General features: G+C 38.7%; 44 protein-coding genes, 2 tRNA genes and 1 pseudogene (1 of these 47 running past the window's edge). 22 read left to right on the forward strand and 25 right to left on the reverse strand.

The window, feature by feature from the left end:
* A pseudogene (locus Q0093_RS11505) lies at positions 1–212 on the reverse strand (adenosine kinase); the annotation flags it as partial.
* 82 nt (positions 213–294) lie between these two features.
* On the opposite strand from Q0093_RS11505, the gene Q0093_RS11510 reads away from it, so the two are divergent.
* Positions 295–368: transfer RNA gene (locus Q0093_RS11510), tRNA-Asn, on the forward strand.
* 31 nt (positions 369–399) lie between these two features.
* Positions 400–473, forward strand: a tRNA-Asn gene (locus Q0093_RS11515).
* A gap of 287 nt (positions 474–760) precedes the next feature.
* Here the strand turns inward: Q0093_RS11515 and Q0093_RS11520 are convergent.
* From Q0093_RS11520 to Q0093_RS11545, 6 genes are all read right to left on the reverse strand, one after another.
* Positions 761–2,809, reverse strand: a complete 2,049-nt coding sequence (locus Q0093_RS11520) for a hypothetical protein (protein WP_297930581.1) — start codon at positions 2,807–2,809, stop codon at positions 761–763.
* 487 nt (positions 2,810–3,296) lie between these two features.
* Complete coding sequence (gene tyrS / locus Q0093_RS11525) at positions 3,297–4,589, reverse strand: tyrosine--tRNA ligase (protein WP_297930583.1); 1,293 nt, start codon at positions 4,587–4,589, stop codon at positions 3,297–3,299.
* Between the two features lie 124 nt (positions 4,590–4,713).
* A complete protein-coding gene (locus Q0093_RS11530) occupies positions 4,714–5,373 on the reverse strand; it encodes a TatD family hydrolase (RefSeq protein WP_297930586.1) in 660 nt (219 codons plus the stop codon).
* A 10-nt stretch (positions 5,374–5,383) separates the two neighbouring features.
* Positions 5,384–5,605: a membrane protein insertion efficiency factor YidD gene (gene yidD / locus Q0093_RS11535; protein WP_294178132.1), complete on the reverse strand. Its 222-nt coding sequence runs from the start codon at positions 5,603–5,605 to the stop codon at positions 5,384–5,386.
* Positions 5,602–6,027, reverse strand: a complete 426-nt coding sequence (gene rnpA, locus Q0093_RS11540; RefSeq protein WP_297930590.1) for a ribonuclease P protein component — start codon at positions 6,025–6,027, stop codon at positions 5,602–5,604. The genes yidD and rnpA overlap by 4 nt, the downstream gene beginning before the upstream one ends.
* Before the next feature lie 183 nt (positions 6,028–6,210).
* Positions 6,211–6,975, reverse strand: coding sequence for a response regulator transcription factor (locus Q0093_RS11545; protein WP_297930593.1), 765 nt, complete (start codon positions 6,973–6,975; stop codon positions 6,211–6,213).
* A gap of 84 nt (positions 6,976–7,059) precedes the next feature.
* On the opposite strand from Q0093_RS11545, the gene Q0093_RS11550 reads away from it, so the two are divergent.
* Entirely contained in the window at positions 7,060–7,818 is a 759-nt protein-coding gene (locus Q0093_RS11550) for a DUF1349 domain-containing protein (RefSeq protein ID WP_297930596.1), read from the forward strand.
* 144 nt (positions 7,819–7,962) lie between these two features.
* Here the strand turns inward: Q0093_RS11550 and Q0093_RS11555 are convergent, their stop codons facing one another.
* The 4 genes from Q0093_RS11555 to ychF are packed head-to-tail and all read right to left on the reverse strand — an operon-like array spanning position 7,963 to position 11,380.
* Positions 7,963–8,718 carry a uroporphyrinogen-III synthase gene (locus Q0093_RS11555; RefSeq protein WP_022389854.1) on the reverse strand — a complete coding sequence of 252 codons (756 nt, stop codon included), beginning with the start codon at positions 8,716–8,718 and terminating at the stop codon, positions 7,963–7,965.
* Positions 8,715–9,665, reverse strand: coding sequence for a DUF4271 domain-containing protein (locus Q0093_RS11560; RefSeq protein WP_297930599.1), 951 nt, complete (start codon positions 9,663–9,665; stop codon positions 8,715–8,717). The genes Q0093_RS11555 and Q0093_RS11560 overlap by 4 nt, the downstream gene beginning before the upstream one ends.
* Before the next feature lie 8 nt (positions 9,666–9,673).
* Positions 9,674–10,261 (reverse strand): TIGR00730 family Rossman fold protein, encoded by a 588-nt coding sequence (locus tag Q0093_RS11565; RefSeq protein ID WP_297930602.1) that lies wholly within the window; start codon positions 10,259–10,261, stop codon positions 9,674–9,676.
* A 15-nt stretch (positions 10,262–10,276) separates the two neighbouring features.
* Positions 10,277–11,380, reverse strand: coding sequence for a redox-regulated ATPase YchF (gene ychF / locus Q0093_RS11570; RefSeq protein ID WP_294178153.1), 1,104 nt, complete (start codon positions 11,378–11,380; stop codon positions 10,277–10,279).
* Between the two features lie 238 nt (positions 11,381–11,618).
* Here ychF and Q0093_RS11575 point away from each other — a divergent pair, with 238 nt between their 5' ends.
* Positions 11,619–12,923 carry a mechanosensitive ion channel domain-containing protein gene (locus Q0093_RS11575; RefSeq protein WP_297930606.1) on the forward strand — a complete coding sequence of 435 codons (1,305 nt, stop codon included), beginning with the start codon at positions 11,619–11,621 and terminating at the stop codon, positions 12,921–12,923.
* A 202-nt stretch (positions 12,924–13,125) separates the two neighbouring features.
* Here Q0093_RS11575 and Q0093_RS11580 read toward each other — a convergent pair whose 3' ends face one another.
* Positions 13,126–14,871, reverse strand: coding sequence for a T9SS type A sorting domain-containing protein (locus Q0093_RS11580; protein ID WP_297930609.1), 1,746 nt, complete (start codon positions 14,869–14,871; stop codon positions 13,126–13,128).
* 200 nt (positions 14,872–15,071) lie between these two features.
* On the opposite strand from Q0093_RS11580, the gene Q0093_RS11585 reads away from it, so the two are divergent.
* The 6 genes from Q0093_RS11585 to Q0093_RS11610 all read left to right on the forward strand — a co-directional run bounded on the left by Q0093_RS11585 (position 15,072) and on the right by Q0093_RS11610 (position 21,820).
* Complete coding sequence (locus Q0093_RS11585; protein WP_294178357.1) at positions 15,072–15,683, forward strand: TetR/AcrR family transcriptional regulator; 612 nt, start codon at positions 15,072–15,074, stop codon at positions 15,681–15,683.
* A 62-nt stretch (positions 15,684–15,745) separates the two neighbouring features.
* Complete coding sequence (locus Q0093_RS11590; RefSeq protein WP_297930611.1) at positions 15,746–16,564, forward strand: class I SAM-dependent methyltransferase; 819 nt, start codon at positions 15,746–15,748, stop codon at positions 16,562–16,564.
* A gap of 298 nt (positions 16,565–16,862) precedes the next feature.
* The gene (gene gpmA, locus Q0093_RS11595; RefSeq protein ID WP_297930614.1) at positions 16,863–17,612 is read left to right on the forward strand and encodes a 2,3-diphosphoglycerate-dependent phosphoglycerate mutase; all 750 of its coding nucleotides are present in this window, start codon (positions 16,863–16,865) and stop codon (positions 17,610–17,612) included.
* 17 nt (positions 17,613–17,629) lie between these two features.
* Positions 17,630–19,438: an ABC transporter ATP-binding protein gene (locus Q0093_RS11600; protein ID WP_294178163.1), complete on the forward strand. Its 1,809-nt coding sequence runs from the start codon at positions 17,630–17,632 to the stop codon at positions 19,436–19,438.
* 16 nt (positions 19,439–19,454) lie between these two features.
* Complete coding sequence (locus tag Q0093_RS11605; protein WP_297930617.1) at positions 19,455–20,075, forward strand: class I SAM-dependent methyltransferase; 621 nt, start codon at positions 19,455–19,457, stop codon at positions 20,073–20,075.
* 14 nt (positions 20,076–20,089) lie between these two features.
* Entirely contained in the window at positions 20,090–21,820 is a 1,731-nt protein-coding gene (locus Q0093_RS11610; RefSeq protein ID WP_297930620.1) for an ABC transporter ATP-binding protein, read from the forward strand.
* A gap of 149 nt (positions 21,821–21,969) precedes the next feature.
* Here Q0093_RS11610 and polA read toward each other — a convergent pair whose 3' ends face one another.
* A complete protein-coding gene (gene polA / locus Q0093_RS11615; RefSeq protein ID WP_297930623.1) occupies positions 21,970–24,750 on the reverse strand; it encodes a DNA polymerase I in 2,781 nt (926 codons plus the stop codon).
* Between the two features lie 125 nt (positions 24,751–24,875).
* On the opposite strand from polA, the gene Q0093_RS11620 reads away from it, so the two are divergent.
* Complete coding sequence (locus tag Q0093_RS11620; RefSeq protein ID WP_297930626.1) at positions 24,876–25,850, forward strand: polyprenyl synthetase family protein; 975 nt, start codon at positions 24,876–24,878, stop codon at positions 25,848–25,850.
* 74 nt (positions 25,851–25,924) lie between these two features.
* On the opposite strand, the gene deoC is transcribed toward Q0093_RS11620, so the two are convergent.
* The 8 genes from deoC to Q0093_RS11660 form a co-directional block, all read right to left on the reverse strand.
* On the reverse strand, positions 25,925–26,806 hold the full coding sequence (gene deoC / locus Q0093_RS11625; protein WP_297930629.1) for a deoxyribose-phosphate aldolase: 882 nt from the start codon (positions 26,804–26,806) through the stop codon (positions 25,925–25,927).
* Between the two features lie 2 nt (positions 26,807–26,808).
* Positions 26,809–27,135, reverse strand: coding sequence for a nucleotide pyrophosphohydrolase (locus tag Q0093_RS11630; protein ID WP_297930632.1), 327 nt, complete (start codon positions 27,133–27,135; stop codon positions 26,809–26,811).
* Between the two features lie 2 nt (positions 27,136–27,137).
* The gene (dtd, locus tag Q0093_RS11635) at positions 27,138–27,590 is read right to left on the reverse strand and encodes a D-aminoacyl-tRNA deacylase (protein WP_294178177.1); all 453 of its coding nucleotides are present in this window, start codon (positions 27,588–27,590) and stop codon (positions 27,138–27,140) included.
* Between the two features lie 258 nt (positions 27,591–27,848).
* A complete protein-coding gene (uvrC, locus tag Q0093_RS11640) occupies positions 27,849–29,666 on the reverse strand; it encodes an excinuclease ABC subunit UvrC (RefSeq protein WP_297930636.1) in 1,818 nt (605 codons plus the stop codon).
* Positions 29,667–30,191, reverse strand: a complete 525-nt coding sequence (locus tag Q0093_RS11645; RefSeq protein ID WP_294178182.1) for an adenine phosphoribosyltransferase — start codon at positions 30,189–30,191, stop codon at positions 29,667–29,669.
* Positions 30,192–30,275: 84 nt separating this feature from the next.
* Positions 30,276–32,150 carry a tRNA uridine-5-carboxymethylaminomethyl(34) synthesis enzyme MnmG gene (gene mnmG, locus Q0093_RS11650; protein ID WP_297930638.1) on the reverse strand — a complete coding sequence of 625 codons (1,875 nt, stop codon included), beginning with the start codon at positions 32,148–32,150 and terminating at the stop codon, positions 30,276–30,278.
* A gap of 25 nt (positions 32,151–32,175) precedes the next feature.
* Complete coding sequence (ybeY, locus tag Q0093_RS11655; protein WP_294178188.1) at positions 32,176–32,601, reverse strand: rRNA maturation RNase YbeY; 426 nt, start codon at positions 32,599–32,601, stop codon at positions 32,176–32,178.
* A gap of 106 nt (positions 32,602–32,707) precedes the next feature.
* A complete protein-coding gene (locus Q0093_RS11660; RefSeq protein ID WP_294178190.1) occupies positions 32,708–33,940 on the reverse strand; it encodes a nucleoside recognition domain-containing protein in 1,233 nt (410 codons plus the stop codon).
* Between the two features lie 560 nt (positions 33,941–34,500).
* On the opposite strand from Q0093_RS11660, the gene Q0093_RS11665 reads away from it, so the two are divergent.
* The 4 genes from Q0093_RS11665 to rfbF all read left to right on the forward strand — a co-directional run bounded on the left by Q0093_RS11665 (position 34,501) and on the right by rfbF (position 38,046).
* Positions 34,501–35,466, forward strand: a complete 966-nt coding sequence (locus tag Q0093_RS11665) for an NAD(P)-dependent oxidoreductase (RefSeq protein ID WP_297930642.1) — start codon at positions 34,501–34,503, stop codon at positions 35,464–35,466.
* A gap of 7 nt (positions 35,467–35,473) precedes the next feature.
* Positions 35,474–36,190, forward strand: coding sequence for a DNA alkylation repair protein (locus Q0093_RS11670; RefSeq protein WP_294178194.1), 717 nt, complete (start codon positions 35,474–35,476; stop codon positions 36,188–36,190).
* An 85-nt stretch (positions 36,191–36,275) separates the two neighbouring features.
* Entirely contained in the window at positions 36,276–37,250 is a 975-nt protein-coding gene (locus Q0093_RS11675) for a glycosyltransferase (protein ID WP_297930646.1), read from the forward strand.
* Between the two features lie 22 nt (positions 37,251–37,272).
* Positions 37,273–38,046: a glucose-1-phosphate cytidylyltransferase gene (gene rfbF / locus Q0093_RS11680; RefSeq protein WP_297303863.1), complete on the forward strand. Its 774-nt coding sequence runs from the start codon at positions 37,273–37,275 to the stop codon at positions 38,044–38,046.
* Positions 38,047–38,130: 84 nt separating this feature from the next.
* Here rfbF and Q0093_RS11685 read toward each other — a convergent pair whose 3' ends face one another.
* The 3 genes from Q0093_RS11685 to upp all read right to left on the reverse strand — a co-directional run bounded on the left by Q0093_RS11685 (position 38,131) and on the right by upp (position 42,097).
* Positions 38,131–39,828: a SulP family inorganic anion transporter gene (locus Q0093_RS11685; protein ID WP_294178199.1), complete on the reverse strand. Its 1,698-nt coding sequence runs from the start codon at positions 39,826–39,828 to the stop codon at positions 38,131–38,133.
* Between the two features lie 445 nt (positions 39,829–40,273).
* Positions 40,274–41,401: an N-acetyltransferase gene (locus Q0093_RS11690; RefSeq protein WP_297930649.1), complete on the reverse strand. Its 1,128-nt coding sequence runs from the start codon at positions 41,399–41,401 to the stop codon at positions 40,274–40,276.
* 42 nt (positions 41,402–41,443) lie between these two features.
* Entirely contained in the window at positions 41,444–42,097 is a 654-nt protein-coding gene (gene upp / locus Q0093_RS11695; RefSeq protein WP_297930652.1) for a uracil phosphoribosyltransferase, read from the reverse strand.
* Between the two features lie 415 nt (positions 42,098–42,512).
* On the opposite strand from upp, the gene pckA reads away from it, so the two are divergent.
* The 4 genes from pckA (at position 42,513) to Q0093_RS11715 (ending at position 48,008) form a co-directional block, all read left to right on the forward strand.
* The gene (pckA, locus tag Q0093_RS11700; RefSeq protein ID WP_294178204.1) at positions 42,513–44,120 is read left to right on the forward strand and encodes a phosphoenolpyruvate carboxykinase (ATP); all 1,608 of its coding nucleotides are present in this window, start codon (positions 42,513–42,515) and stop codon (positions 44,118–44,120) included.
* 447 nt (positions 44,121–44,567) lie between these two features.
* Positions 44,568–45,230, forward strand: coding sequence for a succinate dehydrogenase cytochrome b subunit (locus tag Q0093_RS11705; protein WP_294178205.1), 663 nt, complete (start codon positions 44,568–44,570; stop codon positions 45,228–45,230).
* 56 nt (positions 45,231–45,286) lie between these two features.
* On the forward strand, positions 45,287–47,230 hold the full coding sequence (locus Q0093_RS11710) for a fumarate reductase/succinate dehydrogenase flavoprotein subunit (protein ID WP_294178207.1): 1,944 nt from the start codon (positions 45,287–45,289) through the stop codon (positions 47,228–47,230).
* A 22-nt stretch (positions 47,231–47,252) separates the two neighbouring features.
* Positions 47,253–48,008, forward strand: coding sequence for a succinate dehydrogenase/fumarate reductase iron-sulfur subunit (locus Q0093_RS11715; protein WP_009318442.1), 756 nt, complete (start codon positions 47,253–47,255; stop codon positions 48,006–48,008).
* Positions 48,009–48,093: 85 nt separating this feature from the next.
* On the opposite strand, the gene Q0093_RS11720 is transcribed toward Q0093_RS11715, so the two are convergent.
* The gene (locus tag Q0093_RS11720; RefSeq protein ID WP_294178212.1) at positions 48,094–48,789 is read right to left on the reverse strand and encodes a hypothetical protein; all 696 of its coding nucleotides are present in this window, start codon (positions 48,787–48,789) and stop codon (positions 48,094–48,096) included.
* Between the two features lie 582 nt (positions 48,790–49,371).
* On the opposite strand from Q0093_RS11720, the gene Q0093_RS11725 reads away from it, so the two are divergent.
* The 3 genes in view from Q0093_RS11725 to Q0093_RS11735 are tightly spaced (at most 29 nt apart) and all read left to right on the forward strand, a layout consistent with a single transcriptional unit that may run on beyond the window.
* Complete coding sequence (locus tag Q0093_RS11725) at positions 49,372–49,842, forward strand: T9SS type A sorting domain-containing protein (RefSeq protein WP_297930655.1); 471 nt, start codon at positions 49,372–49,374, stop codon at positions 49,840–49,842.
* A 29-nt stretch (positions 49,843–49,871) separates the two neighbouring features.
* Positions 49,872–52,202 carry a hypothetical protein gene (locus Q0093_RS11730; protein WP_297930658.1) on the forward strand — a complete coding sequence of 777 codons (2,331 nt, stop codon included), beginning with the start codon at positions 49,872–49,874 and terminating at the stop codon, positions 52,200–52,202.
* 29 nt (positions 52,203–52,231) lie between these two features.
* A protein-coding gene (locus Q0093_RS11735) for a LamG-like jellyroll fold domain-containing protein (protein ID WP_297930661.1) crosses the window boundary here: on the forward strand, positions 52,232–57,671 show its 5' portion. 4,178 nt of this gene lie beyond the right edge of the window; 5,440 of the gene's 9,618 nt are visible here — the first part of the coding sequence; its start codon is at positions 52,232–52,234; the stop codon falls past the right edge of the window.

Below are 57,671 nucleotides of genomic sequence, written 5' to 3' on the forward strand. Positions count from 1 at the left end.
ATTCGGGTCACCCCCGAAACGGCATTGGCCGCCGAACCACCCGATGCCAGCGTGGTTTCCAGCTCCTCGAAAATTGCCATGATTTTCAAAAGTCGCTCTTCGTCAATCAGTTGCATACCGCCCTTCAAAAGGCCCATAGCCTCGAAACACGAGTCGGAGTGCAACCGTGCCAGCACGTCGGTAAGTGCGTTTCCCAATCCTACTATCCTCATGGTGGAAATTTTTTTTGCAAATATATTGCATAATTGGAAATAACCCATTACTTTTGCATCGCATTTTTAAGAGATGCTATCTTCTTCAGTAGCTCAGTCGGTTAGAGCATCTGACTGTTAATCAGAGGGTCGTAGGTTCAAGTCCTACCTGAAGAGCTCTTTTTCTTTAAAGATTACATATTTTTATTCTTCAGTAGCTCAGTCGGTTAGAGCATCTGACTGTTAATCAGAGGGTCGTAGGTTCAAGTCCTACCTGAAGAGCAGAAAGTCGGTACATATCATACCGGCTTTTTTATTTTACTTTTTGTTGTTGAATTGTATAAGGGTTGTGAACAAAATAGAAAAAGCGATTTGATTCAAAATCAAATCGCTTTCTATTGTTGTCTCACCAGTCCTTCAAATCTCGCCCTGAGTAGCATCTTTCTGATACTTATTGGTATATTCATTTATATTATCATTATTGATTATTAATAGCGATAAGTATCATAAGACTTCATAAGTAGTCTTAATATTGGGCTCTATATTGGGCGCAACTGATAATTATCATATTAAATTGTAGGTAAACATAATTTATCAAATAAGATTTTATTTCGTTTTTCTGCATCTTGAATTAGTTTATCGTAAGAAATTATCTCAATATATGCTTTTTGATTTTTATGATAACCAAAGTATCCTAATCCATCGTTAGTCTGATTGAAATCATAATTATCAACAAACTCTCTCATTTTTTCAGTTAAGTCACATATGATATAACAATAAAAAGGTACATTTTGCATATTGAGAAAATTACGTTGATTCTTCAAATGTTTTTTATCACTTCTAATTTCCTTTATATAACTTAATACTTGTTCAATCGGGTTTTTTTCATCTTGTGAATATTCATTTCTCATAGGCCGCTTAAATTCTACTATCACTACTGATGGAAATGGATTGTTTTGACTCTCAGATAAAGCAAATCGATTATCAAAAAAATCATTGAATGCAACTATATCAGGTCTATCAATACTAGTACTATCAATAATATCCATTTTAGAAAATGGTTTGTCAGAAGCTATGTAAGAATGATAAGACAATCTTTCATCAATTAACCACAAATTATGATCTTCATAATTTAAATCATCAGAAGTTGCTTTCAGCGGAAATATTAGTCGATGAATCGTATTCTCAAGAGCAAATTTACCGATGTTATCTGGTTTAAGATTTTTAGAAAGGATATCAATAATTGTTTTACGATGTATAATATATTTTGATAAATTTGTATTGCCAACATCTATGACTTTTTCAATATATGAGTTATATCTATCTTGATATTCTTCGTAATCTTTGATTGTTTTTATTGATTTAAATATTTTACGCCCTTCTTTCTTAGTATCAACCTCTAGTTCGTGTTGTATTTTAAATAATTCAAGTTCTAATTTTTCTTCTGATAATATTGGTAATTGTTCAAGTCTTTGTTTTTTGTACTTAAATAATAATCTATATTGTGGAGCTTTTTTATAGATAAACTCTTTTATTCTTTCAAGTTTATTATCTCTAATTTCTTTAAGGTATATATCTATTCCTTCTGCAATCTTATTAAAAACTAGATTATTCAAATCTTTTTCTGTTATTATATCAGAAAATAGGTTGTCGCCTTCCTCTTCTGCATTTATATGAGGGAAAAGCAGTGTTGTTCTTGTTTCATCTACTATTTGATTGAAGTATTCTCCTTTTAAATATGCTTGAAGATAGAACTCTTTATCATTATATTTTATAATTCTATTAAGTTCTGGAATTTCTTTACTCAATGGCTTTTTATAGACCACTCGATTATCTGCACAATAATTCAGTTCATGAGTTTTAGCTATTTTGGAAGCTTTGTATAAATCTATTGAAAAACAATACTTTTTGATTTCAAAATCTATGGAATCAAAAAATTCAATTTCTTTCTTATATAAATCATTTAAGATAATTTCCTTTTTATTGTCAACATCCATTACCTTAATAATGGGACATCCTTCACTCATTAAATAGGTTAATATATGAGATAGTATTTTTTCTCCAATATCCTCAATGGTTCTTGGCATTCCATCTTTATAATCTTCAAGTAATTTCTCAAGTTTTATAGTTGTCTTTCCTTGTGTTTGATGATTAATATGAGTTTCAGAAAAATTATCTATACCGTTTTCTATTAATTTAAAATCAAATTCTCTTTTATAAAATGTTTCATTGTCATTATAAATACTATTAATGTGTATGTTTTTAAACGTTTTTAGCCATAAAAAACGTCCAACTCCTTGTCCTCCAATCTCTAATTTGAGTGAAGAATTAGCATTTTTAAAAGAGGTTAGATTTATGTCATTAAAGCCTTCACCATTATCTTCTATAATAAAATTTTTAATAGGATTTAAATTAATTCCCTCTTCAAATAAATCTCCCAATGAATTATCTCTTTCAAAACTAACATTAATAATTCCATTCTTTTTCTTCAATCTTTGAATAGAATGAATAGAATTTACAATTGCTTCAAAAACAGGTAATAATACTTGGCTTTTATATAACTTTATTCGCTTTACCTTTCCGATAATGTCAAATCCTATTTTATTGCTTGAATCCATAACGACATAAATATTATTATAACAAAGAAAGGAAATATTTAAGAATAATCCAAATTTATTATACATTATAATCTAATGATTATAAGACAAGTAGTCCTACAACTTCAAAGAATATAAGAAAGCAAGACTTCTTGCTTCTCTTGCAGTGAGAGAGAACAAAGTAATAGTCTGATGTATCGTTATTACTTTATAATAGTGATATTATATCGTATATTATAATAGTATCACGAGGTGTCATATAGTATTATCCTTTTGGGCTCTATTTGGGGCTCTCAGAAAATAAGAAAGCCCTAAGATATTGTTTCTTAGGGCTTTTCTTTGATTGGTTGTTGGACTATTGTTGTCTCACCAGGATTCGAACCTAGACAGGCAGAACCAAAAACTGCAGTGCTACCATTACACCATGAGACAATCCTGTGTTTTGAGTCTATCTCAAAAGCGATGCAAAGATAGCGTAAAGATTTTTATTGACAAAATTCTTTACTTTTTATTTTGCAATAATTAAGAAATAGTTCTTTTTACCTTTTTGTACCAGAATATATTTTCCGTTCAATAGGTCTTTTTCGGATATTTCTTTGTCGAATTGGGGAAGTTTTTCTTTGTTGACAGATACTCCTCCGCCTTGAGTCGTTTTACGCATCTCTCCTTTTGAGGGGAAGACTGCAGCTTTTTCGGTCAAAAGATCAACAGCTTTGATTCCCTGTATAAGTTCGTTTTTAGAGATTTCGAACTGCGGTACACCTTCAAATACAGCCAAAAGAGTGTCTTCATCGAGTTTTTTCAGTTGTTCCGATGTCGAATTGCCGAAAAGAATATTCGAAGCTTCTACGGCAGCTTCATAATCTTCCAGCGAGTGTATCATTATTGTAATTTCTTTTGCCAACCGTTTTTGTACGGGACGTAAATGCGGTGCTGCATGTTGTTCTTCTATAAGAGCGTCTATTTCTTCTTTGCTGAGCGCTGTGAATATTTTGATATAGCGTTCGGCATCAGTATCGCTTACATTCAACCAGAATTGATAAAATTTGTATGGAGATGTGTAACGTGGGTCGAGCCACACATTTCCGGATTCTGTTTTTCCGAATTTCCCTCCATCGGCTTTAGTAATTAAAGGACAGGTGAGGGCGAAGGCTTCGCCTCCGGTTGTTCGGCGAATTAATTCTGTTCCGGTAGTGATATTTCCCCATTGGTCAGAACCTCCCATTTGTAATTTGCAATTTTTTGTTTTGTACAAGTAAGTGAAGTCGTATCCTTGTACCAATTGGTATGAGAATTCTGTGAATGACAGACCGTTGCTACCTTCTCCGGCAAGACGTCTTTTTACGGAGTCTTTGCTCATCATGTAATTGACGGTGATGTATTTTCCTACATCCCGGATAAATTCCAGAAACGAAAAATTTTTCATCCAGTCGTAATTATTGACCAACTCTGCAGCGTTGGGAGCATCCGACTCGAAATCTAAAAATTTAGAGAGTTGTTTCTTGATCGCTTCTTGATTGTGGCGTAATGTTTTTTCATCCAGTAGATTGCGTTCTTGGGACTTCATAGAGGGATCTCCGATCATTCCGGTAGCTCCACCGACCAATGCGATAGGCTTGTGTCCGGCTCTTTGGAAATGTTTCAACATCATGACACTTACAAGGTGTCCGATGTGTAAAGAATCTGCAGTCGGGTCTATGCCTACATATGCAGTCGTCATTTCTTTCTGTAATTGTTCTTCTGTACCGGGCATTATGTCGTGAATCATGCCCCGCCATTTTAGTTCTTCTACGAAATTCATTTTTTGACTATATTATGATTTATCCTAATGCGGTTTAATAATTGTTGCTTCAGGGCAAAGATACATATTAAAAACAAAAAACGGAGTGTATGGCAGAATCAAAAGTTTTATTATATATTTTTTCTTACCGGGATAAACCGAAAAGTTCGGAAAAGCTCGTACCGATTGATATGATGAGCTCGTTTTCCGGAATTTGTCGTATTTCGGCAATTTGCCGGTAAATGGTTTCGATATCGGTATTATTGCTATCGTCGGTTTCGAGGAATAATCGATGTAATGGTATTGTTTCGGCCGTTTCGGGATTGAACTTGTATCCGATCGAAATTCTGAAACCATGTTGAATGAGTTCTGCCGCTAACTGAGGTTTCCCTCTGAATCCATGAATAATCCATTCTTGACGGGCTGCGGTTTCTTTTCGAAGTTTTATCAGTTCATTGAAAGCCTTTACGCAATGGATAATCATCGGTTTTTTGCTGCTCTCGGCAATTTCTATTTGTTGTTTAAAGATGGTTTCTTGAATATCCATCGGGGTATCTGTCAATTTATCAAGTCCGCATTCCCCGATTGCAAGAAGTTGTGGAGATTCTGCTATTCGGGATAACTGCAATGTCAGCGACATTGGGTCTGTCGAGGCTATATGCCAAGGATGTATGCCTGCAGAGAAATAGACCCCTGGGTATGTATCTGGAGAGATAAAGCGTTTTTTATAAGGTAGATTGCATATACTTAGTTTTCGATCGGTTGAAGGGGAAAGATCATGTGTATGCAGGTTGTAATAAGTCATATCATTATGTTTAAGGTACGGGATCATAACCGCTTCCTCCCCAAGGGTGACAACGGCAAATTCTTTTTATTGCCAGCCATAGGCCTTTAAATGGGCCGTGTTTGCGAATGGCTTCGATTGCGTATTCCGAGCATGTAGGAACAAACCTGCAGGTCTGAGGTTTGAGAGGAGTAATGCATGCCCGATAAAAATAGACAGGTATCAATAGCAGTAAAGATAAAATTCTTTTCATGAATCATTCGGCTTTGGGAGATTTTTTTCATAAGTTTCTTTACATACTGTTTCTTTTAATTTCTGAAGTAGATCTTTTAGTTTTTTTTCTAATGTTTGATAATCAAGAATTTCTTTATCTAAATAAAGAATTGCCATATCCAAAGTTATTTTTTGATTCTGAAACGTATCGGTAAGAATGTGCTTATTTTTTCGATAAGCTTCTTTTATTCGTCTTCGGATAAGATTCCGTTTTACCGCTCTTTTAAATCTCTTTTTAGGGATGCTGACAAACATAGATACGGGGACACTATCTGTATCGGGAACAGGTCGATATACTATCCGGTAGGGATAGACGATGAATGAATTTCCTGATGTAAAAAGGGCATCTATCCGTTTTTTTCCGCAAAGTCGTTCTGCCTGTGTTAGTTTGAAGTTTGCCATTCGATACCAATTAGAAAGCGAAAAATATGGTACAAAGATAGCAAAAATAGCTGGATTTAATTAGTAAAGTATCGGTACGGAATTTTTGGATACAAGAATGTTCATTAATGGAATCTGTGCAATATCGATATTGAATTCCATTTTGCGGAGGATATTATGATTTGTCGTGTATTTTAATCGTATTTATATGATATTCAATCTAAATCCTACTTGAATCGCTGCTGCTGTATTGGAGACTTGTAGGGCAGAAAGAATATTTTGTCGATGTCGGTAAACCGTGTTTGTAGAGATATTCAGGATGTCTGCGACTTGTTTGCTGCTGTGTCCTTTTGCCAATAGCATCAGGACTTCTTTTTCACGAGGGCTTAGTAACAAGTTGTCGTATAGTTGATATTCTTTTTGCTGCACTGCTTTGCCATTCGTGTTGTTGATAATTTGTCCTGATGTCAAAGTCGGGGTCTCTATATAAGGTGTGTATGTGCAAAGTGATAGCCAAATGCTACCGTTAGGCAAACTTTCTAAATAATAAGAACGGTGCAGAACCGGAATCGTATTGCCATTTTGTAATTGAAAGTGAATGAGGCATATCGTGTTATAGTTTTTCCTTTCTCTGATTTCATTTGCACGTTGAAAATGAAAATAACGTAATTCTAAAACGTGTCGTTCGATCAAATCGTCAGCGGGGATGCAGTTGAATATTTCATCTTCAAAAGCAGAGTCGATAATTAGACCGTTTTGAGAGATCCCGATATTTTGACCGAAATTTCCGGCATAAATATAGCTCGTGTTTTTTCGTAAATCTGACAGTACGGCGATCCCATTGTCTATTTGGACAAATGAGCGGACTTGCATTTTTTTGTTTTCAAGAATTTCATATTCCCATGTTGTTGTCCCAAAATCTTGCTCGGTGAGCAGTGACCTCAATTCTTGTTCCTGATGATTTGGCATAAATTGGTTAATTTTGACTATTGTCTTGTCGAAATAGAGTGACTAATTTTGCTGTACAAAAATACTTATAAAACAGATGAAATTATGAATAAAACATTTATTTATTGGACTTTATTAGGTATAAGTTTGTGCGTGAGCAGTTGTGAATCGCACCATAATCCTCAAAAAACTACAGACAAGGATAGTTTATCTACGATTGATCAAACTGATGAACTGAAAGGAACGGATTGTAGTATTAAATTGGGTAATGTCGTATTTACTAAAGCTGTGAACGGTGCTGATACTTTGGTTCGGATTAAAGATAACGGAATATTGGAATTCAGGTGCGGAGGGAAGCGAGACTTTTTTTGCGATCCGAATGACGGAAAATTATCTAATAAGACCGCTCCGCTTTTATTGACTCAAGTCGATAATGCCCGACCTTTTACTTTTATTGCTAAAGTTTCTCCTCAATTTACTGCTACGGATACTTATAATGCTGCAGATTTGTTCGTTTTTGTTAATGATACGATATGGCAGAAGTTTGCATTCGAGCAGGATGAACGGGGTAAACATCGTATTGTAACCGTACGCACCAGAGGGACCTCGGACGATAATAATCATGAAGAGATAACCGAACCTTCGGTGTATCTGAAAATATCTTCTGATACGCATACGATAGCCAGCTATTATTCGACAGATAAGAAAACATGGCAGTTGGCTCGTTTGTATAAAAACGATTATCCTCAAGAGTTGTGGGTAGGTATTTGTAATCAATGTCCGCAGGGCGAGGGGAGTGTCAGTTTTTTTGAGGATATTTCTTTAGAACAAAGCAGTGTAAGCGATTTTCGGTTGGGAAATTGATTTGTATATACTCGGAAAAACGCCTCCCCCTTTAATCCTTAATGAATAAAGAGGGAGGCGTTTTATTTTATAACATATTTTCATTTTAAGTTTGTTCGCCCGCAGGATAGCCGGTTTTTGCAAACTCAAAAAGAATAGGAAGTATTATTTCTTAGACGATTTGTTTTGTTCTTTAAAGAAAAGTTCCAATGCGGCTGTCATCGACGGGGCTTCCGGACGAGGAGCTTCGATGTCGAGTCTGAGTCCTGCATCTCTTACTGCTTTGGCCGTTGTCGGTCCAAAACATCCGATTTTGATATCTTGTTGCTCGAAATTCGGGAAGTTTTTCAGTAATGAATTGATTCCTGAAGGGCTAAAGAAGATCAGCATGTCATAATCGAATTTTTCTTCGGGAGCAAAATCATTACTTACCGTACGGTACATTACCGCTTTTGTATAATCGATTTTGTTTTTGTCAAGTAACGGATATTCGCCGTTATTGACATCTGATACCGGAAAGAGAAATTTTTCACCTGAATGTTTTATTAAGGCTGGAACAAGATCGTCCAATTTTCCCGTATTTCCAAAAAAGATTTTTCTTTTTCTGTAAACAATATATTTTTGCAGATAGAGAGCTACCGACTCTGTTACACAAAAATATTTCATTGTTTCCGGAATCGTTACCCGCAGTCCTTCGCATAACTTGAAAAAATGGTCGATTGCTGTTCTTGCCGTGAAAATGATAGCCGTGTAATCCAGAATAGAAATTTTTTGCTGTCTGAATTCTTTTGGGGTTATTTCTTCTACCTTAATGAAAGGACGAAACTCAATATTTACACCGTATTTTTCTGCAATGTCGAAATACGGAGATTTCTCAGAAGCAGGCTTTGGCTGAGAAACGAGTACTTTCTTGACTTTCAAAATGTTAGTATTTTAAATTCTACAAATTGGTAAATCAAAATCACACCTTTGTAAATTAGAAATAAAGGCATGATTTCAAGGGCGCAAAGGTACAAAATAAAGTATAGAATTCCATAAACATCTCTCAAAAAAATCTTAATCCCTTTATAAATAAAAATAATTCGGGATAAAATGTAAGATATTGTAACTAATAAAAGCCCGATATTCAGAAAACCAGAGAGATAGATCATGCAAAAAATGACAGGGAATAGGACTATTCCTAATAATAAGTTGATAGATGCATGATTGTCTATCCATTGTTTTGTGACACCCGGTTCTGTGAAAATAGAACCTAAAATGCGATATGCCGATTGTTGGAGATTGTAGTATAAGATCGCTAAAACTGTGGTACAGAGTATTTCTTTGGAATATCCGATGTAGGTTAATTCTGGTTTTAGATAATGAATTAAAAACGTAAACGCAATGCCTTCCATTGCGAATGTCTGAGCGAGCAAAATGAATCGTAACCGTGATTCGATAATTGTAGAACTATCTGCCATTTCGGTAAGGTTTCGATTATTTTTTGATATGGAAAAAGGCTGAGAAAAGAGTTTTATTCCTCGTCGAAAAGATGTTGCTACCAGAATGAAACAACAGAGTAAAATCAAAAATATTCCATCATTTTGAGACGGATTTTCGTTTTTTTGTATTCCTTCGAAACCTTCGGGAATAACAAGTGCGGCTTCTTTATAGTCGGTTAGAGGATTGGCGATCGGAGCAGAACAGTATGCCGACAAGCTTTCTGTGTATTGTGGGGTGAACTTGACGGAATCTTTTTTATAATGTAAGTACCACTCAGGATGTGCAACCTGTAATGAATCGGAAATAATTCTGTTACTGTCGGACAGAATGGGAGTGAGGGTGTCCGTTGTTATTACAGGGGCGATATGTGTGCTGTCACTTGGCATTTATGCTGTTATATGGCTGCAAATTTACGTACGCTTCCGTTCCAATCGGGTGCAGAATACAGAGCTTCTATTGCATCTTGGGGAGTGGTGGTTACTACCCACATTTTTTTATGTTCTGTATGCATGAAATTTTGTTCAACGGCTTTTTCCAGCAGAGCGAGTAACGGATCATAGTAACCGGCCGTGTTAAGGATTACTATCGGATTGAGGTATAATCCTAATTGTTTCCAAGTAATGATCTCTAATAACTCCTCCAATGTTCCGCATCCTCCGGGTAGTGCTATGACAGCATCGGACAAAGAAGCCATACGCTCTTTTCGCTCATGCATAGAATTTGTGATTTCTATATCTTGTAAGCGTTCGTAGTGCCATCCTTCTTCGTACATGAAGCGCGGAATAATACCGGTTACTTTTCCTCCGGCATCTAATACACTGTCTGCGATTGTTCCCATGAGGCCTTGATTTCCTGCTCCGTATATGCAACGCAAATTATTCTGGGCAATAAGTTTTCCTAATTGCTTTGCCGTTTCGAAATAGATTGCATCCACTTTGGAGCTTGATGCACAATATACGCAAACTGATTGTATATTTCTCATTTAAATCGAATGTCTTTATACATTAAACCGGAAATGCATGATATCTCCGTCTTGTACGATATAATCTTTTCCTTCTACGTTCATTTTTCCGGCTTCTTTACAGGCTGTCTCAGATCCGTATTGTATATAGTCGTTATATTTGATGACTTCTGCCCGGATAAAACCTTTTTCGAAATCGGTGTGAATGACACCTGCACATTGAGGAGCTTTACTGCCTTTAAGATAGGTCCATGCCCGGACTTCCTGCACTCCGGCAGTAAAATATGTTTCGAGGTTTAGAAGACTGTATGCTGCACGAATCAGTCGGGAGACACCCGATTCTTTCAATCCGATTTCCTCTAAAAACATCTGACGTTCTTCGTATGTTTCGAATTCTGCAATTTCAGATTCTATTTTGGCCGCAACGATCAATATTTCCGCATCTTCATCTTTTACCGCTTCCCGTACTTGTTCTACATATTTGTTCCCGTTTAAAGCGCTCTTCTCGTCAACGTTGCAAATATACATGACCGGTTTACTGGTAAGGAGGAATAGCTCTCGTGCTATTTTCTGTTCGTCTTTAGTTTCAAAACTAACGGTACGGGCAGACTTTCCTTGTTCCAGAGCTTCTTTATATTTACTTAATACATCGTAGGCGAGCTTTGCATTTTTGTCACCTCCGGTTTGTGCTTGTTTTTGAACTTTAGATATCCGGCTTTCTATCGTCTCCAGATCTTTCAATTGCAGTTCGTAGTCGATGATTTCTTTGTCGCGTACGGGATCGACAGAACCATCTACATGAGTTATGTTGTCATCATCGAAACAGCGTAATACATGTAAAATTGCATCTGTTTCGCGTATATTGGCAAGAAATTTGTTCCCTAATCCTTCTCCTTTACTAGCACCTTTTACTAATCCGGCAATATCCACGATTTCTACCGTAGTAGGGACTATGCGTTGAGGATGAACGAGTTCTGCTAATTTATTAAGGCGTTCATCCGGAACGGTAATTACTCCGACATTCGGTTCTATCGTACAAAACGGAAAGTTTGCCGATTGGGCTTTTGCATTGGATAAACAATTGAAGAGGGTTGATTTGCCGACATTAGGCAAGCCGACGATACCACATTGTAATGCCATAGTTTATTTTGTTGAATTATTTTCGAAAATATTGTCTTGTTTGCTGAAACAATTCCGGTAAGTTAATACCGGAAATAACAGTTGTTCTTTTGACCTGCAAAGATAACCATTCTTTTGGTATATGCGAATAGAAACGAGCTTGTTCGTTCGAAAACGATGTTTTGAGCTCTGTCTTTAGCTTTTTGTTGAACTTGTACTTGTCTCTTTTTGTTACTATCATGATAAAATGTTTATGATTATGGATGACAAATCGTATAAGTTCGCCGGTGCGCTTTTGGAGTGGATAAAGTCGATTTTGAGAGACCTGGGTATGGAGACCGGAAGAGTAGATGAAATGGAAGGTATTATATATACAGTTCTGATAGCATTGTTTGCTTGGGCTGTAGCTTGGATATTACGATATGTCCTTCATTACGTTTTTCTGAAAATATTAGGTAAAAGTAAAAATGAGATTCTTAGGGTCTTGGTAGATCGTAAGGTCTTTTCCGGTGTAGCGCATGTCTTACCACCTTTGATTATGCTGTCTTTGTTACCTTTGGTATATGACGATTACAGGTCGCTTATCGGATGGGTAGAGCGTTTTTGTTGGATTTATTTGGTAATTGCTTTTTTAGTGTATATCAATACCTTTTTGTCTGCTTTGTGGCGAATATTTTCAAGTTCGGATGCTATGAAGGATCGGCCTTTAAAAGGGCTCATACAGCTGGTAAAAGGTATTTTGATAGGCTTAGGAGTTATTATTGTCATTTCTATTTTGGTGCAACGTTCTCCGATGAAGTTGATTACCGGATTGGGAGCTTTTGCTGCAGTATTGATGCTCGTTTTTAAAGATAGTATTTTGGGATTTGTCGCCGGAGTGCAATTGGCTCAAAATGATATTGTTCGCAAAGGGGATTGGATCGTGATGCCGGGAGGTATGTTGAATGGTATCGTTATCGATATAACTTTGAATACTGTAAAAGTTCAAAATTTTGATAATACGATTGTTACAGTTCCTCCTTATTCATTGATTTCGGGAACATTGCAGAATTGGAGGGGAATGGCGGAATCTGGCGGACGCCGGATAATGCGCGATTTTACGATAGATGTGACATCTATAAAAGTTTGTACTCCGGAGTTATTGGAGTCTTTAAAGAGCGTAGATTTCTTAAAATCGTATATTGAGGAGAAACAGGCAGAACAGGCTGCCGGGAAAGTAGAGAATACTGATAATAGTAATGGCTTGGTAAATGGAACGATAGAAACCAATTTGGGATTATTCAGGGCTTATGTGGCTATGTATTTGCGTAAGCATCCTTTTGTTAATGGGGATTTGACATTAATGACTCGATTATTAGAACCGACCGAGAATGGCATACCTTTTGAAATATACTGTTTTTCTGCGAATAAGAATTGGGTAAGCTATGAATCTATACAGGCCGAAATTATGGAACATGTGGCAGCTGTTGCCGCTCGTTTCGAATTGCATATTTATCAAAATGCTTCGGGGCATGATTATATTGTTTCTGCGTATATTACTGCCGGTAAAGAGCCTCCTATCTAAAGAGCCAGTCGTACATTTGTACGTCTAAATTTTCCAATAAGAAAACTGTATCCGATCATTTTTGCATTTTCTTCCGGTCTGTTTTCCCATTTTCCCTCGCCAGATAGCAGGCTATCTTTCTCGTAAAAGTAGAAAAACATTCTCGAGAGAAACTCTCAAAACTGACCTGAGCAAAATTTGGATAAGCTCTTAATCGGTATATTTATTTCTTTATAAACCGAACACTATTTTGTTCTTTTTCTGAGTCGATAAGGATCATTAGATAATTTCCTGCGGGAAGATGAGAAACATCTACAATGGCACATTGATATAATGGTAAAACAGATATTAGTTTCCCTTCCGAAGAATAAATTCTGGCCTCTTCGAGCTTTCGTTCTGTTCCGATAAAAAGACGGTCGCTTGTCGGATTAGGGAAAATAGTTAATGTCTCGTTTTTAAAAGAGGATACTATTCCTTCTGTAAAATCTAAGGGGATATATTCTCCAGCCAAATGGGCTAGGTAAGCTTCTAATGCTGTATATCCGCTGTCGGTGATTTTATTTCGATCTGAAGTATCTTCAGGGTTCAGTCCGTTTTCAGTTTCCCATATATCATCCATTCCATCGTTGTCGTTGTCTGTTATATTACCATAGGTGCTATATTCGGGATATCCTCCGACGGCTACCGGGTCATCGATAATTCCTAATGTTTTTTGGTAATAACGACTTGTTTTGGTTTCCGATTCGAATTCTGATGTCCCATATCCCGATGCCGTTCCATTTTCAGTTTCATCTATAATACGTCTATCTACCTCGTCTAAGGGATAAGCTCCGGCTTTTGCCAATACACTCTTAAAGGCTTCGGAAGCTGTTTCTGTTTTTATTTGGTAAGGAGTTTTTATTTCAAATGGTGTTTCTACAATGACTTGTTCCTGAAGGTCTGTCGGATAGGCGCTTTTATCGATTCCTAAGGCATTATCGGTCGTGAAACTATCATTCCCTTCCATTATATTTCCAGAGGCATACCATTGACCTACTTTACGATATGAATCCCCTCCGTAAGAGGCTTGTACAAAATAAGATTTGCTTTTTGCAGGACGTGCAAGTCCCGGTTTATAGTAGTTGCCTACCATGTTGATTTCGTTCTTTTCACCTTTTGTTATGTCTCCTCCGTAACAAGAATTTGCTTTTCCCCAGTTATAGATGATATTGTTGACATAGTCTGTAAGAATTTTGTAATCATTTGTTTCGCGATCGTCTCGTGCACCGTTAAAACGCGGCATGCGATTATGGCAGTGGGCGAGCAGGTTATGATGGTAAGAAGAGAAGTCCCCTCCCCATTGAGTGGCATAACTGCGAGCCCCTTTGATATGTCCTGCAGAATATAGACCTTCGTGTATAATGCACCATTGTACCGTAGTGCGTTTATTATCGTACATTGTCATATTTTCTTCACAAGACCATCCGAAAGTGCAGTGATCTACAATGACATCTTCGCAGTTCTCAATTCCGATTGATCCTCCGTCGGTATGTGTGCCGTCATCTTTTAGACCTATTCGAAAACGAAGATGACGTATAATGACATTTTTTGACCCTCCGAGATTGACTTTTGCTCCCCGTATGCAGATGCCATCTCCGGGTGCAGTTTGTCCGGCTAAAGTATAACCGTTTCGAGCACACTTCAGCTCTTCTTTTAATTTTATGATTCCTGAAGTTCTGAAAATAACGGTGATAGGTTCTTCCGGATATTGAGTGAGAGCCCATCGAAGAGAGCCTTCTATCGGTGTTTCTCCTGTAGCGTAATCCTCGGTTGTCGTGACGAAAACTACTTGCCCGCCGCGTCCTCCGGTTGCAAATTTTCCGAATCCTTCTGCTGAGGTGAAGGCCGGTACTTGGGCTTTTGATGAGATTGCAAAGATAAATGTCAGGGTGATAATGCCTGTTCTGATTATATGTTTTCGATCTTTCATGATATAGGAAATTTACAAGTTTATTTTATGTTACAAAAATACCGGTAATGCCGGAAGATAATGTGTACTTTTTGTTATTGTTGGAGGATTTTTTGCTTACTTTTCGTAATGGTGGTTTTATGATAATAAATACCGATTTTTGGGTATTGATATATACATGTTGGCTTTTTAATTTTGTTCTGTTAAATCAGATCGAACTTATGCAAATAGAAAAAGAATATGTGAGGAAGAATATATTGGCCGCAGCGACACCGTTGTTTTATGCAAAAGGGTATGCGAAAGTTCCTATGCGTAAAATTGCGGAAGCTGCCCATGTGGGGTTGAGTAATATTTATAATTATTATGATAGTAAAGACGATATTTTTCATGAAATAGTGCGTCCTGTAGTGAATTGTTTTTATGAAATGCTCGACGAGCATCATGGGAAGAGGGGTGCGGATATACTGGAAATGTTCACGAATGATTATCTCCGGTCTGTTATAGATGAGTATGTTTCTATTGTCAATAAGTACAGAGGTTTGTTGTTTTTGCTTTTGTTCAGGTCTCAAGGTACTTCGTTGGAGAGATTTAAAGAAGATTTCTCGGATCGTTCGACTATGCTGGTAAAAGATTATTTTTTGAAGATGAAGCGGAAACACCCGGATTTGAATATTGATGTTTCGGACTTTACGATACGTTTGCATACTGTTTGGATGTTTACGATGTTGGAGGAGTTGATCGTTCACAGGAGAACACCGGATGAAACGGAAAAGATAATAACGGAATATATGATTTTTTGTGTTACAGGTTGGAGAGAGCTTATGAAGGGGTAGGCTCTCTTTTTTTTGAATGAAATTGAATAATGTTCGTTTTTAATTGTTGAGAAAAGAAAGATATGGAAAAGAAAATCGAGTTTGAAAACATTGTGGCGGAGACTCTTCTTATACCACTTTACATGAGGGCTAAAGAGAGTAGGAGAAAAGATGCTGTTCTGAAAGATGAGTTGGCTGAACAATTGATGGAGAGTATGGAATATGATTATTCAAGGTTTGACGGTGCAAAGTTGAGTGAAATCGGTTGTGTCGTAAGAGGCAGGTATTTTGATGATGCCGTACGGCGTTTTATTATCAATGAAATAAAGCCGGTTGTTGTGAATGTGGGATGCGGATTGGATACTCGGTATCAACGGTTGAAAGAGTATGATGGTGTCTTGTTTTATGAATTGGATTTACCGGAAGTGATCGATTTGCGTAGAAAGTTGATACCGGAATCGGATTTCGATAAGTATATCGCGGCTTCGTTATTAGAAACGAAGTGGATGGACGAGTTGAAAGAGGAACACCCTGAAAGTTCTTTTATTTTTGTAATAGAAGGGGTATTGATGTATTTTTATGAAGATCAGGTGCGTTCGGTGCTGCATAATTTAGCAGAACGCTTTTCAGGGGGAGAAATCTGGTTTGATGTATGTGGGAGTATGATGTATAAGTTTCACGTGAAACCGGATTCTCTTAAAGGGCATAAGGTGCAGATCCGCTCTGGTATTAGCGATGGACACCTCGTCGAGCAGTGGGAGTCTCGTTTGCGGCTTATTGATCAAGGAGTATATCAAAGACATTTCCCGCATCGCTGGGGTATGGGAATGGTATTGGGATTGTTTCCTCGTTTTAGTTGTAAGTTCAGTTCTATGTTAGGATACCGTATCGAGGATAAATAAATTATAAATATTTAATGTGGCTGGTTTGAATTTTGTAAAAGTATTTTTCTTGTTTTTTGATCGTAATAAATGGTTTTTATTTAAACAGGCTTAAGAGCCCGTCGTACATTTATACGTCTAAATTTTCCAATAAGGAAATACTGTCAGATCATTTTGCGTTTTCTTCCGGTTTTTTCCCCTGTTTTCACTCATTAGATAGCCCACTATCTTCCTTATAGAAACAGAAAAATATCCTCGAAAGAAATTCTCAAAACTGACCCGAGTAAAATTTAAACAGGCTCTAAAACTTAAAAGTAAAATGAAAAAAATCGTATTGTTACGTCATGGAGAGAGCCTTTGGAATAAGGAGAACCGTTTTACCGGATGGACGGATGTGGATTTAAGCGATAAAGGTATTAAGGAGGCTTATGAAGCTGGAAATCTTTTGAACGAAGCCGGTATTTCTTTTCAAATAGCTTATGTCTCTTATTTGAAGAGAGCAGTAAAAACTTTGAATTGTGTCCTTGACAGGATGAATGAGGATTGGATACCGGTCTTTAAGTCATGGAGGCTTAATGAGAAGCATTATGGTGCTCTCCAAGGCTTGAATAAAAGTGAGACTGCTGCTCGTTATGGGAATGAACAGGTGCATATATGGCGTCGAAGTTATGATGTAGCACCGATGCCGTTAAAGGATAGTGATCCTGAGAGTCCGATCAATGATGTGAGATATTCCCATGTTCCTCTTTGCGATTTGCCGCGAACGGAATCTTTGAAAGATGCTATAATGAGGGTTATTCCCTATTGGGAATGCGAAATATTTCCTCGTTTGACAGTTGTTGATAACATTCTGGTCGTTGCCCATGGAAATAGTTTAAGAGGTATTGTTAAATATTTGAAAGGTATATCGGATACGGATATTGCAAATTTAAATATTCCAACGGCTATGCCTTATGTATTTGAGTTTGACGAGTCTTTAAATTTTGTTCGCGATTATTATTTAGGTGATCCGGAAAAAATAAAACAAATGCAAGATGCGGTTGCAAATCAAGGTATTGCAAAAAAATAAATTAAGAACAGATACTTATGACAGAGATGAAAAAGAAAGAGGGTTTAAGTCGTCTTTTCCAAATTGCGGGTCAGCGGAAAGGGTTGTTAATCTTATCCGGAGCATTGTCTGCCGGTAGTGCTCTTTGTATGTTGACTCCTTATTGGGCGGTGTATGAAGTTCTGAATGAACTTTTGGTAAATGCGGGAGATCTTGATATGGTAGATGGTTCGTTTCTCATACATTGGGGTTGGACCGCTTTTGCCGGGTTGGTTTTCGGGTTGTTGCTGCTTTATGTTGCACTTATGGCCTCGCATGTCGCTGCTTTCCGTATATTATACGGATTACGTGTGAGATTGTCTGAACATATAGGACGGTTATCTTTAGGTTTTTTGAACGGATCTTCTACGGGAGCAATAAAAAAAACGATGGAACAGAATATCGAAAAGATAGAGACCTTTATCGCGCATACTATACCTGATTTGGTGAATGTGGTGGCTACCGTAGTATTTATGTTCATTATCTTTTTTTCGCTTAACGGATGGTTTGCTGCTGTTTGTCTGGCATGTATAATAATGAGTATAGGTCTGCAATATGTTAATTTTATGGGGAAGAAAGCTCGTGAGTTTACTGCGACTTATTTCGATACACAAGAGAGAATGAGTGCTTCGGCAGTGCAATATGTCCGGGGTATGCCTGTTGTGAAAATATTTGGACAAAGTGTGCATTCTTTCCGTCAATTTCATAAAGAAATATTGGGATATAAAAAGTGGGCATTAAAAGTTTGTGATACTTATGAACGAGGTTTTGTTTTGTTTACAGTATTGCTTAATTCTATTGTTACGCTTGTTCTTCCTGTAGGTTTATTACTGATGCAGGGAAATTCTGGAAATCTGGCGTTGGCTGCTGTATGGCTTTTTTTTATTGTGATGGGACCCGGAGTTACGTCTCCTGTTTATAAACTGATGTTTTTAGGTGGCGGAACAAGGGAAATCGATGAGGGGGTGAAACGTATCGACCGGATATTTGACGAAAATCCGATTCCAGAGCCGGTTGTTGCAAAAAATCCTGTTTCTTATGATATTGAGTTTGATCATGTCGGTTTTTCTTATGAGAATCGTGAGCAAGCAACACGTACAGAGGCTTTACGTGATGTATCGTTTGTTGCGCGGCAAGGAGAGATTACAGCATTGGTAGGTCCGTCAGGTTCTGGTAAAAGTACGGTTGCAAGCCTGATACCCCGTTTCTGGGATGTAGCGGAAGGAAATATCCGAATCGGAGGTGTGGATGTGAGAGATATTGCGAATGAACGATTAATGAATCTTGTTTCTTTTGTTTTTCAAGATACGTTTCTTTTTTATGATACATTATATGAAAACATTGCAGTAGGTTGTCCTGGTGCAACACATCAGCAGGTAGAAGATGCTGCTCGAGCTGCTCAGTGCCACGATTTTATTATGAATCTCCCGAATGGCTATGAAACTCGTATAGGAGATAAAGGCGTGTATCTTTCAGGAGGTGAATCTCAACGCATTTGTGTGGCACGTGCAATTCTGAAAAATGCTCCTATCCTTGTTCTGGATGAGGCAACAGCTTTTGCAGACCCAGAAAATGAGTATAAGATGCAACGGGCACTGCAGCATCTTATCAAGGATAAAACCGTAATTGTAATTGCTCACCGCTTGTCTTCTATTATTTCGGCACAACAAATCGTTGTTTTGAAAGAGGGTAAAGTAGTGCAAACCGGTACGCATAAGGAGCTCACCTCGATGTCCGGTGTTTACCGGCAAATGTGGGATGCTTATACCGATGCTTTTCGTTGGGAACTCAATGTCGGAAATAAATAATTAGGGGGAAATATTTATGTTTAAACAGAGTTTTATTAATAAGATTCTTCAAAATACGAGAAAACCGGAAGGTTTTTGGGGACGGATTATTTTACGAGGGATGAATAAAGGACATGCACCGTTGTCTAAATGGGGTATGTCTTATTTAAAATGGTCTCCTGAATGGTCTTTATTGGATGTTGGCTGTGGAGGTGGAGCTAATCTTGCAGAGATGTCGATACGTTGTCCTGAAGGGAGTGTTTATGGTATTGACATTAGTGAAGAAAGTGTGAAATTTGCGCGGAAAAAGAACCGGGATTTACTCGGAAAACGATGCTTTATAGAGCAGGGAAGTGTAGAAAAACTTCCGTACGAGAATGAAATGTTCAATGTAGTTACGGCATTTGAAACGATTTATTTCTGGAGTGACCTTTTGCAGTCATTTACTGAAATAGCTCGTGTACTGAAGAAAGATGGAGTTTTCTTGATTTGCTGTGAAATGAGTGATCCGTCTAATACGATGTGGACGAGTCGGATAGACGGGATGATAATATATCCGGTAAGAGAACTTCGTTCTTTACTTTCCCGATCGGGTTTTACGGATATTTCTGTGTATGAACGTCGGAAAGAAGATTTGTGTATTATTGCTCAAAAATAAATTTATAAAGAATTATGAATGCGATACAAAATATAACTGTCGGGCAACCGGAACGTTTAAAGAAACCTGTTGGTTTCACGATCCTTGCCAATTTAGTAAATATTATTCCTTTTTGTTTATCTATTGAAGCTATAAATATTATATTTCATGCCTTTGACGGAAGCGGAGCTTCTCTTGATATTTCCCGTTTGTGGACATTGTTCTTTATTCTTGTTGCTTATGTTTTCATAATGATAATTGCTGAGAGGGCTTCATATCGTGCCAATTTTCGCGGAGCTTATACTATGAGTGCCGATGGGCGTATTGCTTTGGCTGAGCATTTGCGTAAATTATCGTTAGGGTTTCTTTCTCGTCGTGATCCGGGAGATCTTTCTTCTATGATGATTACCGACTTTACTATGGCGGAGACGGGGATTTCACATCATTTACCTCAATTAATGGGTGCTTTAGTAATGCCTGTATTGGCTTTTTTGTCATTGTTGTGGATAGATTGGCGGATGTCTTTGGCTATGTTTATCGCGTTGCCTTTTGCTATATTGGTACTTTGGGTAAGTACTGGGGTTCAACGACGTTTGAGCGGACGGCAAATAGAGGCGAAAATCAATGCCGGAAATCGTTTGGAAGAGTATTTGCAAGGTATTCGGGTAATGAAAGCGTATAATTTGTTGGGAGAACGTTTTACTCGTTTACGTGATGCTTTTGCCGATTTACGTCGAGCTTGTATTCGGCAGGAGGCGTTACTTGGGCCTTTTGTATTGTTATCGGTTACGTTGATACGTTTTGGGTTGACATTGATGATTCTTTGTGGTGCTTATTTACTTATAGGTGGGGATTTGTCATTAGCGACATTTGTTCTTTTTCTTGTTGTCGGTTCTAGGGTGTTTGACCCCCTTACGTCTGCATTGACTAATTTTGCAGAATTTCGCTATTTCTCTATTGCAGGAGGCCGTATACTTGACTTGATGCAAGAACCGGAAATGAAAGGTAAAGATATTGCTCCTGAAGGAGGAGATATTGAATTCCAGAATGTTTCTTTTGCATATCAGGATAAAGTGGTATTGCACGGTATCGATCTTATATTGAAAAAAGGAGCTCTTACGGCTCTTGTCGGACCATCGGGGAGTGGGAAAAGTACGCTAATGAAATTGTGTGCACGGTTCTATGATCCTACATCGGGACGGGTTTTAATGAATGGATCGGATCTTTCTTCTCTCGATCCTGAATCATTGATGCGCCATGTTTCTATGGTATTTCAGGATGTATATCTTTTTCAGGATTCGATTCGTAATAATATCCGTTTCGGTAAAGGCGATGCTACGGATGAGGAAGTTATCGAAGCTGCTCGGGCTGCTCAGTGTCATGATTTTATTATACGGTTGCCTAAAGGTTACGATACGATGGTCGGAGAGGGGGGATGTACCCTTTCCGGAGGGGAGAAGCAGAGGTTAAGTATCGCCCGGGCGATGCTGAAAGATGCTCAGATTGTTCTTCTTGATGAGGCGACAGCTTCTCTTGATCCTGAAAATGAGGTGGAAGTACAACGGGCTATTACGAAGTTGATAACCGGACGTACGGTTATTGTCATAGCTCATCGTCTTAAAACAATTCGAAATGCTGATAAGATTGTTGTTTTAGATAGTGGTCGGATTGTGGAGCAAGGTACTCATGAGGAACTTATGAAAAATGATCGATTATATGCCCGTTTATGGAATATTCAAATGAAAACTTCCGGCTGGAAATTGTAGAATTCTGTATTCATTTTTCTTTTGAGAGAAAATATAGGGCATATATGTCGTATTTCTTTTTCAGCTTTTCCTTCTTTGATGATTTATGAGATACAGGAAAAATTAGCAAGCTGTCTCAAAATATTGGGATGAGACAGCTTGTATTGTCGTTAGTGTGCTTCGAGCCAGTTTTTCCCGATACCAGAATCGGCTATTAAAGGAACTTTTAGTCGGTATGCATTTTCCATTTCCTCTTTTACGATACGCTCAACAATTTCTATTTCGTTTTCGGGGACACTGAAATTGAGTTCGTCATGTACTTGAAGAATCATCCGGGCTTTTATCTCGTTCTTTTCGAATCGTTCGAAAATGCGGACCATGGCGATCTTTATAATGTCTGCAGCGCTTCCTTGTATAGGAGCATTTATTGCATTTCGTTCGGCATATCCGCGTACGATGCTGTTCTTGGAATTTATATCGGGTAGCATCCGTTTGCGTCCGCTGATTGTTTCTACATACCCTTTTTCTCGAGCTATCTGTATGCTTTTATCCATATATTCTTTTATATGGGGGTATGTCTCGAAATATCCGTTTATCAGTTCTTTGGCTTCAGATCGAGGTATATTGAGCCTGTCTGAAAGTCCGAATACGGAAATTCCGTAAATGATTCCGAAGTTGGCGGTCTTCGCTTTTCTACGCATATCGGGTGTTACTTCTTCTATCGGTATTTTGTATATTTTGGCTGCTGTAGCAGCATGAATGTCTTTACCTGAGGTAAAAGCTTCTATCATATTGGGATCTTCGCTGAGATCGGCCATAATGCGCAACTCGATCTGGGAGTAGTCTGCCGAGAAAAACAGACATCGGTCATCGGGGATGAAAGCTCTACGTATTTCCCGTCCTTCATTGTCTCTGATGGGTATATTCTGGAGATTGGGATTACTTGAACTTAATCGTCCTGTGGCTGTTACTGTCTGATTAAATGAAGTATGGATCTTTCCTGTTTTGGGATTGATAAGTTCAGGCAGAGCATTGACGTATGTGGATAGAAGTTTTTTTATTCCTCGTTGTTCTAATATTTTTCCTACAATGGGATGTTTGGAACGGAGTTTTTCCAAAATTTCTTCGGTCGTAGAATATTGCCCGGTTTTTGTTTTTTTTGCTTTTTCATCGATTTTAAGGCGTTCGAACAAAACTTCTCCTACTTGCCGTGCCGAACTGACATTGAATTCAGTTCCTGCCAATTGATAAATTTCCTGTTCGAGTTGTAGAACTTTTTCAGTAAGCAGAATCGAGGATTGGTGCAAAGCTTCAGTATCGACTCTGACTCCGGTGATTTCCATCTCTGCTAATACTCGTATTAACGGCATTTCGATAGAGTAGAAGAGGGGTTCGAGACCTTCTTTTTTTAATTCCTTTTCGAAGACATTTTTTAGTTTTAATGTTATATCTGCATCTTCGGCGGCATACTCACTTATTTTTTCGATCGGTACTTGACGCATTGAAAGCTGGTTTTTTCCTTTAGGACCGATAAGTTCTTCAATGTGTATGGTTTTGTATTTGAGATAAACTTCAGCCAGGTAGTCCATGTTATGGCGTTGTTCGGGCTGCAATAAATAATGGGCTACCATTGTGTCGAAGAATTTCCCTTTTACAGTGATTCCATAATTTCTCAATACAATGTAATCGTATTTAATATTTTGACCTATCTTTAATGAGTTTGTGTTTTCTAATGCATTTTTAAATTTATTTACAATTCGAGTGGCTTTATCCCGCTCTACGGGAATAGGAACATAGAATGCCTTATTTTCTTGTAATGCAAATGACATTCCTACCAATTCGGCCGATATCGGATCGATTCCGGTAGTTTCTGTATCAAAAGCAAAATATTCCGTATTTTCTAATTTAGTTATTAAATCAGATATTTTATCCTCATTATCAATTACTTGATAATCGTGTTCTACGGTTTTTAACTCACTGAGAATCGAATATTTTTCTTCTTCTGTATTCTCGTCCGGAAATATGTCAAAGAGAGAAGCTTGAATAGGTGTTTTTGAAACAGTTGTTTTATTAACTGTTGTACCTAATACCCGATCTGCTAAATTTCTAAATTCAAGTTCCTCGAAAATTTCCCGTAATCGAATTTCGTTTATCGCTTCCCGCAATAATTCTTTTTCATTGAAAACTATGGGGACATCTGTTTTTATTGTTGCCAGAAATTTGGAAAATTCTATTTGTTGTTTGTTTTCTTCTACTTTTTTGCGTAACGCACCTTTTAGCTGATCTGTACAGCAAAGTAAATTCTCGATAGAGCCGAATTCATTGACCAGTTTTATCGCTGTTTTTTCTCCTACACCGGGGCATCCCGGGATATTATCTGACGCATCGCCCATAAGCCCGAGTATATCGATAACCTGTTCGGGACGTTCAATAGAAAATTTTTGTTTTATTTCTTCTATTCCGCGTACTTCGAAATCTCCTCCTCCGAATTTGGGTTTATAGATAAAAATGTGCGGACTGACCAATTGCCCGTAATCTTTATCCGGGGTCATCATGTATGTATCGAACCCTTCTTTTTCGGCCAGCTTGGCCAATGTTCCGATGACATCGTCGGCTTCGAAACCGGGAACTTCTATGATAGGTATATTGTAGGCTCTGATAATTTCTTTTATAATAGGTACGGATTGTCTTATTACCTCCGGAGTTTCTTCTCTTTGTGCTTTGTAAAGTTCGTATGCTTCGTGCCTGAAAGTCGGACCACTGGGATCGAATCCTACTGCAATATGAGAAGGATTTTCTTTTTTCAGTACGTCTTCCAATGTATTTACAAATCCGAATATAGCGGAGGTATTTACTCCTTTCGAGTTGATTCTCGGATTTTTGATGAATGCGTAATATGAGCGATAAATGAGAGCGTAGGCATCCAGTAAAAATAGCTTTTTTTCTTGCATCTGCAGGCTGTTTTTAATGTACTTATTTTTATATCGGGAAAAATTTCCCTTATTTCCCGGTAAATTTACAATAAATATGGATATTCTTTTGTTTTATTGCTATTTTTGCACATCATTAAAATAATATGGATAAACTATCTATTATACAGCAGCCTATTCTTGATGAATTGGAGATTCTGAACCGGACTTTGGCAGAAACGTTGAATACAAGCAGTCCGTTGATGAATACCGTTGTTGATTATTTTCTCGGAACGAAAGGCAAGCAAATACGTCCTATGTTGGTGTTGTTGAGTGCCCGTTTATTTGGGAAAATCAATGCTGTTACTATCGATGCTGCTGCTGCTATAGAACTTTTGCATAATGCCAGTCTTATACACGATGATGTTGTCGATGAATCGAAGCAGCGTCGAGGGAAGCCCACGATTAATGGAGTATGGGATAATCGTATAGCTGTACTGGTCGGTGACTATTTTGTTTCTTGTGCATTGAAACGCTCGATCTCTACCGGGATTCTGGAGGTTATTAATACGCTGGGATTTTTAGGACAGGAATTGGCGAAAGGAGAGATCGATCAGCTTTCGATCGCTCAAGATCATGTCTTGAATGAAGAGGCATATTTTAATGTAATTCGTCAGAAAACGGCATCCTTGTTTGTCTCCTGTATGAAAGTGGGAGCTTTATCGAATGGTGCACCAGCCGAGTCAATCGAACATTTAATGGCTTTCGGAGAGAAATTAGGGCTTTGTTTTCAGATAAAGGATGATACGTTCGATTATTTTTCGGATGATGTTATCGGTAAACCTACCGGGAATGATTTGCGGGAAGGCAAAGTTACTCTACCTTTGATTTTTGCGGTTCGGAATGCTACGGATATTGAAAGGGATGAGGTAATGGCTATTTTGAGGCAAAAAGAATTATCCTCTAAGGATATTGAAATGTTGACCGAATTTGCAAAATCTCATGGAGGGATAGAGTACGCTAAGAAGGTTATGGAGCGTTTACGTACAGAAGGTTATGAGGCTTTGGCTTCTTTTGGTGAAAATCCTGTTGTGACATCACTAAAAGCTATATTGGATTATACGATCGATAGGACAAAATAGCAGGAAGAGGGGCTATTTAAGAGAAATAAAAGAGGGATACTTTTCCAAATGGAAGTATCCCTTTCTTTTTGCGTTTAGAAAAATTTGACCGGGCTTCCAGCGATGGAGCTTAACAAATTGTTTGCTAAACGACTGGCTCCTAAACGGAAATATTTTTTATCCAACCATTTTTCTCCGAGAACTTCGGCTACAATGCAGTAATATTTTACTGCATCTTCTGTGGTGGATATTCCTCCGGCCGGCTTGAATCCGATCATTGTGCCGGTTTTATCATAATATTCCTTGATTGCCTGACACATGACGTAGGCAGCCTCGAGGGTTGCCGCCGGCTCCATTTTCCCTGTTGAGGTTTTAATGAAGTCTGCTCCTGAATAGATCGCCAGTATAGATGCTTTTTTTATATTCGAAGCTGTTTTCAATGCTCCGGTTTCAAGGATTACTTTCAGGTGTGCATCTCTACAAGAGTGTTTGATTTCTTCGATTTCATCGCACATTTCTTCATATTCTTCCGCTAAAAAGTTCCCGACATTGATTACAATGTCTATTTCATCAGCTCCATCGGCAACAGCTAATGCTGTTTCTGCAACTTTAACTTCGGTAAACGTTTGAGAAGAGGGGAATCCTGCCGAAACAGCAGCGATATTTACATCAGATACTTCCAGATTCATGCGGACTGTTCCTGCCATATTCGGATATACGCATATAGCAGCGACATTGTCCATTTCGGGATGTTCGTTTTCAAAATCGTTTACCCGTTTTGTAAAATTCGTAATATGTTGTGCTGTGTCGGTAGTGTTGAGAGAGGTCAGATCTATACAGCTGAAGAGGAATTTATAAACATCCGTATTGCTGTATTTCGATAGATTTTCCCGAAGGATCTGTTCTACTTCTTGTTTTACTACGTCGTCGTTCAGATTGGTGTTGTAGTTTTGAAGAGCTTCGTTGTACTTGTCCATAATTAGTATAGTTTAGGATTATTGATATGTCTCTCTTTGTCCCGATTTGTTTTTTTTAGGAGATTTTTCTCGAATGCTTCCGTAAGGTTTATACCTGTTTGATTGGCAAGGCATAGAAGTACCCACAGAACATCAGCCATTTCGTCTCCGAGATCGCGTTCTTTATCGCTTTCTTTGAATGATTGATCTCCATATTTGCGGGAAATAATACGGGCGACTTCTCCTACCTCTTCTGTAAGAATCGCCATATTGGTGAGTTCACTGAAATATTTTACTCCGAACTCTTTTATCCATTGATCTACAGTGTTTTGAGCTTCTTCTATGGTCATGGTTATTCTTTATTTTTAGAGTCTATCCAGATTGTTACAGGTCCGTCGTTGACCAATTCTACTTGCATATCAGCACCGAATACACCTGTCGCTACGGATTTTCCGATTTCTTGTTCTGTGTAGTGGCATAAAGCTTCGTACATAGGTATTGCATGCTCGTGTTTTGCCGCTTTGATATATGAGGGACGATTTCCCTTTTTTGTTGATGCATGCAAAGTGAATTGGCTTACAATGAGTACCGATCCGTCAATATCTTTTACCGATCGGTTCATAATACCGTTTTCATCATCGAAAATACGTAAGGATGCCGCTTTTTTTGCCAGCCATTCAGCATCATCTTTTGTGTCGGCTTCTTCAATTCCTACCAAAATCAGCAGTCCTGTATCTATTTTTGATTTTATTTTTCCGTTAATCGTTACGGAAGCTCGTTTTACCCGCTGTATTAAGATTCTCATATCGATTTTTTATTGCTCTATTAATACAAAGTTACGAATAATGTTTTAAGAGCCTGTCTAAATTTTTCGATAAAAAATACTATCAGGTCATCTTTACATTTTCTTTCGGTTTGTTTTTTGTTTTCATTCGTCAGATAGGTTGCTATTTCCCTCGTAAAAATAAAAAATATTCTTAAAAGGAATTTTCAATTCAGACTCCAGTAAAACTTAAACAGATTCTAAAAGTCTATTTATAATCTCTTATGTTTATTTTATTCATTAATTTTGAGAGTTGAGGTTTTGTATTATTATCTTGGCTTTAGCTTCACCGATTATGGCTGCTATTTCCTCTAAACTTGCTTCTTTAACACGCTTCATGCTCTTAAATTCTTTCAGGAGGGCTGTCTTTGTTTTATCTCCTATGCCTTTCATATTATCGAATGCAGATGCGATTTGGCGTTTACTCCGTTTATCTTTGTGAAATGTAATGGCAAAACGGTGTACTTCATTTTGTATCTGTTCCAGTAGTCTGAAGAGTTGGCTTTGCGTTTTTATTCCTATTGCCTTCGGAGGAAAGCCGAATAGAAGTTCGGAAGTTCTGTGTCGATCATTTTTTACCAATCCGGCAATCGGAACGTTGAGATGTAATTCATCTTCTATTACTTCTCTGATTATCTCCATTTGACCTTTTCCTCCATCTGCAATGATGAGATCGGGAAGGGGAGCTTCTTCTCGGATTAGGCGCTGGTAACGGCGTCTGACGACCTCTTTCATCGAGGCATAATCATCCGGTCCTGTAACGGTTTTAATGTTATATTTACGGTATTCCTTTTTTGCAGGTTTACCCATTTTGAATACGACGCATGCTGCAACAGCATCACTGCCTTGAATATTCGAGTTATCGAAGCATTCGATATGTACGGGCGGTTTATCCATACAGAGCTCTTTTTGTATCTCTTTAAGCAGCTTCATGTTGCGGTGCTCGGGATTAAGTTTTTCTGTCTGTTTTAGCTTGTCGATTTTGTATTGTTTTACATTTTGTTCCGATATTTCGAGTAGTTTTTTCTTGTCTCCGCGTTGAGGAACGATAAATTCTACATTTTCAAATTCAAGATCGGGCAGAAATGGAACGACTATTTCACGAGACAGACTCTTAAAACGAGTACGTAACTCTACGATACCCAGTGCAAGAATGTCTTCTTTTGCTTCATCAAGCCTTTTCTTGTATTCGATTGTGAAACTTTGTACGATCGAACCGTTGCGGATGTGCATGTAATTTACGAATGCGGCATCATCATCTTCATCGTAAGAAAATATATCGATATTGTGTATTGTCGTACTTACAATGACTGATTTTGCTCGGTATTTTTCTAATAGGAGGTATTTTTCTTTTAAGACTTGAGCTTCTTCGAATTTCAGGTTTTCCGATAGTTTGCCCATTTCTTGTAACAGGTGTTCACTTAACTGTTGAATGTTTCCGTTAAGAATCTGTTTTACTTGCGAAATATATTCCAAGTAAGTCCTTTCTTCTTCAAAACCTTCACACGCACCTTTGCAGTTTTTGATGTGATATTGGAGGCAAATTTTGAATTTTCCCCGTCGAATGTTTTCCGGAGTGAGGTTATGTGGGCATGTGCGTATCGGGTAAAGTGTCCGGATAAGTTCAAGAACGGTTTTTGCCAAATGTACGTTTGCATACGGCCCATAATATTTAGACCCGTCTTTTATGACTTTTCGGGTTAAAAATACTCTGGGGAAATGCTCATTGCGAACGGTGATCCATGGATAGGTTTTATCATCTTTCAATAAAACATTATAGCGAGGCCTGTATTCTTTGATCAGACTGTTCTCAAGATGTAAGGCATCTTCTTCGGTTTTTACTACGATATATTTTAGATCGCGAATATTTCGCACTAATACATTCGTCTTTACCGAGTCATGGACTTTATTGAAGTAGGAAGATACTCTGCGCTTTAAATTTTTTGCTTTCCCTACATAAATGATTTTGCCCTCTTTGTCGAAATATTGGTACACACCAGGAGTTTCGGGTAGGAGGGCAATAATGCTTTTAATATGTTCGCTTGTCGTTTCTGCCATTTAATATTTAATAAGAGCTTCGATTTCTACTTCAGGGGGGAAAACGTCTCTTCCTTTTAGAAATTCCAGTTCTACGATAAAATTTACATATACTTTTTTAGGATTAAACCGTTTTACTAATTTGTATGCAGCCAGCATTGTACCTCCGGTTGCCAGCAGATCATCATGCAATACGATTATGTCTTCTGAATTGAGTGCATCTTTATGTATTTCGATCGTGTCAGTACCATATTCTTTTTCATAGCTTTCGCTCCATGTCTCGGCAGGGAGTTTTCCCGGTTTCCTTAGTGTAACAAATCCTGCTCCTAAATTGTTGGCGATAATCGGGCCCATTATGAATCCTCTGGATTCTATCCCTACAACTTTTGTTATCCCTTTTTCTTTATATAATTTTGTTAATTCTTCACTAAGGGCATGTAGACAGTCTCTGTCTTTAAATACTGTTGTAAGATCTCTGAAAATGATTCCTTTTTGTGGAAAATCTTTTACGTCTCTGATCTTTTTTTTAATGCTTTCGATGCTCATGGTTTGTTTTATCTTATTGTTATATTGATATTTATATTATTTATTTAAAGAATTTCTTTTTATTGTTTCACGTGGAACGAAATGTTATCTTCCGGATAATACCAATAAAATATTAATGTCACTTGGTGAAATTCCCGGTATTCGGGCAGCTTGAGCAATTGTTTCCGGGTCGATTTTATCGAGTTTCTGTCTTGCTTCGGTTGAGAGCTGTTTGATAGAATTGTAGTCGAATTTCCCTTTTATTCGAATATTTTCAAGACGAGATATTTTATCGGCAATCATTTTTTCACGATCGATGTATCCTTCATATTTTATTCGAATTTCCGCAGCTTCTATGATTTCTTCTTTACGATTCTTGATTTTATCGATTTCTTTATGCAGAGCAGGAATTAGTTCTGCAATTTTAGTGATGGATAATTGAGGCCGTAAGATTAAGTCGATTAGTTTTATTCCCTGTTTTAGAGGGGATGTTCCGAGTTGCTCTAATCTGTTATTTATATATTGGGGTTTTACGGAATAGTTTTTTGCAAATTCTATAAGATGATCGATATGTTCTTTTTTCTCGATGAGAAGTTTTTGTCTTTGAGTAGAGGCCAATCCTAAATTATAAGCTTTTTCGGTAAGACGCATATCGGCATCGTCTTGTCGAAGTAAAATACGATATTCGGCTCTGGATGTAAACATCCGATAAGGTTCATCTACGCCCTTCGTTACCAAATCATCGATTAATACTCCGATATAGGCTTCATTGCGTCCTAAAATAAAAGGATTTCCTCCGTGACAGTTGATATGAGCATTTATTCCTGCAATTATACCTTGTCCTGCAGCTTCTTCATATCCGGTTGTCCCATTTACTTGTCCTGCGAAAAACAAGTTTTTGATTTTTTTTGTTTCGAGATTATGCTGAAGTTGTGTCGGGTCAAAATAGTCGTATTCGATCGCATATCCCGGACGGTAGATTTGGATGTCTTTAAATGCCGGTATTTTTTGCAAAGCATTTAGCTGAATCTCTAACGGAAGAGAAGAGGAAAATCCGTTCAAATAAAATTCCCGAGTGGTTTCGCCTTCCGGTTCTAAAAATAATTGATGTTCTGTTTTATCGGGGAATGTGACGATTTTTGTCTCGATACTGGGACAATAGCGAGGTCCGATACTCTTAATTTGTCCATTAAATAGCGGAGAATCGGGAAGCCCTTGTCGGAGTATTTGATGCACCTCCTCATTTGTATAAGTCGCCCAGCAACTTTGTTGTTTTAACCTACGTGGCTCAAAGTCTAAATATGAAAATTTGTGAAAGTCGTTTTCTCCAAGTTGTTCTGTCATTAACTCGAAATGGACGCTTCTTCCGTCTATTCGTACCGGAGTCCCTGTTTTCATTCGTCCGACAGTTATCCCTAATTCGGACAATTGTTCGGTGATTCCGTATGATGCAGGTTCGGAAATTCTACCTCCTCTCAGTTGAGTCTTTCCGATATGTATTAACCCGTTCATGAAAGTTCCGGAAGTGATAACTACGGATTTTGCTGAAAACAGGACATCCATGTTTGTAAGAACTCCGGTTACCGTATTATTTTTTATGACCAGCTCTTTTACCGAATCTTGCCACAGATACAGATTGTCTGTATTTTCGATTATTTCTCTCCATGTATGGATGAACTTTTCCCGGTCGCTTTGTGCTCGAGGACTCCACATTGCAGGTCCTTTAGATCGGTTGAGCATCCGGAACTGTATTGCTGTCTTGTCGGTTACGATTCCGGTATTACCTCCCAGTGCGTCTATTTCCCGCACAATTTGTCCTTTTGCAATACCTCCGATGGCAGGATTGCAGCTCATTTGTGCGATTTTATTCATATCCATTGTAATGAGCAGGGTTTTTGAACCTAAATTTGCGGCTGCACAAGCGGCCTCGCATCCGGCATGTCCGGCTCCAACAACAATTACGTCGTACTTGAAAGTCATTTTGCTGTATTTGTTTATAAACAGGTCATTTTTTGTCGGACAAAAGAGCAAGAGCTTCGTTTTCTTTTTGAGTCATTATCTCTCTTTCTCCCGGCCCTTTGTCGTTGATTCCACATAAATGTAATATCCCGTGTATTATGATTCTATGCAATTCTTCTTCGTATGATACTTTGAATTCATCGGCATTGCTTTTTACTGTATCAATGCTGATAAATATATCTCCGCTAATACGGTTTTTCTCGGTGTAATCGAATGTAATGATGTCTGTGTAATAGTCGTGATCGAGATATTCTCTATTTATTTTTAATATTTTCTCGTCCGAGCAAAAAATGTATGAAATGTCACCGCATTTTTTGCCGTATATTCCGGCTACATTTTTTATCCAGTCACCGGTTTCTCTTTTTTTTATTGCCGGAAGTTTTACTCCTTCGGCAAAGAATGTAATAGCCATGTTCCTATTATCTTTGAGATTATAAACGAAATTACAAAGATAGAGCTTTTATCCTGTACATAGATGTCTGATAATACGAAAAAACGTTTATTCGGTGTCTTGACGACTATTTAAAAAAGATATATGCTACAATGATAGCTGCTATGATTCCTACGAGATCGGCAAAAAGTCCATACCCGGCAGAATAGCGGGTATTGCGGATACCTACGCTTCCGAAATATACCGCCAAAATATAAAATGTCGTGTCTGTCGATCCTTGTATCGTTGAGGCTACACGGGCAACAAAAGAATCTGCTCCGTATGTGTTCATCGCATCGACCATCATTCCCCGAGCTCCGCTGCCACTTAGTGGCTTCATAAGTGCAGTGGGGAGCGCTCCTACAAAATCGGAATCGATACCGCAAGCATTGATCCCTGCTGTTATTCCGGATATTATGAAGTCCATAGCTCCGGAAGCTCTAAAAATAGCTATGGCGACTAACATCGCTACTAAATAGGGTATGATCGTGACCGCAGTTTTAAATCCTTCTTTTGCGCCTTCGATAAATGCATCGTATATGTTTATTTTTTTTCGTATTCCTGCGATAATGAAACTGATAATGATACAGAATAATAAACAGTTTGCTCCGAATTGGGAATATAAAGATACTTTTTCTTGGGGAAGCCCGGCAAAAAAATAAAGTATAGAACCGATTATGGCAGTAAGACCTAAGATAGATCCCATGATTACCCGGTCAAATAAATTTATTTTTTGTTTGAGACATACTGCAATGAGTCCGGCTAATGTAGAACAATATGTCGCTATCAATATAGGTAGAAATATATCTGACGGATTAGCTGCTCCCATTTGTGCCCTGTATACCATTACTCCTAAAGGAACTAAAGTCAGTCCGGTAGTATTTAATACAAGAAACATAATCATCGGATTGCTTGCCGTCTCTTTATCGGGATTAATCTCTTGCATTTCTTTCATAGCTTTCAGCCCGAGGGGAGTTGCTGCATTATCGAGACCCAGCATATTTGCAGAAACATTCATGAAGATAGACCCGAATGCCGGATGGTTTTTGGGGAGGTCGGGGAAAAGTCTGCAAAAAAGAGGACTGATAAGTCGGGAAAATAAGGCGATGATACCTCCTCGTTCTCCTATTTTCATTAGCCCCAGCCATAAGGATAAAACTCCGGTAAGTCCTAATGATATTTCGAATGCCGTTTTGGCTGAGGTGAACGAGGAATTCATGATATCGTTCCAGATTGTCAGGTTTCCGAAAAATACAGATTGAATTACTGCAACTCCAAAAGCAATCAGGAAAAAAGAAATCCAGATATAATTTAAGACCATGGGGATAATTTTTACATGATGTGAACAAATTTATATATTTTGTGCGAATCTGTCATATTTGAGGTTAAATAAATTGATCGCAGATTTATTTGAGAAAAAACTCAGTTGTCTTATTTTTATTATAAAATATTGTCAAACAATGATTTATGTAGAATTTATCTTCTCCAGAATTGCTTAATTTTGGATTTTCCGTATTCTTGTCCGATTTATCTTAAGGAAAATGAGGAATAAAGTTGTATTTTGCAGATATTGTGAAATGCAACTGTTGCAGGAGCTTGTCTAAAATTTCCGATAAAAAAATATTATCAGAAGATTTTTGCGTTTTCTTTCGGTCAGTTTGTTTCCTTGAATCAGACCGAGCAAAATTTAAACAGACTCGTAAGAATATAAAAAATAGAAGGCGGAGGTTTTTGTATAGCATTTTTTTATACTTTTGAAAATTCTCATTTCAGGATGAGAGCTTGTTTAATCTTGTCCGAAGAGAAATAAAAATGTATTATCGGGTTTGATGGTAGCATTATTTGTCAGTGTAGAGATAATCTAAGAAACTAAAATCATATATGAAGAAAAAAGTCTTGGTAACATATAATATGTTCCGAAGCGGTTATGCAGAGTTGGTCGAGAAGTATGATGTCACTTTTCCTCCGGACGGGATAGAGTCTTTTACTTATGAGGAGGTTTTACGAATGATTCCGGAGTATGATGCGTTGCAATCGATGTTTAATTTTCCGGTAGATAAACGGTTGATGGATGCCGGTGTGAAGTTGAAAATAATTTCGAATTATGCGGTGGGATATGATAATATCGATATTCCTTATGCTACGCAGAAAGGCATTCAGGTTACGAATACTCCTGATCCGGTAACAGAGCCTACGGCAGATCAGGCTATGGGATTGCTGTTGGCTGTCAGTCGACGTATTTCGGAGTTAGACCGGCGGCTTCGGACAGGTATGGTGAAGGTCGGGTTATTGGAAAATCTGGGACATTCTTTGTATGGCGGTACGATCGGTATTATCGGTATGGGACGTATCGGACAAGCGTTAGCCCGACGGGCGGTTGCAGCCGGAATGAAAATCGTTTATTGTAATCGTCATCGGGTTGCAGAGACGATAGAGGATAAATATAAAGCTGTTTATTTGTCTTTGGACGAATTGTTACGTGTTTCCGATGTTGTTTCGGTGAATGCGCCATATACGACGGAGACTTATCATTTGATAGGAGAAAGGGAGCTTTCTTTGATGAAACCGACTTCGATTTTAATTAATACGGCAAGAGGTCCTTTGGTCGATGAAAAAGCTTTAGTTAAAGCGCTACGTGAAAAAGTAATATGGGGTGCCGGATTGGATGTTTTTGAATTCGGGGATTATCCTTCAGAGGAGTTGTTGTTGATGGATAATGTCGTTTTAAATCCGCATACCGGAACTCAGACGTTTGAGGTACGTAATGAAATGGCAGCTTTTGTATCAAGGAATATTATTCATTTTTTTGAAGGAGGACCGGTTGCTAAAGTAAATCGCATAGATTAACGGAAATATGTCGGTAGCAAAAGAGATAAGGGAAAGTTTGCTTGTATTTGCCGATCCTGAGAAAGCTTCTGTGTTGCGAGGCTTTTTTAAAACGGCAAAAGGAGCATATAGCGAGGGTGATAAGTTTGTCGGGATTCCTGTCCCGAAAACGAGGTCTGTTGCAAAGCGATATGTACATATTGCACCGGAGGATGTCCTTCCATTGTTGTCGGACGACATTCATGAATGTCGATTACTGGCTCTTTTGATTTGGGTCGCTCAATTTCCTAAAAGTGACGAACAGCGTCGGAAAGGGATTTTTGATTTGTACTTGTCGAATACCGATAAAATAAACAACTGGGATTTGGTCGACTTGTCTGCTTATCAAATCGTCGGAGAATATTTGAGAGATAAAGATCGTACTCCTTTATATCGTTTGGCTGAGAGCGGTTATTTATGGGAACAACGAATCTCGATAGTAGCGACATGGAAATATATCCGGGAAAAACAATTTGAAGATACCTTACATTTGGCGGATAAGTTGTTGCGACATCCGCATGACCTGATTCAAAAGGCTGTAGGATGGATGTTGAGGGAAGTCGGAAAACGAGATAAGACGGTTCTTCTACATTTCTTGGAATCTCGTTATCAAATAATGCCGAGAACTATGCTTCGGTATGCAATTGAGAAATTTTCTCCTGAGGAACGGGCTTTCTTTATGAAAAAGGAGAGACAAAGGGGGTGATGTCGATGTTTATATTGTTCGGTTTAGACCGTATTTAGAATGAAATCATTACCTTTGCATCGTAATCTAAACATTGTGTTCGGGGATGAATCTTGATGGATACGATTTGTTAACGATATGTGTACCTACTTGCAATCAAGTGGTCATTCTTTGTGATATGTTGGAGGATATGATTCCCAAGATAAGTTTGTATCATATTCGTCTTCTTATTATCGATAATTGTTCTTCGGATAATACGCAAGGTGTTGTCGCCAGTTATTCTGATCGTTATGAGGGTTTGTCTTACGTCCGTTTGGATAGACAGTTAGATAACGATGCTCTTTTCGAGAAGGCGTTGAAATTGCCCCGTACTCCTTATTGTTGGGTTATTCGGGATATTAATCGATTGAATGATAATTATTTATATTCACTTATAAATACCTTGCGCAATCAGAATTCTGATTTATATGTTATTGCTTGTAATAAGCGCTCGTTCGGGATACCTTCCCGTGTTTATAACGACACGAATGCTTTTTTACATGATCTCGGATGGTGTCTGATTTATTCCGGAGCTGTCATTTTTTCTCGTAAGATTATCGATATTGCGGATTTTGAGAAATGTAGAAATCCTTATTTTTTTAGTTTCAATATCGTATTCGAGACACTTTCCCGATTAGACAGTATCTCGGTATTTTGGAGCGGTTTGGATTTGCTGAGCGAATCACCTCTTTCTCGTGATAATTCACGTAATCCGAGAGGTGTATTTCATATTTATGGAGTTCTTTGGACTAAGACGGTTTTGGCTTTGCCGGATAGTTCTTATTCTAAAAAATCCAAATTGCGTTGTATAAGAGTATTGGGGAAAAAGAACCATTTATATTCGGCTCACCATTTGAAACGTCAGCGTGTAGTTGGTTCGCTTACTCCTGAAATATATAGAGAGTGTTATGATTATATCCGGTATTTTGCTCCGGGGAATAAGTTGCGATTTTTCTTTTATTCGAGGTATCCGAATAGGTTTAATAAATATTATCGGAGGTATCACCGATATTATAGGAATACTGGATCACCTTTATTTTGATTATTTTAAAATTTAAATATACATGAAGGCTGTAATATTAGCAGGCGGGCTCGGTACTCGTATCAGTGAGGAGACAGATGTAAAGCCGAAGCCTATGGTAGAAATCGGAGGTATGCCGATTCTTTGGCATATTATGAAATGTTATTCACATTATGGTATCGATGAATTCGTTATTTGTCTTGGGTATAAGGGATATGTTATTAAAGAGTTCTTTGTAAATTATTTTATGCACAGGGCGAATATAACGATCGATTTGGGCAGTAATACGGTACAGACTTTGAATACGACGAGCGAGCCTTGGAAGGTAACTTTGATAGATACCGGTAATGAAACGATGACCGGCGGACGTATTAAGCGTATAAAGCCATATATCGGCGATGAACCTTTTATGTTGACTTATGGTGACGGTGTGTCGGATATAAATATTGCCGATTTATTGAAGTTTCATAAGGAAAACGGCCGTTTATGTACTGTTACTACGGTTCAGCCTACGGGACGCTTCGGTGCTGTGACTTTGGGACAGAATAACAGCGTCGCTTCTTTTGCCGAGAAGCCGAAAGGTGATGGTTTGTGGATCAGTGCCGGATTTTTTGTTTGTCAACCTCAGGTATTCGATTATATCGAAGGCGATATGACTGTATGGGAACGAGAACCGATGGAGCGTTTGGCCAGAGAGGGACAGATGAGTGCTTATCGTTATGAAGGATTCTGGAAACCTATGGATACGCTGAAGGATAAGAAGGATCTTAATGAGATGTGGAATAACGGACTTGCAAAATGGAAAATTTGGGAATAGACGAATTTCGTGATAAATAAGAAATCGCCCTTTGTTTTATTAAGAACAAAGGGCGATTTCTTGATTTTCTATGGAATTTTTTGGCTATTTAGGTTGAGCTTTTAGCTCTGATGCCATTATATTGGCTTTAGCAACAGCTTTATGTATATTATCGAATATATATTCGTCTCCTAATAAGGCTTCGACACCCATTCGTTCCAGCGATGCATGTACGGTGGGATTTACACCCGACAAGATGACATGTATGTTTTCTTTGCGAGAAGAGTTGATAAATATCTCGAGGTTGTGTATTCCGGTAGAATCGATGAACGGCACTTTTCTCATACGAATGATACGAACCAACGGTTTATCTCCCAAGATACGCATCTGTTCATCGAATTTATTGGCAATACCGAAGAAAAACGGTCCGTCAATTTCGTATACTTCAACCCCTTTTTCGAGGGAGAGTTGCTCCTCTGATAGAGTTTCTGTTTTATTTGCACTTTGATCCAGCTCATTGCGCAATACTGAAATATGGGTATTTTCCGTTACTCGACGGAGAAATGAAAGTACAGCAAGCAATAATCCGATCTCGATTGCTATTGTCAGATTGAAAATAACGGTCAATATCAAGGTTACCCACAATACGGCGATGTCTGCTTTTTGGTTTTTCATCATTGATTTTACAGTCCTCCATTCACTCATATTATATGAGACTATAATTAATACTCCGGCTAAACATGCCATCGGTATATGAGTGGTAAGAGGGGCAAGGAATAGCAATATGAGTAACAACACTATGGCATGTATGATTCCGGCAATAGGGGTGACTCCACCGTTGTTGATATTTGTCATTGTTCGGGCTATTGCACCGGTTACAGGTATTCCTCCGAAGATAGGAGAAACGATATTCGCAGCACCTTGCGCTATTAATTCGGTGTTGGAATTATGTCGGTCTCCGGTAACTCCATCCGCTACGGTTGCCGACAGCAATGATTCAATAGCTCCGAGCATCGCTATTGTAAAAGCTGCCGGTAACAGTTGATTGATCGTTTCCATATTGATATGTAAGCCGGCCGGTTGCGGTAAAGAAGAATCGATTGTAAAACGGTCTCCGATTGTTTCGATTCCGGTAATTCCGAAATGATGTTTCAATACATAAGCAATGATTGTCATAATGATGATGGCAACCAATGATCCGGGTATCTTTTTAGATAATTTGGGGGTTATGATAATCAGTAATATGCTTATAAGTCCTATTCCTAAAGACCAAACATTAGTTGTTCCGAAACTTTGGAAATAGGCGATCCATTTAGATATAAAATCTGCCGGTACAGATTCCATCGTAAGGCCGAACAGATCTTTGATTTGTGTTGTGAAGATCGTTAAGGCAATACCACTCGTAAAGCCTATTACAATAGGATAGGGGATGAATCTGATAATAGTTCCGAGTTTGAATATTCCCATTAGCAATAATATGATTCCTGCCATGGCTGTGGCTATTGCCAATCCTTCTATCCCGAAAGACTGAATAATTCCGTAAACGATTACGATAAATGCCCCTGTCGGTCCTCCGATTTGCACAGAACTTCCACCGAGAAAAGAGACGATAAATCCTCCGATAATGGCTGTGATAAGTCCTTGTTGCGGACTTACTCCGGAAGCTATACCGAAAGCTATAGCTAATGGAAGAGCTACGATTCCGACTATAATTCCGGCCATGAGATCAGCCATGAACTTTTCTTTAGAATAATTCTTTAACGCACTGAACAAGCGTGGATGAAAATCTAATTTACTATCCATATTTTATTTAATCTGTTTAATTTTCAACGATTAGCTTTTATTTTTAAGAGGGGGCAAAGGTAGTTAATTTTCGTCAAAAAATGAAAGAGAGTGCTTCTAAAATAATCCATTTCCTAAAATATTCTCTTTTTTGCTGTACTATATAGGTTCTTACCCGATAGTTTTATAAAGGGAAGTAATATGATAAAAACGGGAAGCCTTATTGACTTTCCCGTTGATTTTTAAATTATTGGAATTTGCTCGGAGTCGGTCTGAATTTTACTCGGGTCAGGTTTGAGAGTTTCTTTCGAGGATATTTTTCTGTTTTTACGAGGAGGATAGCAAGCTATCTGACGAGTGAAAACGGGAAAAAAGACCGGAAGAAAACGCAAAAATGTCCTGATAATGTTTTTCTTATCGAAAAATTTAGACGGGCTCTTAGAATTCAGATAGCCCCATAGCCGGTTTATAATCGTTTTTTATAAGCACGACGGCGTTTATGTTGTACATTTTCGAAATATTGCCATTGAGACTGAACTTTTCCGTTTTCTTCCAATTCAGGATTACTTTCGGCGTATTTGTATCCGTTTTTTATAAATACGGGGATCAGATCAGAGAACAACAATGCATTCGCTCCTGTATTTTGGTAGTCGGGGCGAAGAGCGACAAGAAGGAGGTCTACAACATCGTTTTTACCACGAAGAGCTTTTAAGATATGAATAAAACCGAAAGGGAAAAGCTTTCCTTTGGCTTTTTGCAGAGCTTTTGTCATGGACGGAATAGCGATACCTACACCAACGAGCTCTTCTTTTTCATTGACAATGAGAGACACGTTTTCGAGTCTTACCATAGGAACGTACATTTTTACATAATAGTCGATCTGTTTTTCAGATAGTGCCGAATATCCGTATAGGTCGGCGTATGCCTGATTTATAAGTTCGAATATCTTGCGTCCATAGTCTTTTACTATTTTCTTTATGCTGTTGTATTTCAATACTTTCAGTTTGTATTTTGCCTGAACAATATCGGATATACGTTTGTGTTTTACCGGAATTTCTTCGGGGACATATATTTTGAATTCTACCCAGTCGTTATCTTTTTCGTATCCGAGCCGGGTAATATGGTTTACATAATAAGGATAATTATAGATGGCAACCATTGTTCCGGGTTGGTCATATCCTTCGATCAATAGTCCTTCGGGGTCCATATCCGTGAATCCTAATGGTCCGACAATCTCTTCCATTCCTTTTTCACGAGCCCATTTTTCGACGGCATTAAATAATGCATCACTGACTTCCGTATCGTCTATGAAATCTACAAATCCGAAACGGGCACTTTTTTTCCCGCTTTTTTCATTTACTTTATGATTGATAATACCAGCGATGCGTCCGACCGGTTTTTCCCCCTCATAAGCCATATAGTAAACCGATTCGCAAAATTCGAATGCCGGGTTTTTTTCTGGGCTTAATGTTCCTACTTCATCAAAAATAAGAGGTGGAACGGCATACGGATTTTCTTTATAGAGGTCTATATTAAATTGTACATATTTCTTCAGCGCTTTTTTGCCTGAGATTTCACGAATGGTTATCCCCATAAATTTAGAGTTTAGCACTTTTATTAGACGACGTTGATATGGTTATTCCTTTTCACCGTAAGCCAGATCTCCGGCATCCCCTAACCCGGGTACGATATAAGAATGTTCGTTAAGATCCGGATCAATAGCACCGACCCAAACCGTTGTTTTCTCTTCAGGAAAATGAGTGGTAATATATTCGATTGCTTTTTGACTGGCTATTACCGATGCTATATGTATATGCTCCGGTTCACCTTTTGTAAGCAGAGCTCTGTATGAGAGTTCCATAGAACCTCCGGTGGCTAACATGGGATCTGTCAAGATCAGAACTTTCCCATCAATACGCGGAGAGGCAATGTATTCTATGAAAATCTCAAAATTCAGTTTGTCTTTATATTTCCGGTACGCCGAAACAAATGCATTTTCGGCCCGGTCGAAATAATTCAAAAATCCTTGGTGGTAGGGTATTCCTGCACGTAGTATTGTCCCGATTACTATTTTATCGTCGGCTGTGTTTACACGGGCTACCCCTAAAGGAGTCGTAACCGGTTTTTCGCTATACCGAAGGTCTTTACTGATTTCATAAGACATTACTTCTCCTATTCTTTCCAGATTTTTTCTGAACCGGAGTCGATCTTGTTGAATGTGTATATCCCGTATTTCTGCAACAAAACGATTTAGTTCCGAATTCTTTTCTGCGAAATTAACGATTTTCATTTAGTAACTTTTAAAATGAAATGCAAAAATAGATATTTATTGCGAGAAATCAGTGTATTAACTTCTGAAAAACGATATAAGAGTCTGTTTAAATTTTTCGATAAGAAAATATTATCAGATCATTTTTGCTTTTTCTTCCAAATCGTTTTTCTGTTTTCGCTTGTCAGAATTTGTTATCTTCTTTATAAAAACAGAAAAACATCCTCGAAAAAACTTTCAAATCTGACCCCAATAAAATTTAAACAGGCTCTAAAGGGATTGACTTTTCGAATAGGAATAAAAAAATGAGTCAATTAGCGAAAAATTTCTTTAATTAGAGTAACCATGTGCCGAAATTATATTACTTTTGCATCGGATTTAGAAGAGAGAGATAATTAATTATATTCAGTCAATCATTTAATTCAACCAAAAGAAAATGGCAAATTTAGATTTAAGCAAGTACGGTATTACTGGTACTACTGAAATCCTGCACAATCCGTCATACGACGTATTGTTCGCAGAAGAAACCAAACCGGGTTTGGTAGGTTTTGAAAAAGGTCAGGTAACTGAACTGGGTGCTGTGAACGTAATGACAGGTGTTTATACCGGCCGTTCTCCTAAAGATAAATTTTTTGTGAAAGATGCTACCAGCGAAAATACTGTATGGTGGACCTCTGAAGAATACAAAAATGACAATAAACCGGTTAGCGAAGCAGCTTGGAAAGAACTGAAAAATATCGCTGTAAAAGAATTGTCAAACAAAAAATTGTTTGTTGTAGATGCTTTCTGCGGTGCTAACGAAGCTACTCGTCTGAAAGTTCGTTTCATCGTTGAGGTTGCTTGGCAGGCTCACTTTGTTACTAACATGTTTATTCGTCCGACAGCAGAAGAGTTGAAAAACTTCGGAGAACCTGATTTTGTTGTTTACAATGCATCTAAGGCTAAAGTAGAAAATTATAAAGAGTTGGGTCTGAACTCTGAAACTGCTGTCGTATTTAATTTGACTACTAAAGAACAGGTTATTATCAATACTTGGTATGGCGGTGAAATGAAGAAAGGTATGTTCTCTATCATGAACTATCTAAATCCGCTGCGTGGTATCGCTTCGATGCACTGTTCTGCCAATACCGACAAAGCCGGTAAAAGCTCGGCTATTTTCTTCGGATTGTCCGGTACGGGAAAAACAACTTTATCGACAGATCCGAAACGTTTGTTGATCGGAGACGATGAACACGGTTGGGACGATGAAGGCGTATTCAACTATGAAGGCGGATGCTATGCAAAAGTTATTAATCTTGATAAGGAGAGCGAACCAGACATTTATAACGCTATCAAACGTGACGCTTTGCTTGAAAATGTTACTGTCGCTGCTGACGGTAAGATCGATTTTGCAGATAAGAGCGTAACTGAGAATACTCGTGTTTCTTATCCGATTTATCACATCGAAAATATCGTAAAACCGATTTCGAAAGGTCCTCACGCAAAACAAGTGATTTTCTTGTCTGCAGATGCTTTCGGCGTATTGCCTCCGGTATCTATATTGAATGCAGAGCAGACTAAATATTACTTCTTGTCAGGATTTACAGCTAAATTGGCCGGAACAGAACGTGGTATTACCGAGCCGACTCCTACATTCTCTGCTTGCTTCGGCGCTGCTTTCTTGTCATTGCACCCGACAAAATATGGAGAAGAACTGGTGAAGAAGATGGAAAAAACCGGTGCTAAAGCTTATTTGGTCAACACAGGTTGGAATGGAACAGGCAAGCGAATTTCTATTAAGGACACTCGCGGTATTATCGATGCTATTCTCGATGGTTCTATCGATAAAGCTCCGACCAAAGTTATTCCTTATTTTGATTTCGTTGTTCCTACAGAATTACCGGGTGTTGATCCTAAAATTCTTGATCCGCGCGATACTTATGCAAATCCTGCTCAGTGGGATGAAAAAGCTAAAGATTTGGCTGGTCGTTTCATCAAGAACTTTGCTAAGTTCGAAGGAAATGCTGCTGGAAAAGCTTTGGTTGCTGCCGGACCGAAACTTTAATATCATTTCGATAAATAAGTATTTATCATATTCGGAAAAGGAGATGTCAGAGAAGGCATCTCCTTTTTTATATCCGGAATTGGCCTTTTTTGCTTATTATTTTTTGTGTTTTTCAGAGTTTCTAAAGTTTTCGATCAGATAATATTTTTTTGTCGGAAAATTTAGATAGGCTCTAAGACTTTAATCCGGTATGAAATTAAAAAACAGATTCTGAAAGATTAAACTCAAAAGGTATTTTCTTTTTGTCTTTAAATTTGTAATCTGCTTAAACAGAGACTTGTTACTGTTATTTATTGGAAAATAGAAATTTTTCGAGAAAGCCTTTTTTATTTAAGGAAAAAATTCTTTAATCACTTGTTTTGTACGCAATATTCATCTAATTTTGCAATTTGTAAAAATGCGGTAAATCTACATAACATAAATAAATAACTTAAAACTTAGAATCCTATGTGGTTATTCAATTCTTCAATCGGGAGAAAGCTGGTCATGAGTCTGTCCGGGCTTTTCCTCATTTTGTTTTTAACCTTCCACTTAGCAATGAACTTTGTTGCGGTGTTCTCCGGGGAAGCCTACAACATGGTTTGTGAGTTCTTGGGAGCCAATTGGTACGCATTGGTCGGAACTCTTATCTTGGCTTTGGGCTTTGTCGTGCATATCATTTATGCATTTTGGCTTACGATTCAAAACCGTAAAGCTCGGGGAAATGACCGTTATGCTGTGGTTGCCAAACCTAAGCAAGTAGAATGGGCATCTCAAAACATGCTGGTGTTGGGTATAATTGTCGTTGTTTTCTTTATTCTGCATCTGGCCCAATTTTGGTATAAAATGCAGTTTAATGAAATTGCAGGTTTGGATTTGGGCGTCGATCCTCACGATGGTTACCAACTGATTCTGGACACATTCAGCAATCCGTTGTTCGTTATTTTGTATTTGGTCTGGTTCGTTGCTATCTGGTTTCATCTCACTCACGGTTTTTGGAGTGCTATTCAGACGATCGGATGGAATAATAACATATGGCTGACTCGTTGGAAAGCCATTTCGAATGTTTATGCAACAATCATTTGTGCAGGTTTTGCTTTTATTGCGATTTATTTTGGTTTTATCGCATAATCGGAAGAGACCTTTTTGATAAAGATTTATATTAATTCAAACGAAAACAAACAAATATGTCTCAAATAGATTCTAAAATCCCCGAAGGTCCGTTGGCCGAGAAGTGGAGTAATTATAAAGCTCACCAAAAACTGGTGAATCCCGCAAATAAGCGTCGTCTTGATGTTATTGTCGTAGGTACCGGTCTTGCCGGAGCTTCGGCTGCCGCCTCATTAGCTGAGATGGGATTTAACGTATTGAATTTCTGCATTCAGGATTCTCCCCGTCGTGCGCATTCAATTGCAGCACAAGGAGGTATTAATGCTGCGAAAAATTATCAGAATGATGGTGATAGCGTGTATCGTCTTTTCTATGATACAATTAAGGGAGGAGACTATCGTGCCCGTGAAGCGAATGTATATCGTCTGGCAGAGGTTTCTAACAATATTATCGATCAGTGTGTAGCACAGGGAGTTCCTTTTGCTCGTGAATATGGCGGTTTGTTGGATAATCGTTCTTTCGGTGGTGCTCAGGTATCCCGTACGTTCTATGCTCGCGGTCAGACCGGCCAACAATTACTATTAGGTGCATATTCGGCATTGAGTCGTCAGATCGGTAAAGGTAAAGTGAAAATGTTTACCCGTCATGAAATGCTGGATGTTGTATTGGTAGATGGCCGTGCTCGGGGTATTATTACTCGTAATTTGGTAACCGGTAAAATCGAGCGTTATGCTGCACACGCTGTTGTCGTTGCAACAGGAGGATATGTAAATACATTCTTCTTGTCGACCAATGCGATGGCTTCTAATGGTTCTGCGGCATGGCAATGTTATAAGAAAGGTGCTTATTTCGCTAATCCTTGTATGGTACAGATTCATCCGACCTGTATTCCGGTGCATGGAGATTTCCAATCGAAGTTGACATTGATGTCCGAGTCTTTGCGTAATGACGGACGTATTTGGGTACCGAAGAAGATAGAAGATGCGAAAGCTTTGCAGGCCGGTAAGAAACAAGGAAAAGATATTCCGGAAGAAGATCGTGATTATTATTTGGAACGTCGCTATCCGGCATTCGGAAACTTAGTTCCGCGTGATGTCGCTTCGCGTGCTGCTAAGGAACGTTGTGATGCCGGTTTCGGTGTAAACAATACCGGATTGGCAGTATTCCTTGATTTTTCCGATGCAATTAAACGCTTAGGTAAAGAAGTGGTAAAACAGAAGTACGGTAACTTATTCGATATGTATGAAGAGATTACAGACGAAAATCCGTATGAAACTCCGATGATGATTTACCCGGCATTGCATTATTCAATGGGTGGTTTGTGGGTAGATTATGAGTTGCAAACCTCTATTCCGGGCTTATTTGCAATCGGAGAGGCAAATTTCTCGGATCACGGTGCTAATCGTTTGGGTGCATCTGCTTTGATGCAAGGACTTGCCGACGGATATTTTGTATTGCCTTATACAATTCAGAATTATCTTGCCGATCAGATTCAAGTGCCTCGTTTCAGTACCGATCTGCCTGAATTCAAAGAAGCAGAAAAGAATATCGAAGCTCGTATTAATAAATTGATGAGCGTAAAAGGTAAAGAATCGGTAGATTCTTTGCATAAGCGTTTAGGCCATATAATGTGGGAACATATCGGTATGGCTCGTGATGAAAAAGGTTTGAAAGAAGCAATCGAGATGTTGAAAGATCTGAAGAAAGAGTTCTGGAGTAATGTATTTATTCCGGGTTCGGGCGATGATCAGAACATCGAACTGGAAAAAGCATTAAGACTTGCCGATTTTATCGAAATCGGTACATTGATGGCTCATGATGCTTTGGATCGTGCAGAATCTTGTGGTGGTCACTTCCGTGTAGAGCACCAGACTGAAGAGGGTGAGGCATTGCGTCATGATGATAAATTCTCTTATGTTTCTTGTTGGGAATATCAGGGAGAAGATAAAGACCCTGTAATGCTGAAAGAAATGTTGAATTATGAATTTGTCGTTCCTCAAACCCGTAACTATAAAAAGTAATAATCAGTAACAAAGAATTATCATGGACAAAAATATAAATGTAACCCTTAAGGTTTGGCGTCAGAAAGGTCCTAAGGAAAAAGGCCGTTTTGAAACTTACCAACTGAATAATATTTTTCAGGGTGCTTCTTTCTTGGAAATGCTGGATATTCTGAACGAACAGTTGATAAAAGAAGGTAAAGACCCTGTTGTTTTCGATCATGACTGCCGTGAAGGTATTTGCGGTATGTGTTCGTTGTATATCAACGGTCATCCTCACGGTGCTGCGACCGGTGCTACTACTTGTCAGTTATATATGCGCCGTTTTAATGATGGCGATACGATCACTATCGAGCCGTGGCGTTCGGCAGGTTTTCCTATTATCCGTGACCTGATGGTAGATCGTTCTGCTTATGATAAAATCATTCAGGCAGGGGGATTCGTTTCGGTAAATACCGGAGGTGTACCCGATGCTAATGCGATAGCTATACCTAAAGAAGATGCCGATTTGGCGATGGACGCCGCTGCATGTATCGGTTGCGGAGCTTGTGCTGCCGCTTGTAAGAACGGTTCGGCAATGTTGTTCGTTTCGGCTAAAGTAAGCCAGTTGGCGTTACTGCCGCAAGGACGGGTTGAAGCTACCCGTCGGGCAAAAGCAATGGTTGCTAAGATGGATGAGCTCGGTTTTGGGAATTGTACCAATACCGGAGCTTGCGAAGCCGAATGTCCTAAAAACATCTCTATTTCGAACATTGCTCGTTTGAATCGGGAATTTATTTCTGCTAAGTTAAAAGATTAAATCTGGTCGATTATCTTATAAAACGGGGTTTAGCGTTAGGCTAAATCCCGTTTTTATTGTCTGTTTTAGGCAGCTTCTTACGGAGTTATTTCTTTTGTTTTGTGATTTTCAGTAGCGCTTCCCGAAGGTTCTCTTCTTTTTTGAGTTTCAGCTTGTTTCGTATATGGCAACGAGTACTGGTTATGTTAGATACCGATTTACCGGTTATTGCGCTGATTGCTGAAATATTTTTGTTGTCGAGGATCAGTTCGCATACTGATAGTTCTGAGGGAGTCAGTGTCTTTGCATATTGTTTTAAACGTTCGATATTCTGTTCATTATTTTGTATCATCTTTCTTACGCCTGACTCGATTTTTTCCCGGTTTTCTTTCCCGAGTAATTCAAGCACCTCTTCAGTTTGAGACATAGTCAACCCTTTATCTCTCATGATTTCAATAAAACGGAATACCTGTTGCTTGTCCATCTTTAAGAATCCGAGAATCGTCTTTTGTTCTATCTCGTATTTGATATTTTCTTTTTGCATATTCGATATGTTTTGAGTCAGATGCCGGCTCATTAACGATACGACTATAAATGCCACGAATATAGGGAGTGCGACCTCGATAAGGGTCTCATTTTGGGTCGTATATATACAATATGCGTATGTCAAGGCAGAAATGAAAGTGATTATTGACGGAATGTAAGGGATATAGGATATAACCATAAATATAAGTAACAGCCCTATTAATGTGATGTTACCTAATATTAAAGATATGGAGAATGGAGTATTTTTGATTGCCATAATTATACACTCTACCGATATTTCTATTTGAGATATTAGTGCAAAAGCAATTATAGCCGCAACTGTAGAAATCTTTTTGAAATAGTGGAGAAGGAATAATAAGATGATGAAGCTTATGTGTATGCTATTAATGATAAAGAAAAAATTTTTGTTTTCATCATTACCTCCAGTTATGAGAAATAATATGATTCCGATTGTGCACCCGATCGAGAGGTATGAAAATATTAATTCTCTTTGATTTTCGATTATATGTTTTTCCTCTTTCATAGTCTGTTGTGATTTAAAAGCATTTTTTTTGACAATATACGGTTAATCGTAAAAACTATACAAAGATAATTGTTTTTTTAATTATTATATAAATAGTTGGTTGATAAATAATTGACTTGAAATTTTGATATATTTCAGTATGATTTTTTGTAAATATTTATTTGTTGAATTTAGACTATTTAGCTTTTTAATAACTTTAATGTCGATTTATTATATCTGTCGATATTTTTTCTGTATTTGTGTTAAACGGGATTAAAACTCTTTTAAGTGTCGGCCGATAAAACTGCTTGATTTTATTATTCCATGATATATAGTATGAAAAATTATTTACTACTTATCTTATTTCTTATTTCAGTTAGAGAAGTGAATGCTCAAAATAGCGTTAATTCCGGAGGCGGGACAGCTTTATCATCAACAGGTTTTATCGGTTTTTCTGTCGGGCAACCTTTTTTTGTATCGCAAATATCTGCTACAGGTGCAGTTTATCCGGGAGTTCAGCAGGGCTATGAGATTTCGACGGAAGATGGACTCGACCTTTATCCCTCTGTTTCGGTAAAGGCGTATCCCAATCCCGTGACCGATTATCTGGTTTTGTCTTTTTCTTCATTTGATTTATACGGAGTGAAAGTAATCTTAACAGATTCAAAAGGAGTTTTTCTGCGATTATCCGAAATTGTAGAGGCTGAGAGCCGTATCGATATGTCTTCATTATCTGCCGGTGTTTATTTCCTGAAAGTTCTTAAAGATAACCGAGTATTGAAGACTTTCAAAATTTTGAAAAAATAATCAAGTAATATAACAATAAACGCAATTGGATGGAAATGTTTAAAAGAGTTATGGCCGTATTTTTACTGGCTGTAGCCGTTTTTTCGGTAAGGTCGCAAGTCCCTGATCTGATGAGCTACCAGGCAGTTATCAGGAATGTGTCCAATAATTTGGTCGTCAATAAGACGGTAGGTGTGAGAATCAGTATCTTGAAGGGTGGTATAAATGGCTCTCCTGTTTATGTAGAAACTCATTCTGTACAGACTAATGCAAACGGGATGATCAGTCTATATATCGGGAACGGAAGAGTCGTTCAAGGCTCTTTTTCTTCGATAGATTGGTCTGCCGGAGTATTTTTTATTAAAACGGAGACAGATCCTGACGGTGGGGGTAATTATACGATCAGCGGGACAAGTCAGTTGTTGAGTGTGCCGTATGCTTTGTATGCGAAAAGTGCGGGAAATAGTTTCGATGGAGATTATAACAAGTTGCTTAATGCACCTGTACTGTCTCCGGTAGCTACGTCGGGCAGTTATAATGATCTTTCGGATGTGCCCGAAAAACAGCAATTGAGTATAAGCGGCAGTACGATCTCTTTGACCGATGGCGGGTCGATACAACTTCCGGTAAGTTTTGACGGAGATTTTAATAATCTACTTAATCTCCCTGATTTTAAATTGGTAGCGACTACCGGAAAATATTCCGATTTGGCCGGTATTCCGGAAAAACAAACGTTGAGTATAAAAGACGGGAGTTTGGTAATCTCCGGAGGAGAATATCTTGCTGTTGATCCAGAATTTTTTAAGTTGCCTGAGGGATTCAGCGGAAAGTATTCCGATTTAACAGGAACTCCGGGAAAACAGAAACTCGGTATTAAAGAGGGTAAACTCGTGTTAGAAGGTAAGGAAGAGGAATTCGGTCTATTAGAACTCGATCCGAGTTTTTCGGCGTTACCTGAGGGATTTAGCGGTAATTATAAAGAATTGGAAAATAAACCGGTGAAACAAAGATTGAGTATAAAAGAAAATAAACTGGTTTTGGAAGGCGGTACGGAAGAGAATGATGAAACGCTTCTTGAATTGGGAGAATCGGTGGAGTTGCCGTCGAATTCGTTTAGCGGCGATTACAATGATCTGAAAAATAAACCTACGGGAAGTAATGAAGGCGATATTCTGTATTGGGCGAATAATGCATGGACGATTCTTCCTATTGGGCAGGAGGGGCAAGTGTTGAGTGTCGCAAACGGAAAGCTGGCGTGGATAGAGCCTTCTTTTGCCAATACTTCGGCATCGACCTATAAAGTGGGAGATGTTTATTATGACCGGAACGGAATGCCTGAAGGTATAGTTATCGAAGTTTCTACTGTAGGGCGTTACGGGAAAATCCTTTCATTGAAAGAGACTTCAGGTAAGCAATGGAGTATAGGGCATAAGACGACCGGTGCGACAAATGAGTCCGATGGTTTCGAGAATATGTCTGTTATAAAGCGTCTAACCGATTGGGAAACAAATTATCCCGCCTTTGCTGCCGTTGCGGCAGAAGGAGACCTGTGGTATTTGCCTTCTGCGAATGAATGGCTTTCGATTTATGAAAATAAGGAACAGATAAACATGCAATTATTGCAAGTAGGTGGAACACCGTTTTCAGGTCGGTTTTATTGGTCTTCTACCGAAAGTATGCGCAGCGGAGGACAAGATGATACGGAGAGTCCTTATGCGAATGGAATTGCAATGGAAGCTTATGTCATACCACCTGTAGAACAAGGTAAAGATCCGGTAGATATACTTGCAGGGGATTCTTTCGATGATGATAAAATGTCAGAAGGAGCGGTACGGGCTATCCGCCGTTTGTCCTGGGCGGAAACGACCAGTAAACCGGTTGCCGGAGAATCGTATGCCGTAGGAGATCTTTACTATGCCGCAGGGGATAAAGAAAACCCGATAGGAGTGGTATATGAGGTGAGTGATGGCGGGATTCACGGGAAAATCATCTCTTTCGATGAAGAGTCTTTGGTATGGAGCTCCGAATCAATAGTGGTGGGTGCGGATTCTGACAGTGACGGAAAATTAAATTCAAATAAAATATCCGGTATTGAGGAAAGTTCTGTAAAATATCCGGCGAACGCATGGTGTTCTGCGAAAGGGCAAGGTTGGTATATGCCTTCGTTGAATGAACTGATCGCCGTACATAGTGTACAATATCTGCTGAATGTAACGTTAGGCGAGAATGGCAAGACACCTTTGGGTGAGAATGAAAGTTACTGGACCTCTACCGAAGTAGATGCGAATAATAGTTATGTATTTATCAACGGAACGGAAATTTCCAGTAAATCGTCGGGAAAAAATACATCGGCGAAAGTAAGGGCCGTATATGCTTTTTAAAGTCGATAATAATTTAAAAATAAAATAGAATGAGAGTTTGTCTAAACAAAATGAAAAGAGTGTCGGACTCGGTTTATGGTTCCATGTGGCATTCGTTGGGGAAGATCCTCATGCTGATGGTTCTGTTCCTGAGTTTCGGGGTACAATATGTATCCGCAAGACATAATTGGCCTAATGAGGTGGGAGATGGTATTACTACGAGTTGGCATCCGGATGGAGGGTATATTTATTTGAAAATACCGGTTTGGGATGATGATGGCTCGGATATTTTGACCTATAATGCCGGGTTTTCTCCAAAATCGGGTTGGCTTGATTTGCAATTAGGAACATCTACTTATCGTATTTATTGCGATGGTGGTAATGGTAAAGGAGATAATCCGTCATTGTCTCGTTCTAATGGAGATGAAAAAGCCGATATGGTAGGTACTCCAAGAAGTGGCGATGTCCGGTATATGGAAATTAAGTGGTATATAAAAAATTCCCAGTTAAATAAAGAGGTAAGTATGTCTTTTAACGGATCGTGGTGGAATGACGGGGCTACGGCTGATCAGGATATTAACGGTTATACGGTAAAAGTTACTACGACTGCGGAAATGCCAAAGTTGACACTTTCTTCTCCTGAATTCACGCAAGATAATAGTAAAAAAAATCCGCAAGTGTCTATAAAATGGAGTAGAAGCGGAGGTACAGGTGCAATACAGGGGAAAGGAAATATACATCTGAGAAAAGACTCTTCTACCGGTGACATTATTGCAACGCAGTCAGCATCGAGTACTTCGGGAACTTTCACGCTGAATGCTTCCGATATAGATTTAAGTAAAGAGAATAGATATGTGATTACACAGGATTTTTCGGTACAAAACATTTCTCTTTCATCTACCAGTAATACGGTGACGTTAGATGCTTATCCTCAGGCTTCGAAATTAGAAGCGGCTTTTGATGAATCGACTCGGCAGATAAATGTTACTTGGTCTGTGCCCGGAACAGCCAGTTCGAATTATGTAAAGGACAACTTTATTTTGAGTTATAGCCATAAGCTGAATGGTGCAGCTTCTACAACGACAGAGAAAGTGTCCGTACCGTATGAGTTCGGTCAGACGTCTTATTCTTATGCGATAGATGTACCTGAAAATTCGACAGGGCAATATTCATTTTTCCTGATACGAGAGACGACACAACAGTATGAAGCGTGGAATGACACGTATAGGCAAAAAGTTGATAATTTACAGGTAAGCACGATACATTTGACAGTGACGGATGCTCATGCAGTATTGTTAGAAAACGGGAAAGCATTGATTTATTGGAAGATATCTGGTGACAACTGGAGTAACGGAAGTAAATTCGTACTTACCCGACAGAATATAACGCTCAATACTGTAGAGGATATCGAGATGCCGAAGAGTGAGGTAACTCATAAGCCTTTGCCAGCAGAATTTACTACAGAAGAAGAGTATAATCAATATGAACAATATTTTAAGGGAGATAATCAAGGTGCATATATCGATGATATGTTGCAGCTTTGCAGCGAATATCGTTATAAACTTCAGGTAAAGCCTAATGCGAATACTTATAGCCCTTTGGCTGCAATTCATACTCCGGAAACATTTATTCCGACGGATCAGGGTGATTTAAAACCGGAAATGAGCGCATCGAAAGGGTATTTTACCGACCGGGTAGAGATTTCATGGTCGACCGAAGGTGCGGCATTCGATAATTTTTCGGTTCGTCGCCGTATATATGATCCTAATGCTCAAGATGACAGCTCGTTCGAACAAATTACTTCTGTTCCGGGCGCTGCTACTCAGTCTTATTATTCGGTAGAAGATAAGAACTGCGTGCCGGGCGTTATCTATGAATATAAGATCGTGGGATTATCGAAGTGCGCGAATGAGACGGTTGAGAGTGAAACTCAGCCTAAAACCATCGGATTCCGGTCTCCGGTAGGACAAATTATCGGGCGGATAACTTTCGATGACGGTCAGGCTGTCGAAGGGGTCGATGTACAGGTCAGCAGTCGCGAATCCATCGGTGGACAGAGTATAAAGTTCAAAGGTACAGACGATTCTTATTTAGAAACCGACAAGTCTGTGGCGCAGACAGCACTTCCTTATACGATACAGGCTTATGTGAAACCGGCTTCGGACAATGTGACCGGTATCATTTTAAAAAAGGGAAATTATGAAGTGGGGCTGGAATCGGGAATACCTTATTTTAAAGTCTCGCAAGGTTCACAATCGGCGAAAGTAAGTGCTAATGAAAAATTGAATACCGGGCGTTTCTCTCATATCTCTGCTGTTTATCAAGGAGGAGAAGGAAATGACGAATTGTACCTTTATCTTTGTCGGGAAAATACAGCCGGAGTAGATACGATATTGGTGTATAAATATGGTATTACTTCATTGAGTATTGCTCCGGAAGAAGGTAAAGTGGAAATCGGAAAAGGTTTTAATGGGTATATCGATGAGGTACGTGTTTGGGATGCAGCTCTTACTCAAGAGGATATAACAGGAAACTATAACCGGTTATTGGCTGGTAATGAGGATAACCTGCAAGCTTACTGGCGTTTTAACGAAAGTGTCGTTACCGAATTTTACGATCTTTCTTATCATGGTACACAGTATAACGAAAATCACGGTAAAATATATAACGCCGATTTAGACTCGGATGTCGTTCCATCGCCCGAGCAGTTGTCTTTCAGGGGCGTTACCGATAAGAGCGGCAATTATCGTATCATAGGTATTCCATATTCGGGAGACGGTACGGAGTACACACTGACTCCTTATTACGGTACGCATCAGTTCTCTCCGGGAGAAAAAACCATTGTAATCGGTCATTCATCGATGATGTTCAATATAGATTTTGTCGATCAGTCGTCTTTCGATCTGTCGGGTATCGTATATTATAATAATAGTACGATTCCTGTGGAGGGCGTTATGTTTTATATCGACGGTAAAGTCGCATCGAAGAGTAATGGGGAGATCATTACCAGTAACGAGAAAGGTGAATTCGAGATACAAGTTCCGGTGGGTCAGCACGAGGTAAAAGCTTCGAAGCAGAATCATACGTTCGTAAATGACGGTAAATTACAGAATTCTTTTAATGCCGACCTCGATTATCAGGACAATATGACTAATGTGCGTTTTTGGGATGCCACCCGTGTACGCCTTATCGGACGTATTGCCGGAGGTGCGGTTCAGGATACTATACCGCTCGGACATTCGCTTTCGAAAAATAATTTGGGAGAAAAGGTTTCTCTTCAATTGAAATTGAATGATGATAGTAAAGGCAAGATTTATTATTATAAAGATGAGAATACCGGAGATGAACGTACAGAAGAGGAAATTACGGTGACGCATTTCCATCCGGAACATAAAAATACGGTAAAATCGGATGCTTCATTTATTTCGATTGTTCCAGATCCGGAAACGGGAGAATTTGTCGCCGATCTTATTCCCGAACAGTATAAAATCAGCAATATCTCCGTTACCGGATATTCAGGACTTAGTGATGCAAATATATTGGATCTTACTAATGCGTTCAGCGAGGAGAAAGTTATTTATACTTCAGAACCGGAAGATGGAGGAGTCGTTACCGAAGATACGGTGAAGTATAATAAATCATATAAATATATTCATCGCGAAGAACCGACATTAACTATCAGTCAGGTGAACGGCCAAGGTAAAACTCAATTCGGTAGTGCTGATTATAAAATGATGAATCTGGCAGGCGGAACAGACTTGATATCCTTGTATGATGAAAATGAGAAAACTTACCTGATGGGCAAACCTGTATTCGAGAAAGGTAAAACGTATAAAATTAAGATCGACGCTTATGAAGAGTATCCGTTCTATAAAGAACCGCAAGGTGGCGGAGTACCCGAAATATCGGATTATGACCGAGTTCCGGTGAGCGAGGGAAGTGTTTCTGTGACGAATGGTTTCGCCGGAAAGACAAATGAGCTGTACGCTCTCGATGAAAACGGATCGGTTACGATTGCTTATCAGACGGTAGAGCCCAGCTTGTCTAATATTACGAAAAAGATAGAAGCAAGTTTCGACTTTAACAGTAATACTATTGTGGCGACTCCGGTTGAAGGTTACCATATCGGAGGAGTTATGGCCGGTGGTAAAGATTTTGTCACTCAAGGACCTACTGAAGCATTGATGGTGTTGAGAGATCCTCCCGGTTCGTTGAGTTATGCTTATGCTGAAGAGGGCTTGGCGATCTCGAATAGCTCGACTGTTACTTCGGGTACGGCGTCTAATGTGGATATGCAAGATGATGTTTTATTAGGTTTCGAGCTGACGACTAGTGTCGGAGTCGGAGTAGAAACGGAAACCAAAACGGAAAGTGAAAATTCTATGGGAGTTATCGTTTCCTCAAAAGCCGATGATTCGAAATCGAATACTAAGGTAGAGACGACAACGTTGAGTACACGTTTCCAGACCAGCGATGATCCTTTATATGTAGGCCGTAACGGAGATTTGATCGTTGCAAACTCCACTAATATCAGTTACGGAATAGAAAATTTATTAAGTATTCGTCCCGTAGGTCCTAATTCGGGAGACCCTATTGTTGAAGCGGGAAGTTATTGCATTTCGTCTAAACAGGCTCTTTCGGTAGGAAAAAGCTTCGGAACGTTGTTGGTTTATCCGCAAGTTTTTATCGAACAGTCTTTGTTGCCGAGAATTATTAATTTACGTGACAATATCCTGCTCGATAAGGGAACGACGGATGAGTATGCCAAAACGTTGGCTAATCAGAACAACGAACCGGTATATATATCGAAAATAGACCGGGAGAGCGAGGATTTCGGGAAATCGAACAGTGATGTTTCGACATTCGACGGGGACAGTTATCGTGTGATTTTCCCGGATAATTATGATGAGACGACAGCAAGAGATACGATTGCCGCATTGAATACCTCGATCGATTCTTGGATCAAGATATTGGCAGACAATGAGGAAAAGAAAATAAAAGCGGTATCGTATAAAAATTTCTCATTCCAGGCCGGTGCGGGTGTGGAGTATTCCGAAGAGTTCGTATTGTCTCAAGAAGAAACGAAGACTACGACGTTTACCGTCGGTTCTGGACTGGCAACCGAACTCGGAATGAAAGTAAACGGATTCGGGTTCAAGATGACGTTGAACGAGACGGTAGAAACATCGTCGGGATCTGAAGAAGGTTCTTCGGAAGAGCAGACGAAGAAAATCGGATTTGTTTTGGCTGAGGAGGGCGACGATGATTATATAAGCGTCGATATTCGCAAAGAACAAGGAGTTTCGTCGGGAACTAATTTCGTATATTATACGCAGGGGGGAGCTACGGCTTGTCCTTATGAAGGGGAAGAAATGACTCAATACTATGAACCGGGACGACATAAATTGAGTGAAGGTACTTTGCGTATCGAAGTTCCTAAGATCGATGCCGAAGTAACTACGATATCTAATGTACCGTCAGATAAAGCTG

Origin of the sequence: uncultured Coprobacter sp., from assembly GCF_947855755.1 — a bacterium.
Lineage (GTDB): Bacteria > Bacteroidota > Bacteroidia > Bacteroidales > Coprobacteraceae > Coprobacter.

Bases quoted from the DNA above. Each gene is read 5' to 3' on its own strand.
- Q0093_RS11520 (WP_297930581.1), bottom strand. From the start codon at position 2,809: ATGGATTCAAGCAATAAAATAGGATTTGACATTATCGGAAAGGTAAAG.
- tyrS (WP_297930583.1), bottom strand. From the start codon at position 4,589: ATGAATTTCGTAGAAGAACTAAAATGGCGGGGCATGATTCACGACATA.
- Q0093_RS11530 (WP_297930586.1), bottom strand. From the start codon at position 5,373: ATGACTTATTACAACCTGCATACACATGATCTTTCCCCTTCAACCGAT.
- yidD (WP_294178132.1), bottom strand. From the start codon at position 5,605: ATGAAAAGAATTTTATCTTTACTGCTATTGATACCTGTCTATTTTTAT.
- rnpA (WP_297930590.1), bottom strand. From the start codon at position 6,027: ATGGCAAACTTCAAACTAACACAGGCAGAACGACTTTGCGGAAAAAAA.
- Q0093_RS11545 (WP_297930593.1), bottom strand. From the start codon at position 6,975: ATGCCAAATCATCAGGAACAAGAATTGAGGTCACTGCTCACCGAGCAA.
- Q0093_RS11550 (WP_297930596.1), top strand. From the start codon at position 7,060: ATGAATAAAACATTTATTTATTGGACTTTATTAGGTATAAGTTTGTGC.
- Q0093_RS11560 (WP_297930599.1), bottom strand. From the start codon at position 9,665: ATGCCAAGTGACAGCACACATATCGCCCCTGTAATAACAACGGACACC.
- Q0093_RS11565 (WP_297930602.1), bottom strand. From the start codon at position 10,261: ATGAGAAATATACAATCAGTTTGCGTATATTGTGCATCAAGCTCCAAA.
- ychF (WP_294178153.1), bottom strand. From the start codon at position 11,380: ATGGCATTACAATGTGGTATCGTCGGCTTGCCTAATGTCGGCAAATCA.
- Q0093_RS11575 (WP_297930606.1), top strand. From the start codon at position 11,619: ATGGATGACAAATCGTATAAGTTCGCCGGTGCGCTTTTGGAGTGGATA.
- Q0093_RS11580 (WP_297930609.1), bottom strand. From the start codon at position 14,871: ATGAAAGATCGAAAACATATAATCAGAACAGGCATTATCACCCTGACA.
- Q0093_RS11585 (WP_294178357.1), top strand. From the start codon at position 15,072: ATGCAAATAGAAAAAGAATATGTGAGGAAGAATATATTGGCCGCAGCG.
- Q0093_RS11590 (WP_297930611.1), top strand. From the start codon at position 15,746: ATGGAAAAGAAAATCGAGTTTGAAAACATTGTGGCGGAGACTCTTCTT.
- gpmA (WP_297930614.1), top strand. From the start codon at position 16,863: ATGAAAAAAATCGTATTGTTACGTCATGGAGAGAGCCTTTGGAATAAG.
- Q0093_RS11600 (WP_294178163.1), top strand. From the start codon at position 17,630: ATGACAGAGATGAAAAAGAAAGAGGGTTTAAGTCGTCTTTTCCAAATT.
- Q0093_RS11605 (WP_297930617.1), top strand. From the start codon at position 19,455: ATGTTTAAACAGAGTTTTATTAATAAGATTCTTCAAAATACGAGAAAA.
- Q0093_RS11610 (WP_297930620.1), top strand. From the start codon at position 20,090: ATGAATGCGATACAAAATATAACTGTCGGGCAACCGGAACGTTTAAAG.
- polA (WP_297930623.1), bottom strand. From the start codon at position 24,750: ATGCAAGAAAAAAAGCTATTTTTACTGGATGCCTACGCTCTCATTTAT.
- Q0093_RS11620 (WP_297930626.1), top strand. From the start codon at position 24,876: ATGGATAAACTATCTATTATACAGCAGCCTATTCTTGATGAATTGGAG.
- deoC (WP_297930629.1), bottom strand. From the start codon at position 26,806: ATGGACAAGTACAACGAAGCTCTTCAAAACTACAACACCAATCTGAAC.
- Q0093_RS11630 (WP_297930632.1), bottom strand. From the start codon at position 27,135: ATGACCATAGAAGAAGCTCAAAACACTGTAGATCAATGGATAAAAGAG.
- dtd (WP_294178177.1), bottom strand. From the start codon at position 27,590: ATGAGAATCTTAATACAGCGGGTAAAACGAGCTTCCGTAACGATTAAC.
- uvrC (WP_297930636.1), bottom strand. From the start codon at position 29,666: ATGGCAGAAACGACAAGCGAACATATTAAAAGCATTATTGCCCTCCTA.
- Q0093_RS11645 (WP_294178182.1), bottom strand. From the start codon at position 30,191: ATGAGCATCGAAAGCATTAAAAAAAAGATCAGAGACGTAAAAGATTTT.
- mnmG (WP_297930638.1), bottom strand. From the start codon at position 32,150: ATGACTTTCAAGTACGACGTAATTGTTGTTGGAGCCGGACATGCCGGA.
- ybeY (WP_294178188.1), bottom strand. From the start codon at position 32,601: ATGGCTATTACATTCTTTGCCGAAGGAGTAAAACTTCCGGCAATAAAA.
- Q0093_RS11660 (WP_294178190.1), bottom strand. From the start codon at position 33,940: ATGGTCTTAAATTATATCTGGATTTCTTTTTTCCTGATTGCTTTTGGA.
- Q0093_RS11665 (WP_297930642.1), top strand. From the start codon at position 34,501: ATGAAGAAAAAAGTCTTGGTAACATATAATATGTTCCGAAGCGGTTAT.
- Q0093_RS11670 (WP_294178194.1), top strand. From the start codon at position 35,474: ATGTCGGTAGCAAAAGAGATAAGGGAAAGTTTGCTTGTATTTGCCGAT.
- Q0093_RS11675 (WP_297930646.1), top strand. From the start codon at position 36,276: ATGAATCTTGATGGATACGATTTGTTAACGATATGTGTACCTACTTGC.
- rfbF (WP_297303863.1), top strand. From the start codon at position 37,273: ATGAAGGCTGTAATATTAGCAGGCGGGCTCGGTACTCGTATCAGTGAG.
- Q0093_RS11685 (WP_294178199.1), bottom strand. From the start codon at position 39,828: ATGGATAGTAAATTAGATTTTCATCCACGCTTGTTCAGTGCGTTAAAG.
- Q0093_RS11690 (WP_297930649.1), bottom strand. From the start codon at position 41,401: ATGGGGATAACCATTCGTGAAATCTCAGGCAAAAAAGCGCTGAAGAAA.
- upp (WP_297930652.1), bottom strand. From the start codon at position 42,097: ATGAAAATCGTTAATTTCGCAGAAAAGAATTCGGAACTAAATCGTTTT.
- pckA (WP_294178204.1), top strand. From the start codon at position 42,513: ATGGCAAATTTAGATTTAAGCAAGTACGGTATTACTGGTACTACTGAA.
- Q0093_RS11705 (WP_294178205.1), top strand. From the start codon at position 44,568: ATGTGGTTATTCAATTCTTCAATCGGGAGAAAGCTGGTCATGAGTCTG.
- Q0093_RS11710 (WP_294178207.1), top strand. From the start codon at position 45,287: ATGTCTCAAATAGATTCTAAAATCCCCGAAGGTCCGTTGGCCGAGAAG.
- Q0093_RS11715 (WP_009318442.1), top strand. From the start codon at position 47,253: ATGGACAAAAATATAAATGTAACCCTTAAGGTTTGGCGTCAGAAAGGT.
- Q0093_RS11720 (WP_294178212.1), bottom strand. From the start codon at position 48,789: ATGGCAATCAAAAATACTCCATTCTCCATATCTTTAATATTAGGTAAC.
- Q0093_RS11725 (WP_297930655.1), top strand. From the start codon at position 49,372: ATGAAAAATTATTTACTACTTATCTTATTTCTTATTTCAGTTAGAGAA.
- Q0093_RS11730 (WP_297930658.1), top strand. From the start codon at position 49,872: ATGGAAATGTTTAAAAGAGTTATGGCCGTATTTTTACTGGCTGTAGCC.